The organism is Tautonia rosea (genome assembly GCF_012958305.1).
GTDB lineage: Bacteria > Planctomycetota > Planctomycetia > Isosphaerales > Isosphaeraceae > Tautonia > Tautonia rosea.
On sequence record NZ_JABBYO010000024.1, the window covers coordinates 1 to 54,395 of the forward strand.

Annotated in this window: 36 protein-coding genes and 1 tRNA gene; 24 read left to right on the plus strand and 13 right to left on the minus strand. The window is 59.6% G+C overall.

What is annotated here, in order from left to right:
• Positions 1-100: 100 nt before the first annotated feature.
• The 10 genes from HG800_RS25370 (at position 101) to HG800_RS25415 (ending at position 8,663) form a co-directional block, all read left to right on the plus strand.
• A complete protein-coding gene (locus HG800_RS25370) occupies positions 101-268 on the plus strand; it encodes a hypothetical protein (protein ID WP_169980897.1) in 168 nt (55 codons plus the stop codon).
• A 12-nt stretch (positions 269-280) separates the two neighbouring features.
• Complete coding sequence (locus tag HG800_RS25375) at positions 281-1,069, plus strand: hypothetical protein (RefSeq protein ID WP_169980899.1); 789 nt, start codon at positions 281-283, stop codon at positions 1,067-1,069.
• Between the two features lie 866 nt (positions 1,070-1,935).
• Positions 1,936-2,241: an HNH endonuclease gene (locus tag HG800_RS28340; protein ID WP_169980902.1), complete on the plus strand. Its 306-nt coding sequence runs from the start codon at positions 1,936-1,938 to the stop codon at positions 2,239-2,241.
• Positions 2,242-3,195: 954 nt separating this feature from the next.
• Positions 3,196-3,429: a helix-turn-helix transcriptional regulator gene (locus HG800_RS25385; RefSeq protein ID WP_169980904.1), complete on the plus strand. Its 234-nt coding sequence runs from the start codon at positions 3,196-3,198 to the stop codon at positions 3,427-3,429.
• Positions 3,422-3,847, plus strand: a complete 426-nt coding sequence (locus HG800_RS25390; RefSeq protein WP_169980906.1) for a hypothetical protein — start codon at positions 3,422-3,424, stop codon at positions 3,845-3,847. Before HG800_RS25385 ends, HG800_RS25390 begins: the two co-directional genes overlap by 8 nt.
• Before the next feature lie 78 nt (positions 3,848-3,925).
• Entirely contained in the window at positions 3,926-4,624 is a 699-nt protein-coding gene (locus tag HG800_RS25395; protein ID WP_169980908.1) for a DUF669 domain-containing protein, read from the plus strand.
• Positions 4,621-5,607 (plus strand): hypothetical protein, encoded by a 987-nt coding sequence (locus HG800_RS25400; RefSeq protein WP_169980910.1) that lies wholly within the window; start codon positions 4,621-4,623, stop codon positions 5,605-5,607. The genes HG800_RS25395 and HG800_RS25400 overlap by 4 nt, the downstream gene beginning before the upstream one ends.
• Positions 5,604-6,500 carry a DnaB-like helicase C-terminal domain-containing protein gene (locus HG800_RS25405; protein ID WP_169980912.1) on the plus strand — a complete coding sequence of 299 codons (897 nt, stop codon included), beginning with the start codon at positions 5,604-5,606 and terminating at the stop codon, positions 6,498-6,500. The genes HG800_RS25400 and HG800_RS25405 overlap by 4 nt, the downstream gene beginning before the upstream one ends.
• Positions 6,497-6,868, plus strand: coding sequence for a helix-turn-helix domain-containing protein (locus HG800_RS25410; protein WP_169980914.1), 372 nt, complete (start codon positions 6,497-6,499; stop codon positions 6,866-6,868). The genes HG800_RS25405 and HG800_RS25410 overlap by 4 nt, the downstream gene beginning before the upstream one ends.
• A gap of 253 nt (positions 6,869-7,121) precedes the next feature.
• The gene (locus tag HG800_RS25415) at positions 7,122-8,663 is read left to right on the plus strand and encodes a tyrosine-type recombinase/integrase (RefSeq protein WP_169980916.1); all 1,542 of its coding nucleotides are present in this window, start codon (positions 7,122-7,124) and stop codon (positions 8,661-8,663) included.
• A gap of 50 nt (positions 8,664-8,713) precedes the next feature.
• On the opposite strand, the gene HG800_RS25420 is transcribed toward HG800_RS25415, so the two are convergent.
• The 3 genes from HG800_RS25420 to HG800_RS25430 form a co-directional block, all read right to left on the minus strand.
• Positions 8,714-8,784: transfer RNA gene (locus tag HG800_RS25420), tRNA-Gln, on the minus strand.
• Between the two features lie 212 nt (positions 8,785-8,996).
• Entirely contained in the window at positions 8,997-10,712 is a 1,716-nt protein-coding gene (locus HG800_RS25425) for a dihydroxyacetone kinase family protein (protein ID WP_169980918.1), read from the minus strand.
• A gap of 61 nt (positions 10,713-10,773) precedes the next feature.
• Positions 10,774-11,643 (minus strand): amidohydrolase family protein, encoded by an 870-nt coding sequence (locus HG800_RS25430; RefSeq protein WP_315852108.1) that lies wholly within the window; start codon positions 11,641-11,643, stop codon positions 10,774-10,776.
• A gap of 460 nt (positions 11,644-12,103) precedes the next feature.
• Between HG800_RS25430 and HG800_RS25435 the strand changes: the two genes are divergently transcribed.
• Positions 12,104-13,891 (plus strand): metal-sulfur cluster assembly factor, encoded by a 1,788-nt coding sequence (locus tag HG800_RS25435; RefSeq protein WP_169980920.1) that lies wholly within the window; start codon positions 12,104-12,106, stop codon positions 13,889-13,891.
• A gap of 97 nt (positions 13,892-13,988) precedes the next feature.
• On the opposite strand, the gene HG800_RS25440 is transcribed toward HG800_RS25435, so the two are convergent.
• Positions 13,989-15,566 carry an AbgT family transporter gene (locus HG800_RS25440; RefSeq protein ID WP_390622666.1) on the minus strand — a complete coding sequence of 526 codons (1,578 nt, stop codon included), beginning with the start codon at positions 15,564-15,566 and terminating at the stop codon, positions 13,989-13,991.
• Positions 15,567-15,781: 215 nt separating this feature from the next.
• A complete protein-coding gene (gene trhA / locus HG800_RS25445) occupies positions 15,782-16,501 on the minus strand; it encodes a PAQR family membrane homeostasis protein TrhA (protein WP_206352459.1) in 720 nt (239 codons plus the stop codon).
• 204 nt (positions 16,502-16,705) lie between these two features.
• On the opposite strand from trhA, the gene HG800_RS25450 reads away from it, so the two are divergent.
• The 3 genes from HG800_RS25450 (at position 16,706) to HG800_RS25460 (ending at position 22,361) form a co-directional block, all read left to right on the plus strand.
• Positions 16,706-19,822 (plus strand): VPS10 domain-containing protein, encoded by a 3,117-nt coding sequence (locus tag HG800_RS25450; RefSeq protein ID WP_169980924.1) that lies wholly within the window; start codon positions 16,706-16,708, stop codon positions 19,820-19,822.
• Positions 19,823-20,017: 195 nt separating this feature from the next.
• A complete protein-coding gene (locus HG800_RS25455; RefSeq protein WP_169980926.1) occupies positions 20,018-21,121 on the plus strand; it encodes a hypothetical protein in 1,104 nt (367 codons plus the stop codon).
• Positions 21,122-21,245: 124 nt separating this feature from the next.
• The gene (locus HG800_RS25460) at positions 21,246-22,361 is read left to right on the plus strand and encodes a hypothetical protein (protein ID WP_169980928.1); all 1,116 of its coding nucleotides are present in this window, start codon (positions 21,246-21,248) and stop codon (positions 22,359-22,361) included.
• Between the two features lie 1,542 nt (positions 22,362-23,903).
• Here HG800_RS25460 and hflX read toward each other — a convergent pair.
• The 4 genes from hflX to HG800_RS25480 all read right to left on the minus strand — a co-directional run bounded on the left by hflX (position 23,904) and on the right by HG800_RS25480 (position 31,771).
• Positions 23,904-25,208: a GTPase HflX gene (gene hflX, locus HG800_RS25465; protein WP_169980929.1), complete on the minus strand. Its 1,305-nt coding sequence runs from the start codon at positions 25,206-25,208 to the stop codon at positions 23,904-23,906.
• Between the two features lie 274 nt (positions 25,209-25,482).
• Complete coding sequence (gene truB / locus HG800_RS25470) at positions 25,483-26,436, minus strand: tRNA pseudouridine(55) synthase TruB (protein ID WP_169980931.1); 954 nt, start codon at positions 26,434-26,436, stop codon at positions 25,483-25,485.
• 110 nt (positions 26,437-26,546) lie between these two features.
• The gene (locus HG800_RS25475) at positions 26,547-29,027 is read right to left on the minus strand and encodes a thioredoxin domain-containing protein (protein ID WP_169980933.1); all 2,481 of its coding nucleotides are present in this window, start codon (positions 29,025-29,027) and stop codon (positions 26,547-26,549) included.
• Positions 29,028-29,203: 176 nt separating this feature from the next.
• On the minus strand, positions 29,204-31,771 hold the full coding sequence (locus tag HG800_RS25480; RefSeq protein WP_169980935.1) for a COG1361 S-layer family protein: 2,568 nt from the start codon (positions 31,769-31,771) through the stop codon (positions 29,204-29,206).
• A 722-nt stretch (positions 31,772-32,493) separates the two neighbouring features.
• Between HG800_RS25480 and HG800_RS25485 the strand changes: the two genes are divergently transcribed.
• Positions 32,494-32,937, plus strand: coding sequence for a hypothetical protein (locus HG800_RS25485; protein ID WP_169980937.1), 444 nt, complete (start codon positions 32,494-32,496; stop codon positions 32,935-32,937).
• Positions 32,938-33,143: 206 nt separating this feature from the next.
• On the opposite strand, the gene HG800_RS25490 is transcribed toward HG800_RS25485, so the two are convergent.
• From HG800_RS25490 to HG800_RS25500, 3 genes are all read right to left on the minus strand, one after another.
• Positions 33,144-34,085 (minus strand): glycosylase, encoded by a 942-nt coding sequence (locus tag HG800_RS25490; RefSeq protein WP_169980939.1) that lies wholly within the window; start codon positions 34,083-34,085, stop codon positions 33,144-33,146.
• Positions 34,086-34,374: 289 nt separating this feature from the next.
• Positions 34,375-35,871 (minus strand): DUF1501 domain-containing protein, encoded by a 1,497-nt coding sequence (locus HG800_RS25495; protein ID WP_169980941.1) that lies wholly within the window; start codon positions 35,869-35,871, stop codon positions 34,375-34,377.
• Positions 35,872-35,929: 58 nt separating this feature from the next.
• Positions 35,930-38,245 (minus strand): PSD1 and planctomycete cytochrome C domain-containing protein, encoded by a 2,316-nt coding sequence (locus HG800_RS25500; protein WP_206352460.1) that lies wholly within the window; start codon positions 38,243-38,245, stop codon positions 35,930-35,932.
• Between the two features lie 425 nt (positions 38,246-38,670).
• Here HG800_RS25500 and HG800_RS25505 point away from each other — a divergent pair, with 425 nt between their 5' ends.
• From HG800_RS25505 to HG800_RS25515, 3 genes are all read left to right on the plus strand, one after another.
• Positions 38,671-41,037 carry a DUF3656 domain-containing U32 family peptidase gene (locus HG800_RS25505; RefSeq protein ID WP_235963962.1) on the plus strand — a complete coding sequence of 789 codons (2,367 nt, stop codon included), beginning with the start codon at positions 38,671-38,673 and terminating at the stop codon, positions 41,035-41,037.
• Positions 41,038-42,124: 1,087 nt separating this feature from the next.
• The gene (locus HG800_RS25510) at positions 42,125-42,472 is read left to right on the plus strand and encodes a P-II family nitrogen regulator (RefSeq protein ID WP_169980981.1); all 348 of its coding nucleotides are present in this window, start codon (positions 42,125-42,127) and stop codon (positions 42,470-42,472) included.
• A 60-nt stretch (positions 42,473-42,532) separates the two neighbouring features.
• Positions 42,533-42,937 carry a response regulator gene (locus tag HG800_RS25515; protein WP_169980952.1) on the plus strand — a complete coding sequence of 135 codons (405 nt, stop codon included), beginning with the start codon at positions 42,533-42,535 and terminating at the stop codon, positions 42,935-42,937.
• On the opposite strand, the gene HG800_RS25520 is transcribed toward HG800_RS25515, so the two are convergent.
• Positions 42,907-43,920, minus strand: a complete 1,014-nt coding sequence (locus HG800_RS25520; protein WP_169980954.1) for an alpha/beta fold hydrolase — start codon at positions 43,918-43,920, stop codon at positions 42,907-42,909. The genes HG800_RS25515 and HG800_RS25520 overlap by 31 nt on opposite strands.
• Before the next feature lie 245 nt (positions 43,921-44,165).
• Between HG800_RS25520 and HG800_RS25525 the strand changes: the two genes are divergently transcribed.
• The 6 genes from HG800_RS25525 (at position 44,166) to HG800_RS25550 (ending at position 54,123) form a co-directional block, all read left to right on the plus strand.
• Positions 44,166-45,536, plus strand: a complete 1,371-nt coding sequence (locus tag HG800_RS25525; protein ID WP_169980956.1) for a hypothetical protein — start codon at positions 44,166-44,168, stop codon at positions 45,534-45,536.
• A gap of 754 nt (positions 45,537-46,290) precedes the next feature.
• Positions 46,291-47,277, plus strand: coding sequence for a hypothetical protein (locus HG800_RS25530; RefSeq protein ID WP_169980958.1), 987 nt, complete (start codon positions 46,291-46,293; stop codon positions 47,275-47,277).
• Positions 47,278-47,706: 429 nt separating this feature from the next.
• Positions 47,707-49,692, plus strand: coding sequence for an alpha-1,4-glucan--maltose-1-phosphate maltosyltransferase (locus HG800_RS25535; RefSeq protein ID WP_169980960.1), 1,986 nt, complete (start codon positions 47,707-47,709; stop codon positions 49,690-49,692).
• Between the two features lie 49 nt (positions 49,693-49,741).
• Positions 49,742-53,104 carry a maltose alpha-D-glucosyltransferase gene (gene treS, locus HG800_RS25540; protein WP_169980969.1) on the plus strand — a complete coding sequence of 1,121 codons (3,363 nt, stop codon included), beginning with the start codon at positions 49,742-49,744 and terminating at the stop codon, positions 53,102-53,104.
• A 155-nt stretch (positions 53,105-53,259) separates the two neighbouring features.
• Positions 53,260-53,544 (plus strand): transposase, encoded by a 285-nt coding sequence (locus tag HG800_RS25545; RefSeq protein ID WP_169980971.1) that lies wholly within the window; start codon positions 53,260-53,262, stop codon positions 53,542-53,544.
• A gap of 132 nt (positions 53,545-53,676) precedes the next feature.
• Positions 53,677-54,123, plus strand: a complete 447-nt coding sequence (locus HG800_RS25550; protein WP_169980973.1) for a DDE-type integrase/transposase/recombinase — start codon at positions 53,677-53,679, stop codon at positions 54,121-54,123.
• The last annotated feature ends 272 nt before the right edge of the window (positions 54,124-54,395 follow it).

Genomic DNA, 54,395 nt, shown 5'->3' on the forward strand with positions numbered 1-54,395 from the left:
ACAGAATCACACAGGGCGAGTCCATACCGGCACGCTATGGAGAGGACGGGGCAATGGTTTGGGCCCTACTAAGTGGGTCGCCAGAGGTTCCTGGACGACCGTGAGGACGCGACCTACGGTTGCGATGCTCTCCCTCGGAGTCGCGACCATGGCCATCGTCACGCTCACCGACGCCGAGCGCGACCACCTTCGCGGCCTGGCGAAGCGGTCCGATGACCGCCGCGTCATCCACCGGGCGTTGGCCCTGCTGGACCTCGGCGCCGGCTAGGCCCCCGAGGAGGTGGCCGCCCGCCTCGGCGTCGGCCGCTCCTCCGTCTACGGCTGGGCCGCGCGCTACCGGTCCGATCGCCGGACGGCCCCGTCGCTGGCCGACCGGCCGCGTGCCGGGCGCCAGCCCAAGGCCAGGCGGGCCGCCGCCGAGCTGGCCGAGGCGGCATTGGCCTCCGACCCCCGCGCCGCCGGCTATCGCCAGAGCATCTCGACCGTTCCCCTGCTGGTCGCCCACCCCGAGCGCTCGGTCGGCCGCGACGCCAGCGGCACGACCATGCGCCGCGCCCGCACGGCCTGGGCTATCGCTGGAAGCAGCCCCGTTTCGTCCTCTCCCGCCGCTCACCCACCTGGCGGCAGGCAAAGGGGGGCTGAGGCGCGGGCTGGCCGGGCGCACGCGCACCGTCGTCCTGTTCTCCGACGCCACAATCCTCGCCGAGTCGCCGCCGCTGCGCGACGGCTGGGCGAAGGCCGGCGAGCAGGCCAAGGTGCCGATCACCGGCAACCGCGATCGCCGCGTCCTGTTCGGGGCGATGGCGATCGGCACCGGCACGCTCTGCCTGGACCGGGCGGCTCAGTTGAACCAGGACGGCTTCCAGTCGCACCTGCGGCATCTCCGCTCGACGTGGCGCGGCTGAAGGATCGTCCTGTTCGTGGACCGCGGCTCGCCACACACGGCGAGGCGGTCGCTAGCCCTGGCGGGCGAGTTGGGGGTGGAGCTGCGGTTCCAGCCGACGGCGTGCCCGGAGCTGAACCCGCTCGAAGGGCTGTGATGGGAGATCAAGGGGCACGTCCTGGCTAACGAGCCGACGCCGCAGTTCGGCGAGTCACTGGAGCGGGCCATCGACCACCTGACGTTAATGAGCGGCCGGCAGCGGCGGAAGACCGCAGGCGTCCTGTCCAAGAATTTCTGGCTAACTTAGATCAAACAGGCAATGGAATAGGCCCTCGGCACTGAGGTTCCTCTCCCGACGTGACGAGACCTCAGGACGCAGAAAAGGTCTTCTGCACTCTTTGAAAAACCTTCGAGGAGAACGTGTCCGTAGAACGATCTCCATGACGCGTCTGGGTGGTTCGCAAGACGGACATGATCGTTCTGTACCCATTCTCAAACCGACAACCACACCTCAGACGCTCTGTTGGGCTAGGTCAGCCCGAGAAGGATTATCTCTCACCTCGCCAGGACCCCATTCCCTAGGAGAGCACCGCAGGAAATCGACGATATATTTCTACTGTGCCTCGGCTTCATCCCTGAGATGATCAGTCCTCAGCTCTTCAAGCCGCTTCACTGGGAGTTAAGCGGGATTGTCCACAATGCCATTCAAAGCAAATCATTTTCTGGTAGTGAGTTAAATCAACAGGCTCTAGGTGAAGTGGAGCTGGGGAACTAGGATTCGAACCTAGACTACTTGATCCAGAGTCAAGCGGACACCGCTCCGAAAGCGTTCTAGGAATTGGCTTTGCGTCTCGCCTCGAATCCGGTTCCCCCGTCGGTTCCCCTCGTTTGACAGAAGCCGATCGGATCGCGTCGCGATGAGGTCGAGTGACCAGAGGGGAGGGTGTGCCCGAATCTGTAGACTCCCGGACCCTGCACACGTCCCCCAAACATCGCGACCGCGCAACTAAGAAAAGCTTTGCGTTGAAACCCGCCGACCAGGAGACAGCCGAGTGACCCGCCGTATCAGAACCTACCAACCTGCCGAGAAGATCAAGAGCTACCGACCCAGACCATCGGTCACCCGCAGTGAGTCGAACACTTTCACCAGTTCGCCCCGTTGGCGACGACTCCGCGCCGCGATCTTGCTCGACAAGCCGCTCTGTGAGGACTGCGAGGCGAAGGGGACCACCACACCCGCCACTGAAGTTCACCACATCCAGAGCCGAGCCAGGCGCCCCGACCTGGCGCTCGACCCGGACAACCTGAAACCGCTTTGCCGGTCTTGCCACTCAAAGAGGACGGCGAGGGGAGAGTGATAGAAGGGGGAGGGGTGTCCTTCGAATTCCCAGACGCCAAACCCTGCACACGTCACCACCGAACCCTGCGTTTATTCATCACTTTTTTGGGCAACAAGGTGATGGATGCGTTTCAGGACTGTCCTCGACCTGGTCGCCCGTTCTGTGGTATCTTTCCGAACAGCGGGTTGTTCTGGTTGAGTCGCGATCGACCAGAGCCGAAGTGAGTCGGACGGCAAGGCGGACACCCTACCTCTGCCGCGCCGTCCGGCTCAACCCGTTCACCTGGTAGGGAACAACATGATGCCGCCATCAGCCCCCTGCGTAGCGTGCGGACAGCCCGTCTATGCACTCGCGAGCGTGTGCCCACATTGCGGAAGTGTCCCCTTTTCCAGCGCTCCGGCGATCGAAATGGGAAGCCTGGAAGCGTACCGGCTCATGCTCTGGCACCGGCGGCCAGACCTTCGACCGAACGCGACGACGCAGCCATCGAGCGGGGGGAGCGAAGGGGATGCCGCGAAGGGTCGAGGGTCGCGAAAGCGCGGACGACCGAAAGGGTCGAGGTCGAAACCGCCGGGACCGGACGGCAAGAAAGAAGCGGAAGTCTGGGCTCTGTACGAAAAACGCCGCGACCGGGACGACGACGGCGAATCGAAGCTCTATCACGGCATCGCCGCCGACCTGAAACCCACATTCCCAACGATAACGGCGAAACAGGCAGAGGACATCGTCCGCCGAATTAAAAGGCGACAGAAAACTTCGACCGCGTGACAGAAAATGCCTGTCAAGTGATCCCGTTTTCTGTCACGCGACTTTTGACCCGCTGGCACCTTCGGCGGTTTACTGGCGACCCCAGACATTGACGCTTCAACCCGCGTGACAAAAAATCCTCGCGAGGTCGAGGCGTCACGATCGGCCTGATGATTCTCTCGGAAGCGGCAGTCATTGTGACCTGCCGTTCCGGGAGATTCGATTATGACTGCAATTGAAGCGGCATCCCCTTCGTCGCTTTCGACTCGTCGCCTCATCGACGCCGACCAGGTCGCCGCGAAGCTGGGAATGAGCAAGCGGCAGGTTTTCCGCGCCGCTGATGCCGGGACGATTCCCACCGGCGTCAAGCTCGGACGCCTTCGACGCTGGGATGAGGTCGACCTCGACCGGTTCATCCTCGACGGTTGCCGACCGGCAGGGAGGCGCCGCTATGGCTAACCTGCCGCCTTCAAACCCCTCGCCGACCGACCCCTCGCCGGGTCGGTCCAAAGACGGCGCCGTCGAACGCGAGAAGGGACACCGGAAGCACCGGCGCCCGAAGTGTGCGGCTCACCTCGCGACCGCCAAGCATGCCGTTCTCGACCGGTTGCTCGCCGTCGGGACCGTGTCGGCGCCGGACCTCGACGATGCTTTGCCGCCGGGTCCAAGTGGCAACAAAACGTATGTCGGAACGGCGATCCTCGACCTTCGCCGCGCCGGGATGATCGTTCCGACCGGTCCGCCGATCGCGACGACGCGAGGCGGACGACATACCAATTATCTGTTTTGCTGGCGTTTATGCGTCGACGCCGACACTGTCCGACGCTATCTCGCCGCTCATCCGATTCCAGATCCCGACCCCGAAGACGAATCCTGAAACCGGCGACGCCTTCCGGGTCGTGACCCCCGGAAGGCGCCTTGATTCATTCCGGCTCGACGATTGTGAGACACGAACATGGCCAATCAACGTCCGCGCCTCGACGACATTCTATCCGGCGGCAGCGGGTTTGACGACCTCTGGAACACGACGGACGCCGCTGGCGAATTCCAGCCGATCCCGTCCGGCGTCTATCGGTGTCTCGTCGCCGATGGAAAGCTCAGCGAGGCGAAGACCGGGACGCCGTCATTCAAGGTCACCTTCGAAGTCCTCGACGGCGACCATGCCGGACGGAAGGTCTTCCATGACCTCTGGTTGACCCCGAAGGCGTTGCCGACCTCGAAGCGCGACCTCGCGAAGCTGGGGATTCGCAACCCTGCCGACATGAGGCGTCCCTTGCCTTCGGGCCTGGTCGCCGAAGTGAAGGTCGCGCTCCGAAGCGAGGACGACGGGTCGACCTTCAATCGCGTCGTGGCGTTCAAGGTTCTCGACGAGGCGCCGACCGTCGACCCGTTGGCACCGGATGAGGACGACCTCGACCCCGACGAGGACGACGAGGACTTCGGTTCTCATGAGGATGTCCGACGCTTCGCCGAACGGGTCGCGACGGCGAGGGGGGAACTGTTCAACCCCGATGCCGTCAAGGTCCGCGCCGTCGAGGCGGACGCCGTCGACGACGACGGTTTCGACTGGCAAGCAGGGGAACAACGCGGGGCGAAGGGGATGCCGCGCGACGCCGTTGACCCTGATGATGACCGGAGGTCGCGATACCGATGACCGACGCGCCGCTCGCCTTCCGCATGGTGGGCGGCGCGGACAACCCTCGACGCCTTGTCGACGCTCGCAAGGCATGGTCCCTGTATGCTGCCGCCGATTCGAGGGTTCAACCGTCGCTGCCTGCCTTCCTGAGTGCCTTCACCTTCCCGAAGGCGTTCAAGCAACATCTCGACGCCACCGGCTCGACGGCAGGCTATGCCGGGTCGGTCGGCGCCCCCTTCGTTCACTTCGACCTCGACCGGGATGACCTCGACGACGCCGTCCGGGACGCTCGGAAGCTCGCCGCCTTCCTGGTCGATCGGCTCGACCTCGACGCCGATGACCTGGTCATCAGCTATTCCGGGTCGAAAGGGTTCCATGTCTCAATCCCGATGCCGCCGATGGAAGCGGCAGAGGACAATCACACCGTCGCGAAGGCGTTCGCCTGCCGCCTCGCCGACGAGGTCGGAATCGACATCGACCAGGGAGTCTACGACCGGGTCCGACCCTTCCGCGCCCCGAATTCGAGGCACCGGAAGACGGGATTGTTCAAGGTCCGCCTCGACCTCGACGACCTGCTCTATCTCGACGCCGACAAGGTCCGACGCCGCGCCGTCGAGCCGATTCCCTTCGACCTGCCGTCATCCCCTTCGCCGCTCTCGCGATTGGCGGACGACTGGCGAACGGTCGCCGGTGAGGTCCGGCGGCAGAGTCGGCAGCGGGTCGAGGTCCGGCGGCAGGTCGGCAGCAACACCGGCGGCAGGATCACGCCGTCAACCCGCGACCTCATGCTCGACCCGGTCGCCGTCGAGGTCGGTTCAAGGCATGCTCGCCTTTTCAGCGCTGCCGCAAACCTCGCCGAATTCGGCACCGTCGAAGACCTCATCGTCGCCTTGCTCACCGGTCCGGGACTCGATACGGGCCTGCCGCCTCGCGAGGTCATCCGGCAGATTCAATGCGGCATCGAACACGCTCGACGGCAGAGCGAAGGGGACGCCGCATGAGAACCTTCGTCACTGCCGAAGGGTTGTTCGGCGATTGGCTCGACGACCTGCACAGCACCGAACCGCCGCTCACCTGGTCGTCCGGCGACGAATGCTTCGACCATGTCGAACTCGCGCCGGGTCGGATTGTCCTCGTCGGCGGGGGACCGGGCGCCGGGAAGACTGCCGCGATCCTGCAATGGGTCTTCGGCATGCTCGAAACCAATCCCGACCTTCGCGTCCTCGTCGCCAACGTCGAGATGTCGCCGATGACCCTGATGACCCGGCAGCTATCCCGATTGTCCGGGATCCCGCTCACCGCGATTCGGAAACGGCAGGTTGACCCTGCCGACCGCCGCAAGCTCGACGAGGCGGCAAGCCGGATTGGCGCCGCTGGGGACCGCCTCGCCTTCGGGTCCGACCCTCACCGGCTCGACGCCATCGCGACCGCCGCAAGCGACCATGGCGCCGACCTGGTCGTCCTCGATTATCTTCAACGGATCGCGCCGGCGAGCAAGGCGGACGGCATGCGGGACCGAATCAACGCCCTGATGTCCGAGATGAGGCGCCTTGCCAATGTCGGCGGAATCGCGATCCTCGCCGCTGCCGCGCTGGCGAGAGGCGGACAGGCGAAATATGAGGGGAAAGGCATGGGTTTAGGATCGTTCCGCGAATCGTCTGAACTCGAATACGGTGCCGATGACGCCTTGCTGCTCTATCCCAGCGAGGACGACGACCCGTCGAGCCTTGTCCGGTCGATGACCTTGCACCATGCCAAGTGTCGGGACGGCGAGCAACGCGACGTTTCCCTCGAATTCCATCGGCGGACCCAACGGTTCAAGCTCAATCCCTGGTCACCTTCGACCGATTGGACGATGACCGTAGCGTCGAACGGCAAGGGGAAGAAACGATGAGCCGTCCGAACCGATCCGACGCCAACAAACGCCGCTGGTTCTGGCGCCAATGGATGAGCCTGTTGCATGGCCTCGCCGATGTCGACATGAGGGACTTGAACCGCTCCGAAATGGTCGTCTACCTCGCCTTGCTGCGCGATACCAAGCCGGACGGGACGGCGCGGGCCGGATTGTCCGACCTCGCGACGCGAGGGGGGATGAGCCGATCCTCGACGATTCGAGCCGTTCAATCCCTCGTCGACCAGGGGAAAATCACGATCGTTAAACCCGGCGTCCCTGGCAAGGCGACCCTGTATACCTTGCTGCCGCTCGACGCCTTCCGTAAGCTCAATCCGGTCGCCGCCCGATGGATTGACGGCGAGGAATGAGGGAGAGAAAAGGGTGTCACTGGTGAAACCTTTTGGGTATCACTGGTGACAAAAAGTGTGGTCGCTGGTGCCACCTATCCTATATTCGGACTTCGTCCGTAATATGATGCGGACGCCGTACCACCGTACGACGCCGCATTTTATTGGGTTTTACTCGGCAGCGGGGCAGCGACACGAGTGTAGGACAACCCGGCATCCCCTTCGCCTCGCGACGCAAGGGGACGACCGGCGGCAAGGGTAGGGAGATGAGCCGATGGGAAGGGTCTTCCGCAAGGTCGTCAATCGACCGGTTCCGACGAACGCCGTAATCGTCGAGGACAGCAAGGGACAACGGCAGGCGAAGTGGACGCCTCGCGGCGCACGGCGACCGATGACGGCAGAGGTCGTGACCCTCGACGACGGACGCGAGGTCGTCCGGCAGGAAACCGGCGTCTACCTCTGCCGCTATCGCGACGCCGACGGACGGGTCCGAGAGGAATCGACCGGATGCCGGGACAAGGCGGCAGCGGAGCAACGCCTCGCCGACCTGGAACGGCAAGTCGACCGGGTCCGCGCCGGTGTCATCTCCCCTGCCGAAGCTGCCGCCGTCGAGCGGTCCGCCGGTGCCATCGGCGACCAGATCGACGCCTACCTCGCGACCCTCACCGGCTCGAAATCGCACCGGGACAACACCGGGCGCTACCTTCGACGCCTCGCCGCCGATCTACGATGGTTCCGCCTCGCCGACATGAGGCGCGATGACCTTGAACGCTGGCTTGCCGACCAGAGCCGACCCGGCGAGGACGGACGACCGACGAGGTCCGCCCGATCCCGCGACGCCTTCCGGGTCGCCGCTGCCGCCTTCGCCTCATGGTGTGTCCGGGTCGGTCGCCTGCCGTCGAACCCTTTCGCCGCCTTGCCGAAGGCGAATCTCGACGCCGACCGACGCCGTCCTCGACGGGCCTTGACTCCGGACGAATTGCGACGCCTCGTCGATGCCGCTCAGAACGCGCCAGAACGCCCTGAGACAACGCGAGGCGAAGGGGATGACAAATCCACCCGCCGACCGGCGCAACGCCTCACAGGGAGCGACAGAGCCGGCCTGTATGCCTTACTCGCCGGGACCGGACTCCGAATCAACGAGGTCCGTCTTCTGACGGTCGCCGACTGCCGCCTCGACGCCTCGACGCCTCACCTTCGGTTGTCGGCGGCAATCACGAAGAACGGCAAGTCGGACACCCTGCCGTTGCGTGCCGACCTGGTCCCCTTGCTTCGACCTCGCGTCGAGGGACGCCGACCGACCGACCCGGTCTTCGATGTCCCTGCCGACCTCATCAAACGCTTCCATGCCGACTGCCGCCGCGCCAAGATCGACCGATACAACGGCGACGGCGACCAGGTCGACCTGCATAGCCTTCGCCTCACCTTCGGGTCTTACCTCGCTGCCGCCGGTGTCCCTCTGACGACCGCTCAGAAGCTCATGCGGCATTCCGACCCGAAGCTCACCGCCAACGTCTACACCGATCCGCGATTGCTCGACCTCGCCGGTGCCGTCGAGGCGATTCCGTCCGTCGCGCCTTCGGTTCCCCCCGTCGACCGGTCCGGTTCCCCTTCGGTTCCCCCTGCCGACGATTCCGGTCTTATCACTGGCGCAGTGATAAGGGCAGTGAAAACGTCGCCTGCTGCGCCTTCGGTTCCCCCTGCCGCCGGTTCTGGTTCCCCTTCGGTTCCCCTCTCGGTTCCCCTCACTGACGACATCTCAGGTCATTCCGTGGCACCTTCCGACACGAAGCGCCGCAAGCCGAAGGCGTCGTAAGTCCTTTGTGCGCATGAAAAAACCCGCCATTTCAGCGGGTTTCTTGGAAGCTGGGGAACTAGGATTCGAACCTAGACTACTTGATCCAGAGTCAAGCGTGCTACCGTTACACCATTCCCCAATAGAGAAATCTGGAAATGCGAAAAAAGTGAAGAAAAAAGAACGAAAATGATTGGGTCGTGGGTTGCGCAGGGTGTGAGAGATATTAAATCAGCAAGATGCCGATGTTTCAAGTCCGATTGATGAGGCGAGTGTTCAAATCGTGCGAAACCAGAGTGACAGGAGGAACAAGTGAATCGAATCGACGAGGGTTGGGATCGCGTTGAGTAAGGTTTATTGAGTGTTTGACAACGCGTGAAGCCAGATTGAGACGGCCTGTGCTCCGGGGTCAGGATGACCGAGGACACGGGAGCCGAGGTAGCTCGATCGGCCTTGGCGAGGCATCATCTGGGTCGTGGATTGCACACCGAGATCGGCGGAGGATACGGCGGCACGAAGGGCCTGGATTGGGGTGGCTCCTGCGTTTAGTGTCTGATCGAGGCTCTTTGACGCGGGAATCAGCGCATCGAGCATCGTCCGATCTCCAGCTTGGGCACCCCCGATCTCGGCAATCGCGTCGATCGCGGAACGAAGGGCGAACGCCCAGGTTTGGGCGTCGGTTCCGGTCGTAGAACGAAAGCAGGTTGAGGCTCGGTAAAGCCCCGCGGCATAAAGAGGACCAGTTGTTCCACCGACGGATTTCTGAATCGTCGCGGCCAAGGCTCGAAGTGTCGCGGCTGGGTCGTCAGTGGGGAGCGAAGGAAGGAGTTCCCGAATGGCCCGGGCACCCCGAGCCAGACTGATTCCCAGGTCACCATCGCCTGACACCCGATCCGAATCAGTTAGCAAAGGTTCCGCGTCAAGCAAGGCATCGACGATCCGATGAAGAGCATGACCCAATCCGCGCTCTTGTTTCGTGAGTGAAGACGCTTCGGAAGGTAGGATTTCAGCCAGCCTGCCTGATGATTCAGCAATCGAACTTGGAGCCGAACGGGATCGATCAGAAGCATTGGGCCAGGCATGCGCTCGGGTCGGAGCATCAAGCCGTTTTTGTCGAAGCCGATCAAGACGCATCACCGAGAGTGAGACACCGACCATTTCAAGGGAAGTTAGAAACGTTCCCACGTAAACACGCTCAACTATGAATTCTTTTGCCTTGAGTTCCGACAGTGCTCGGCGGGCAACGAGGATCAATTCCATCGGAGGGGTCGCTCCGAGGTTGTTGACAAGCAAGGCAACCGACGCGCCAGTGGGGAGTTTCAAATCGCCGAGAATCTGGTCGAGCAAGCAATCAACAAGTTCATCGACGGGTTTGAGGGATTCACGACGAATCCCGGGTTCGCCGTGGATCCCGAGACCGATCTCGATCTCCTGTGGTCCGAGATCGAAGCCAGGTTTGCCTGAAACGGGAATAATCCCCGGAGAAAGGGCGACTCCCATGGTTCGAACCGATTCGGCAGCGTTTCGGGCTTCGGCTGCGACCTCGGCCAAGGACGCTCCTGCCTCGCTGGCGGCTCCGGCAACCTTGTGAACCAAAACCGTCCCGGCAAGTCCCCGTCGTCCTGCATGGTTCGTCGAAGACGACAAGGCGACGTCATCAGCCACAATCACCATCTCAACCGGAATCCCTTCGGACCTGGCCAGCTCAGCGGCGAATCCGAAATTTAGACGATCGCCGGTGTAATTCTTGACAATTAAGAGAACGCCGGCTGGACCGGCGACCGCCCGGATCGCTGCGATCACTTCATCCGTAGACGGTGACGTGAACACATCTCCCAGAACCGCTGCCGACAGCATTCCCCGTCCCACATAGCCCGCATGGGCAGGTTCATGACCGCTGCCTCCTCCAGAAATCAATGCAACCGTGTGTCGGGGCTGGTTTGCGTCGGCAAGGTCCGCGGTGAGGAGCACATTGTGTCCCTCCAGTCGGGTCAGCTCCGGATCAAGAAGCACCAGGCCTTCGAGCATCTCTGACACCACATTGTGCGGATTGTTTATCAATTTTTTCATGAGAGTCTTCAAAAGAAAATCCAGTTCATCGCCTTTACTACTGAGCCCACATCGAAAGGGATCAGGCTGACTCGGCGAAGAGAAGCGACTCGGCAGTTCCAGTTAACAGCCATCGTCGATCGTCGTCGTCGAGGAAGTCGAGCTGAGTTTGGATGAGATCAATGCTCGCTTGATACGAATGATCAACCACTTGGAATGGGCAATCACTCTCCCACATGCAGCGATGCGACCCATACGCATCAACAACACGGCGAATCATGGGTGCAAGGTCAGTATATGGCGGACCCATTGGGCTCAGCGCGTAAAAGGCTCCAATCTTGACGTAGGCATTCGGATTTCTGGCAAGATCGCACAGTGCTCGAAGATCGGGCTCTCGGAACTGACCATCGACTCCGATCCGAGCAAGATGATCGACGATGAACGGAGTCTCCGGGTACGTTCGGCATACCCGATCGACTTCCGGCAACGCATTGGGATCGATCAGAAAGCTAATTGCCTGTTTGCTCTTAGACGCATGGGAAAACATCGCATCATATCCGGGGTGATCGAGCCAGCGATCCATCGGAAGCTTGAGGAACTGCGGTTGAACACGAAACGCTCGAACCCCCTTTGTCGCCAGGTCAGCCATTTCAGCACCAGGATCACGCCCTTCAGGATCGATGATCGCTGTCCCGATAAAGCGATCAGGATAGGCCGCGATCATGTCAACCATGTACGAATTATCGAATCCGTAATAACTCATCTGGATCAGATTCACCCGTCCCACACCTGACGGTCGACAGGTTGAAAGCAGTTCCTCAGCCGTGAACGACGGGGGCAGCATCTCGCTTTGAGTGAATCCGGGAGCAAGGGGATATCGAACAAGATCAGGAGTCCAAATGTGAGAATGAGCATCGATGTAGGGTTCGGTCTCAAGTGATAGCGGACCCACCTGGCCTCGTGGTTTTCGTTGAGCATCCGATCGGGCGTTGGCCTGCTTCTGGAAAGCACTCTCTGCGCGATCTGATGCACCAGAAATCGCCAGGCCCGTAAGTCCCATCATCGCCCCTCTGAGTAGGAAACGTCGTGAGATTGAGGAGTCAGGGTGCGTTTCGGGGTTGCTCGATGTGTGCTGAAGCAGGTCGTCAGATTGGCGTCTCATCGCGTTTTCACCTCAGGTATCGGGTCGTCGAACGCAACTCGCTTGGTCGGATCGGAGGGCTATCGCAGCACCCCGACTCCCCGATGTCAAGGAGCAGCGACCATTTCCATCGAGCGATCAACCGCTTCATGACGTATCATCGGTCGAACGTGTCGAGTTGTTCGTCAATCCGAAAGGGTGGTCTTCTCCCTTTTCAATCACAAGACGGTCACTGTCCCATCCGAACACTCTCCAAGAATTGAGAAGCGACATGCGTCGAAGTCTTTCGATCGAACGAACAGATTCCGTCGAGGCGAAGGTCCGACTGCTTCACGAGGCCTATCAGAAGGGGCGGCTCGATTTGGTCTTGTCCCTGGCTGATTCCATTCGGGAAGGCATTCGATTTGATCGTCAGATCACGCTCGATCCATTCGAGCCTCATCTCGAGGCTGAAAACTTTGTGCCGGTTGCCGATCTCCCGAAACCCTGGGCCATTTGGGCAAGAGGATGGAGGTTGGTCCAGGCGCTCTCGATCTTCGAGACCATCGGACAGGCTCGCTCCGGTGAACCGGTTGAAATTCGCCTCCGGCTCCGAATCGATCAGGTGACCGATCCAAACCGAGAACTTCGTATTGCCCGAGTTGACCTCGAGCAGGGCACCCTCCATGAGCTCCCCTCGCAGGTGTCCAGCGTGACTCGCTCGGATCAAGAGTGGCGCTGCCGTCTAACATTTCTTGCGAAGGTTCCCCAGCACGACCAGGCGACATACCTCGTCTTTACAGACAATCCCAACGCCGAACGCCCCGAGTACATCACCGACCTAAACGTTGTAGGTGAAGGCTACGACCTGGAAATCAGCAACCACTTTTATGTTGCTCGACTGTCCGGACAGGTCGGGCAGCTGGAACGCCTCACCTCACGTCGAGAACACGGGCTAGAGCTCTATGCCGGCGGAAAAGGGCATGGTGAACCTCCAGGAATCGATTGGGCCCACGATTATGTTGATCATGAGTCCTTCCAGAAGCTCCGAGTGCGAAACTGGGCGGAATGTCCCGATTTCGAGGTTGAACGGGGTCCAATATTCGTTCGGCTTCGTCGGTGGGGATTTCCTCACAGTCCCGTGCATCCGCTGTTCACCCCAAGCCGGATACACATCGATCAGACCTACACATTCCATGCAGGATTACCCTATTTCTTCAAAGAAGGAACCATGGAGGCGATCAAGGATGTGCGGATCGAAGCCATGCGGGATGATGAGTGGGTTTTCTCCGGCTATTCATACACGAACCTGATCTGGTTCGATGGCTCGGGAAAGCTTCACGACGGCCCAGTCCCCCCCGAGGCCGCCAACAACCTCTGGGGGGTCGGGTTCTATCACAATCAAAGCCAGGATGCCTTTCTTGCCTTCTGGCTGGACCATCGGGTTGACGGGCACGATCGGATCGACCATTCCGGCTCACCCACCCTCTCCTATCCCGGGCACGGACAACTCTGGAGCCGATATCCGGCACAGCAGACCGTCCTGAACGCCGGAACGGTCTTCCACCAACGAAATGCCTATCACCTCTTCCCCTTCTCCGGAGAGGGCGACGCCGAAGCTCTGGAAGCGATGCGGCACCGGCTTCTGAATCCGATCGAGCCGATCGCCGATGAACTTCCCCGGTGTGCTCACCCCCTTGCAAGCGGTTCCCTCGCTCGCCAGGGAGAAACCGAGGAATACGGACTTCAGAAACAGAACATCTGGCACGCGCTCCACCAGGTCAAGGACGAGCAACTCTATACCGCCGAGGCTAGTATCGTCGACCTTGGTTACATTTACGATGTCCGGGTGCGGGCCGGAGTCGCTCTCGTGACCGTGACCATGCCCCATCGAGGGCGACCGGTCCACGACTTCCTTGTCTCACAAGGAGGTGGCCGTGTGAGTGAAGGAATTCGTGAACACGTCCTCAGAGTTGAGGGGATTGAGAATGTGGTCGTTGACCTGACCTGGAACCCTCCCTGGACCGTCGCTCGATTGTCCAACCAGGGACGAGCGGTCATGGGCCTGGACCCATCGTGATCAGCCACTGATGCCTGGGGTCCTGGGGAGGAGGGATGTTCTCCCTCCCCAGGACCTCTGTCTTTCCTGAGTATCGTCGCGGTTCCTGTCCCCCCCATCACGGATAGCTGTACGGCGCATCGAGCCCCATCGGGATCCCAATCATCCAGTACAACACCAGGAAGACAGTCCAAACCACGAGAAAAACCACCGAATACGGAAGCATCAACGACACCAAGGTGCCAATCCCCGTCCCTCTCACGTAGCGCTGGCAGTACACCACCACGAGAGGGAAATACGGCATTAACGGGGTAATGATGTTCGTGGTCGAATCCCCCACTCGGTAGGCGGCCTGGGTCAGTTCGGGAGAAATTCCCAGTTGCATCAGCATTGGGACGAAAATGGGCGAAAGTAATGCCCACTTCGCCGAGGCCGAACCGACCAGCAAGTTTACCGCTCCGGTCAACAGAATAATTCCGACAATTGTGACCTGTGGCGGCAGTCGCAAGGCCCGAAGTCCATCGGCCCCCTTCAATGCCATCAGGGCACCAATATTCGAATCATTGAATGCCTTGATAAACAAAGACGCAAAAAAGGCGAGGACAATGTAATATCCCATTGCCGACATCGACTTGCTCATTCCCTTGATGATGTCTCGGTGGTCCTTGACTGTTCCGGCAACGTAACCGTAGACAACGCCGGGAATCAAGAACAGCAGGAAGATCAATGGGACAATGGATTGCATCAAGCGCGCCTTCGCGTCGGTCAACCCGCCCTCGGGAGATCGCAAGGGTGAGTCGGCCGGAGCACTCAACACGCCGAGCACGATCAGACTGCCCACCATCGCCAACAGCGCGGCGACCAGGCCTCGCCATTCCCGAGTGCCGAGAGACGCCATCGGTTGAAGGTCTGACAGGTCACCATCGACCTTGGTCATTGCTAGTCGAGGTTCGATAATCCGATCCGTCAGATACCAGCCAAGCAGAATGATCAAGGCCGAAGACGCTGCCGTGAAATACCAGTTACAGAGTGGATTCACCAGGCGATCTGCGTCGATGACCTGCGCACCGGCCTGAGTCAATCCTTGCAGCAACGGATCGATCCCCGAGGGGATAAAGTTCGCGCTGAACCCACCCGAAACCCCCGCGAACGCCGCTGCGATTCCGGCCAACGGATGCCGTCCGGCGGCGTGAAAGATGACCCCACCAAGCGGGATCACCAGCACATATCCCGCGTCGGCCGCCGTGTGACTGACTATCGCCACCAGGATCAGCATGGGTGTGAGGAGAGATCGAGACGTGATCCCCAACAGGGCCTTCAAACCGGCGTTGATAAATCCGGTATGCTCAGCCACTCCCACTCCAAGCAAGGCCACCAGCACTACCCCCAGCGGGTGGAAGCCGACGAACGTGGCGACCATGTTCGCCAGAAAATTCGCCAGGCTCTCGCCGGTCAACTGGTTCTGGATTCGGATCGGCTCTTGTGTGACCGGATGGATCTCAGTGAACTCGATCGGAGAAAGCGCCGCCGACGCTCCCCAGACAATCACCATGAGGATGAGGAATAGAACCGCCGGATCGGGCAGCATGTTGCCCAGCCGTTCGATCAGATTCAGGGCGCGGTCGATCGCAGACTGTTTGCTCTCGGGATCGATCCCCGTGACTTGCGGGGGCGGGTCGGTCGCCTCGGGGGGCATCTGCGGCTGGTCGGAATCGTCGTTCATCAGTTGCGTTACTCACCGATCAGGCCAGATCGGATCGAGTCGGGCACACCGCCGAGCCTCCTTCGCCTCGACCCGAAACGATTCTGACATGGACGGCCCGCCACGCAAGGGGGAGCCTACCTGGATCTGGGCAGTTCGACGGACGTTGGCGGTCGTCTCTGAGAGTTCCGCAGCCGGCCGAACCCAACTCAGGCCACTGCATACCAAAGCGTTGCAAGCACGTGACAGGCCGAGCCTGCCATCACACACACATGCCATACCAGATGATGAAACTTCATCTTCTGAGCGGCATAAAATCCCACTCCGATCGTGTACGCCATCCCCCCCGCCACTAGCAATGCCAGACCTCGGGGATCCATTCGTTCGGTCACCGGTCCAACCACAAGTAAGATCAACCAGCCCATCACGAGGTAAAGTTTCGTTCCTTGGTAGGGGCGGATGGTGCCCGCCGCGATCGTTCGAAAGATGCCATAAATCGCCAGAGCCCAGACCGACACAAGCAGCAACCAGCCCCAGGTCCCTCTCAGAACGCCCAGTGCGAATGGAGTGTAAGTTCCTGCAATCAAAAGAAAAATCGCTGCTCGGTCGATCACCTCGATCAGCCGCTTTGTCTGACCTTCGGGTAAGGCATGATGGAGTGCCGACGAGAGATAAACGACGACCATCGTTGTCCCAAAGATCGCTGCCGCCAGAGCCGCGGTCCTTCCTCCGACCTCCAGGGCACCATCGACCAGCAAGGGAAACACCATGAGAGCCGCCACGAACCCGAGGCCGTGACTTACCGCATTGGCAAGTTCCTCGGCCTTTGTCCAGGGTCTCCACTCCTGATCGTTCTGATCAGTCATCCAGTTGACCCCAAGCATTCTCGGACGATCGGCTTCGGGGATTCTCGAGTGTTCCAGCTTCATCGGCTCGTTCCCCTTGATCGTTCAAAAATGATAGGACCCGATGCCGGCTCTCAATCGCTCATGTAAAATAGAAAAGCCTGAGCGATTACGCAGATCAGTTCGCCCCTCCGCCCTGTTCGCTCACACTACTGAGATCGGCTTCTGAGGATTTCTTCGATGAATCGGAATGGTGTTGTTCCCAAAGTCTCCTGCTGGAGGAGGCACTTGGCGGTCGGATTGGGCATTGTCGCCCTCGCCGTCTCTCCGGTCTGGGCCCAGGAAGTAAACCTCGACACTCAAGATCGAATCTCCGAGATTCAGGAACGAATCGAGGAACTCACCCGGCAACTCGAAGCGTTGAAGCAAGCGGAAGCCGAGCGGGCATTAGCCGAAGGAGAGGGACCTCGCGTCGATCCAGCCTGGATCGACAGTCTTCAATGGCGGGAGCTTGGTCCGGCGAACATGGGAGGGCGGATCGTCTCCCTCGCGGTGGTCGAAGACGATCCCAGCACGTTTTACGTTGCCACGGCCTCGGGAGGATTGCTCAAAACGACGAATAACGGCATTTCCTTCACTCACCTGTTCGAACGCGAGACCACCGTTTCGATCGGAGATGTGGCTGTCGCTCCGTCTGATCCGAACATCGTCTGGGTTGGAACAGGAGAGCAGAATCCGAGAAACTCCGTCTCCTACGGTGATGGCGTTTACAAGTCTACCGATGGTGGCAAAACCTGGACCAATATGGGGTTGAAGGAGTCGTTTCAGATTGGTCGAATCTTGATCCATCCTCACGATTCGAACGTTGTCTACGTTGGTGCACTTGGGCGTCTCTACGGACCGAACGAGGAACGTGGCCTCTATAAAACCACCGATGGGGGTGATACCTGGGAAAAGGTTCTACACCTGGACGAATCGACCGGCATCATTGACGCCGTCATGCATCCGACCAATCCTGACACGCTCCTTGTCGCGGCCTATGAGCGTCGTCGAGACGAATTCGATGTGGGCGACCCGGCCGTCAAATTCGGCGAGAAGGCCGGGATCTATAAAACGACTGATGGTGGTCGATCCTTCGCTCGAATCACCCAGGGACTGCCAACCTGCAAGCTCGGGCGGATTGGTCTGAACTACTTCCGCTCCAATCCGGACGTCGTGTTTGCGATCGTGGAATCCGAGCGCATTGGAGAAGGCCCCAAACTTCCAGAAGGCAAACAACCCGCGCTCATGGGGATTCAGGGTGAGGATTCCGAGATCGGTGCCGGTCTGACGGCGATCACTCCGGATGGTCCTGCTGCCAAGGCGGGCCTCGAATCTGGAGACGTCGTCACCGAGATCGACGGCACCAAAGTCGAGAAATACCAGGATCTGATTGACGTTCTCCGAACCAAGTTCGCGGGCGACACCGTCTCGGTCAAGGCCCGTCGGGGAGACGAAGAAAAGACCTTCGAACTGACCTTCGCGGCACGTCCCACTCAGGGCGATACAAGACGCCCCTTCGCCGCATCGCTGGGTGGTCAGCAGGAGAACAAGCAGGACGAGCAGGGCGATGAGGGCTTCGAGACTGGCGGCGTCTACAAATCGACCGACGGTGGTGAAACATGGACTCGGATTAACAGCCTGAATCCTCGCCCGATGTACTTCAGCAAGATCCGTGTCGATCCCACTGATGAGCAACGACTCTACGTCCTCGGCATCGCCTTGTACCGTTCCCAGGACGGCGGAAAAACCTTCACGGCCGATGGAGCCAGAGAAGCGCACGCCGACAACCACGCGTTGTGGATCGATCCCCGAGATGGTCGCCACATCATCCTTGGTACTGACGGTGGAACCTATGTCTCCTACGATCGCTGCGAGCAATGGGACCACCTGAACCATCTTGCCCTCGGGCAGTTCTACCACGTCGCAATCGACACCAGGCGGCTTTATTCCGCCTACGGCGGCCTTCAGGACAACGGCACCTGGGGAGGCCCCGTCGCGACTCGTAATGGTCAGGGGCCGACCAACGAAGATTGGATTCGCGTGGGTGGCGGAGACGGCTTTCAGTGTCGCGTGGATCCGGACGACCCTGACCTGATCTACTACACGAGCCAGTATGGCGCCCTTCAACGCGTGAATCTCCGCACTGGAGAGCGCGGGAGCATTCGCCCCCCTCGGCCCGAAGGGACACGATATCGATGGAACTGGAACACCCCATTCATCCTTTCGAGCCACAACCCCAAGGTTTACTACGCAGCAGGGAATTACGTGTTCAGATCGCTGGATCGCGGGAATGATCTTCGGATCATCTCTCCCGAAATCACCAGGACTGACCGCGGCAGCGCAACAGCTCTGGCCGAGTCTCCCGTCGATCGCGACGTCCTTTACGTTGGCACCGATGACGGGAAGCTGTGGGTCTCCCGTGATGGCGGGGTGGTGTGGACTGATGTAACCGAGGCGCTTGGCCTGCCCGGTCCAAGAGGGATGAGCACAGTCGAGCCCTCTCGATTCGAGGCCGGACGATGTTACGTCGCCATCGACGCCCACCGCAACGACGACGACAATCCCTATCTGTTCGTCACCGAGGACTACGGCGAGACCTGGGAATCGATCACCAGCAACCTCCCTCGCGGTTCGACGCGATGCCTCCGTGAGGACGTGAAAAACCCCGAATTACTCTACTGTGGAACTGAGTTTGCCCTCTGGTTCTCGATCAATCGCGGCCAGTCGTGGCAGCGGCTCAACAGTAACCTGCCCACCGTGGCGATCCACGAGATCGCCATTCATCCCACCGCCGGAGAGATTGTGGCAGCCACTCACGGAAGGAGTCTCTGGGTTCTTGACGTGACCCCAATCCGAGAGCTGACCGAAGAGGTTCGGGAGGCAAAGGCCCATCTCTATCGCCCGTTGCCTGCAGTCCGATGGAAGCGAGAGCCGATTCGGGGTGGGACCAATCGGAAGTTCTATGGTGAGAACCCTACGAACGGAGGGGTACTCTATTACTCCTTGACCAGGGAGGCCGAGCAGGTCTCCTTGAACGTGGTGGATGCTGCCGGTCAGACCCTTCAAACCCTGCGAACATCCCGCCAACCTGGCCTGCACCGGGTTGTCTGGGATCTGACTCGAAGGCCGGAAGGCCGGAGGGGACTCCCAGGCGGCCGAAGAATGCAAGGCATTCCCGTTCCTCCGGGCACTTATGGGATCATCCTGGAGGTGGATGGCGAGAGCTTCCGGCAGACGATTCGGGTCGAGCAAGACCCGGCCTTGCCGGTTTCGGAATCCATCGTGGCCGATGCCGACTGGCAACCCATCAATGAGGAGGAAGAACCGAAGGGAGCCCGCAAGGCTCCGGTTGACTTTGATTGATCCCCTGTTCGATCGGCCGATCCTCCCCAGGCAGTTCCGACCCCGGGCGCCTCGGGAATCGGCCGACTGGCGGGTAGCCGGTTGATTTCTCGGGACATTGGGGACCAAGATGGCGCTCGACTTCCCCCAGGGGGAGTCTGCACTCCACCCGCGTCGATCGCCACCCGAGACGTCGAACCAGAGAGGGGTCTTCACATGACGCAGACGATGCGCATCGCGTTGGCGGCCGTGGCCGCCGTGGCTTTCGTGGCCACTTCCGCAGACGCTCAGACGCTAACCGCCGGGATGGACCGCGGCACGCCCGACTTGAAGTCAGCTGGCGCCTTGACCTTCGGGCCTGAAGGGGTCTTGTTCGTTGGCGATTCGGCCGGTGCAGCCGTCTTTGCCATCGCTACCGGAGACACCGAATGTGCCTGCGAGGGATCGATCGAGGCGGCCAAGATCAACGAGCGAATCGCTGCCGAGCTCGGCACCGAGAGCCGAGAGATTCTCATCAACGACCTTGCCGTAAACCCTGCTTCTGGGAATGCGTTTCTGTCGGTTTCGCGAGGACGAGGACCAGAGGCCGAACCGGTGATTGTCCGTGTCGAGCCCTCGGGAGTGGTTGAAGTCCTCGACCTCTCGGACGTCCTCTTTGCCAAGACCACGCTGCCGAACCCTCCCGATCCGAACGCCGAGGAGCGCGGCCGAAGCCTCCGCAGCCAGTCGATCACTGACCTGGTTTTCGCCGACGGGCGATTGTTTGTCGCCGGTCTGTCAAACGAGGAGTTCTCCTCGCGGCTGATGGCCATTCCTGTCCCGTTCCAGGCCGATGCCGAGTCGGCGAGCCTGGAAATCTATCACGGTGCCCACGGCCGGTTCGAGACACGATCGCCGATCCGAACCTTCATCGCCACGCAACTTCAGGGTGAGCCGTACCTGATGGCCGCCTACACCTGCACCCCCCTGGTGAAGATTCCCATGGCCGAACTTCAGGCCGGTGCCCATGTAAAGGGGATCACCATCGCCGAGCTCGGCAACCGCAACACCCCACTCGACATGGTTGCCTACCAGAAGGATGGACGTGATTTGCTCCTGATCGCCAACTCAGCCCGAGGCGTCATGAAGCTCGATGCTGGGCCGGCCCTGTCGATCGAGGGAATCACCACCCGGATCGAGGACACTGCTGGACTCGACTACGAGACGCTCGGCCACCTCAATGGCGTCGTCCAACTCGATCGGCTTAACGATACCCACGCCCTGATTCTCGTCCAGGACGACAGCGGCGCCCAGGATCTTCAATCGATCGAGCTGCCCTGATTCCCCTTCGAATCGTGAGGTTTCGAGACCGAGGCTCGGGAGCAATCCCGAGCCTCGGCTGGTTGCGCGGAACTCGCTCGGCAACACTTCCTCTACCCTTGGCGCTTCATCGGTGAGGATCATCATGACCTGCTGGCTCTCCTTACTCGTCGCTGTGGTCAGACTCTCCGGGCCGATCGGAAGCGAAGGGCCGGCGATTCGCCTGGCTGAGGATGGGGCTTTCGAGGTGGTCGGGATCAGCCTCCCCTCAATGGAGCATCGTGAGGGGGTCCGTGTCGTGAGCCGCGTCTTCACCGTTGCTGTTCGTGGGGCTGAGGTTTCGATGCTCGGCCAGGTCCAGATCGATCCGGATCGGATCCGCTTCGTGCCTCGGTTCCCCATCCGACCAGGGACGACCTACCGGGCGACCTTTCGACCGGCCTTGCTCCCTGGTGGAGATCCCGATGCCAAGCCAATTCAGGCCGACATCACCCTGCCCGATCCGGACGCAGAGAACGAGCCGACCCGCATCGTCGCCGTGTATCCCTCCAGCGATCAACTGCCGGAGAACCTACTGCGCTTCTACGTCCAGTTCTCGGCTCCCATGAGTCGGGGAGACGCCTACCGTCACCTCCGGTTGACGGGGACTAACGGCGAGCCGGTCCCATCGCCCTTCCTGGAGCTGGATGAGGAACTCTGGGATCCGTCAGGCACTCGCCTGACCTTGCTGATTGATCCGGGTCGGATCAAGCAGGGGCTTGTTCCTCGGGAGGAGCTTGGGCCGGTCCTGGAAGCGGGGCGATGCTACACGCTCACGATTGCTTCGGAATGGCCGGATGCCACCGGTCGTTCCCTCGCCGAGCCGTTCCGAAAGACCTTCGATACCACGCCAGCCGATGAAGTCCCGCCCGATCCCTCAGACTGGCAAATCGATACACCGAAGGCAGGAACTAGGTCACCCCTGGTTGTGCGATTGCCCGAGCCGCTCGATCGTGCCCTGCTCGGTCGCTTGCTCTTTCTGACCGATCTGGAAGGGCGTCTAGTCCCAGGGCGGGTCGAGGCGGCCGATGCTGAAACCTGCTGGCGCTTCTCCCCTGAATCGTCCTGGCAATCCGGCCGCTACCTCTTGGTGGCGGACACCGACCTGGAAGACCTCGCCGGGAATGGCATCGGTCGCCCGTTCGAAGTCGATGTGTTTGATCGGATTGAGCCCCGAGTGGACGTTCGGACGGTGTCGGTTCCCTTCGAGGTCGCCCCTTGATCGGTCACGATCCGAGATCGAATTGCCCAGTGCTTGCCTCCAGATTGTCAAAGAGCTGTGGTCGATCAGAACGGTTGAGAACTTGATTCGCCAGAGGCTCGGATCAGGGCGTTCGTTTTGTGTTGGAGCGGTTCGCCACGATGGCAGACGACATCCGGTGCGCTCCCGAGATCATCAATGAGGTGGTCGAGAGAGTTGTTATAACCTTAATATTGAAAAGGGATTGTGGTCCGTGGTTCTGACTTTCTCTGGACCAGAAATGGGTTCGTCCCGTCACAAGTGCGTCGCCGAATCCCTCACCGTGAGGTCGGAGATTCGGAAGGAGGGATGAGCACGATGACGCGGAAGGATTGCGTCGGGTTGATCGGAGAGGGACGCCGTCCGGTGCGCCGGGCTCGGTGTGGCACCCGAATGTGGGCGAAACAGCACAACGTCTTGCTGGAAAACGGGTTGAAACGTCATCGTTCGGCCTGATGGGGCGTGTCCTGGGTTCGTTTCGTCAGTCGGTTCGAACGGATTGGCGCGAGACAAGAGCAATGGACACGTGGTTGGGCCGAGCGAGGAGTCGGAAGAGGCGAGGATCGGGGCTTACGAGTCGCCCAGGCGATGAATGTGCGCCTGAGTGCGCCATGCGGTGCGCTGTCGGAAGACGGTGAAGATGCCGGGGTTATTGTTGCGTAACTGCTTGGCGGAATGTCGGTTGAGGAGCGGAGGAACAGGAGCGTTGTGACGGTCAACGGGTTCGTTTTGTCGCAGACGTCGTAGGTGACTTGGTATTCGGGCAAGGGTCGGTAGGCCCATGAGGGGCCGCCCGAGGTCCGCCTGCTCAGATTCCAGGGCATTTGGAGTCCACTGGTTGGGACAGGAAGTCGTCCTTGTATGGGTTCGTTTTGTCGGGGCAGTTGTTCTTGAGCCTGCTCGATGAAAGGGTGAGAGATCAGGGAGGGGCTCTGATCCTGGTCAGCAACGGTGAAATTGGGTTTGTTTCGTCGCAGAGCGTTGTCGTGAGCTGAGCGGGGGATCGACGCACGTTGATCAAGGTTCGTCTGTGGAGGTGTCGGGAAGATCAGCAGTGGAATAGATCGTGGTCCGATCATCACGAAGGTCCCGTCAGGACGCGGAGGAATCATGAACGCTGGGCCATCGTGGCGGAGGGATGACGATGAGGAGCGAGATCAAGGCGTCATCAACATCATCATGCAAGGGACGTTCGAAATTCAGGTTTTCCTGGAAAAGGTCCGATATTCTTGCCTTCAACGATTCGATCCGGCGACGGACCTCAGTCACGCTCTGCAGGGTCGTGAAATCGAAATACCGGTGAAGACGGGCTCGTCAGTAAAGAACCCGTTGGCATCGCATCGGTTCCTTGGTTCGGCAGCACCGGGGCGAAGCGAAGGTCGAGGTGATTGGGATCGCGTGCGCGCAATCCTTGACCGGAGCCCCTCTGGGAGAGGCCCCGACGACGCTCCGATCGGTCAGATCGGAGCGCGGTCGGGGCCTGTGCGGATAGTTCCGGATGGGGAAAAGGGCGTGAGAGAGCGATCAGACGTAGATGCCCTGACCGTTGGTGCTAACCTCGACGCCGTGCTCGGCAAGGTAGCCAAGGCATCGGCGAGGGATCCGGCAATCCAAGGTAACGCGGTCACCATCGGAGTAAGAGCGATTGCGGATCAAGGCGTGCTGCGCGAGATAGGCGAGCACACGTCCGTCGCCGACAGTGGTTTCGATCCGGGCGTCGAGGGCGTTTTCATTGAGGGCTTCGCGGACGGCCTGTTCCAGGCGGTCGAGTCCGTCGCCCGAGGCGGCGCTGACGATGATCGATTCATCGTGATGGGCACGAAGCACATCGAGGAAGGAGCGATCGGGAACGCGATCGGCCTTGTTCAGCACGAGGATCGTGGGATGGTCAAGCAGGCCGATTTCCTCAAGCACGGCGTTGACCGCGGCGATCTGGGCCTCGGCCTCGGGGCTGGAGGCATCGACGACGTGCAGCAGGAGATCCGCCTGGCGGGCTTCTTCGAGCGTGGCCTTGAAGGAGGCGACAAGGGAGTGAGGCAGGTCTCGGATGAATCCGACGGTGTCGGAGAGCAAGACCTGACCGCCGCCGGAGAAGTTCCAACGACGGGTCCGGGTGTCGAGGGTCGCAAAGAGCTTGTCCTCGACCAGCACCCCCGCGCCGGTTAGGGCGTTCATCAGCGTGCTCTTGCCGGCGTTGGTGTAGCCGACAAGTGAGACCGTGGGCACTGCGTCTCGGGCGGCAACCTCTCGCTCTTTGCGAGCCTGGATCTTCGAAAGCTTGGCTTTGAGATCCTGGATGCGGCCTTCGACGAGCCGGCGGTCGGTTTCGAGCTGCTTTTCACCGGGACCACGGACACCGATCCCCCCCTTGTAGCGGGAGAGGTGAGTCCACATCCGCTTGAGGCGAGGCAGGGAATATTCGAGCTGAGCCAGCTCGACCTGCAAGCGCGACTCGTTGGTCCGGGCGTGGGTGGCGAAGATGTCGAGAATGACCTCGGTGCGGTCGATGACCTTCACCCCGAGGACTTTCTCCAAGTTGCGTCCCTGGGCGGGTCCGATGTCGTGGTCGATGACCACAAGATCGGCCTCCTGGGCCTCGCAAAGCTCTTTGAGTTCATCGACCTTGCCCGAACCGATGACGGTGGCAAGATCGACCTGCTGCCGCTTCTGGAGGAGGGAACCGACGACGACCAGGCCCGCCGTCTGAGCCAGACCTCGAATCTCGTCGAGCGGGTCCTCAGGGTTATACTGCCCGTCGGGCAGCAAGACGCCCACAAGGATGGCACGTTCGCGGAGATCCTTTCGATCGGTGCTCTTCAGTTCAGTCAAGGCGGCTTCAACCCTCGATGGGGAGTGGTGAGGAAAACGTGAGTCGGAACTGCCGATCTCACCGCGAGTGGAGGCAATACGCCTGCCTGTGAGGTGCAACCTCGCGCTGATTCTAGGTCGACGCGAGTCACGCCGTCAACGAGCCTGAGAGGCTCTGAAACAGATTGACACTGATCTCCTTCTCCAAGTTCGTCCGCAGAGGGAAGAATGTTCAGGAAAAACCCAACCTAGGGCGATGTGAGCAACGGCGGGAGATCTGGTCACGACAGGGCGATCACGTCGATTCTGGCGATCGTGATGCATGGGTTGAACAAACTCCGAAGACCCGGCGGGGTTGGACGATCCTGGCTGACCGATTGAACTCGCCAAGGGCCAGCAAGGAGCCATCGGGGGAGCAAATCGCGACCTCTCCCGCATCGATTTCTGAAGCAAGGTCGGTTGAGGATACCTCGATCGCCTGTCCACGCTCGATGGCGGCGGCCTGACCGGCATTCACGTAGATGTGCGGACGATCGGAGACGGCATCGAGGGGGGAACGCAGGCGACCGATAATCGAATCGAAGGAGAGAAACGCGGGGTCGGGGGGAGTCGCGTCGTCCACTCGGAACGGGCCGATCCGGGTTCGTCGGAGGGTGGTGATCAGGCCGCCGCAGCCGAGATCGTCGCCGACATCCCGGGCAATCGAGCGAATGTACGTTCCTGATCCACACTCGACCGCAATTTCGAGGAAGGGCCATTCGAAACGGATCAGGTTAAGCTGATCGATCCGCACAGGTCGGGGAACGAGTTCAACCGACTTGCCCTCCCGAGCGAGGTCGTATGCTCGCTTCCCCTTCACACGAAGGGCCGAGTAGACGGGAGGGAGCTGGTCAATGATGCCGACCTGCGCAGCGAGCGCATCCCGGATCTGGGACTCGGTCGGGACGGGGGGATTGGGAACGGGGGTGATGGTGCCGTCGGCGTCGAGGGTATCACTTGTGGCACCGAGACGAATGGTGGCGAGATAGGACTTGGGCTGGCGTTGCACCTGTTCGATCAACCGGGTTGCAGAACCGATCGCAACGACAAGTACCCCCGAGGCCAACGGGTCGAGCGTCCCAGCATGACCGACCTTTGGCCTGGGCTTGCGGAAGGCCCGAACGACCCGATTGACCACATCGCGCGAGGTCAGGCCAATCGGTTTGTCGAGGTTCAGAAAGCCAGAGAGTGGAGCAGCGGGGGGGGACACGGAGAACTCCAGGGCGGGGGATCAAGAAGGCGTCGAAGCCCCTCGGACAGGTCAGACCCTGCCCAGGAGAATCGAGTTTTGAACAGATATTTTCGTTTGTAAACTGTGATTTAGGGTTGAGTGACCTTGAGCGAGACAGGAAGGGTGATCGACGCGGGAGCGAGGCAAGAGCGATCGTCGCAGGCCTGATATCGGATCGAAAGGGTGAGGCCGAGCGGATCAGCCTTCTGAGATTCGGGAATCGAGAGACGAACGACAGAAGTCACGGTACCGGAGTAGACGGAGATGGGGGCATCCTGACCCGCAAGAGTGAGCGGTGCTCCGGGGGGGTAGGAGACGTCGAGCAACTCGGCCGGGGAGTCGTCCGGAAGCGTGATGAGGGTCGGGACGAGGTTGGGAGCACCGGCAGGATTGGCGTTGAGGTGATACTTCGTGTCGATGGAGAGGGTGACTCGAATTTCGAACGGCGTACCGGGACGGATCGGCTCCTGAGGGAGCGAGGCGCTGGCGGAGACCACCGCAGGGCGATTGGCTGCCGGGTTGGCGGGACCGTCGGGCAAGCGGAGGCGACCGGGGGTGAATGGGGCGTTGGCGGGTGGGGCGGGCGTCGCGTTTTCCAGGTCAAGCAACTGGTCGACAGCCAGAAGGAGCAGCGGAGCCGACGCGGGGGAGCGTCCCATCGACGGGGCGAAGGCGTCCAGGGCATCTCGGGCGGTGTCGCGGTAGAGCGGGTCGCCTGAGAGGCGATGAAGGGCGAGGAGGTCGAGAATCGCGACGGCGTTCGGGCCGGGGAGGGCGCCGTCGTACGGGTCCTTGACGCGAGCAACGAGGCTTTCGTGATCGTCAGCCGTGAAGTAGAACCCGCCGCGACGAGTATCGGCGAAGGCGGCGATCATTCGGTCGGCCAGGTCGCGGGCCTGGTCGAGCCGCTCGGGGGCATCGGTCGCGGCATGCAGGCGCAGGAGGCCGTGGATCAGAAAGGCGTAGTCTTCGAGATAGGCCGGTACGCGGCTGGAGCCGCCCCGGAAGGAGCGGAGGAGGTTACCGTCGGCGTCTCGGAGCGATTCGAGGAGGAAGTCGGCGGCGCGGTTGGCGATGGCGAGGTAACACGGTTCGTCAAGCACGCGGGCACCGTCAGCGAAGGCGGCGAGCATCAAGGCGTTCCAGGCGGTCAGGGCGGTGTCGTCGAGGAAGGGAGCCTCGCGCTGGTTGCGGGCGTCGAGCATCTTGGCTCGGAGCGGCGCGAGGGAATCCTCCACATGCTCGGGAGCGAGACCGAGGGCGACGGCGAGATCGCCGGGGGTATCGGGACGAAGGAGAACGAAGCGATCGTCCTCGAAGTTCGGGGCGAGGTTGAGGCCGTATGCGCGGGCAAACAGGTTATATGCAGAATCATCGTTGCCAAGAGCAGTTTTCACCTCTTCAGTTGTCCAGACATAGAAGGCACCTTCTTCTCCTTCGGTTTCCGCATCGAGGGACGAGGCGAAGCCACCTTGCGGAAGGGTCATGGCTTTGGCGACGAAGTCGAGGGTGGCACGGGCCTCGTCTGCCCAACGGGGATCGTCGGTCAGCTCGAAGGTATCGAGCAAGACGGAGGCGAGCTGAGCGTTGTCATAGAGCATTTTTTCGAAGTGGGGGACGGTCCAGGAGCGATCGGTGCTGTAGCGGTGGTAGCCTCCGGCGAGGTGGTCGCGGATGCCCCCTCGGCTGATCTGGTCGAGGGTTTTGAGGACCATCTCCTTCGGCTCGGGGAGGGAACCGGCGGGGGCTCGGCCGCGGCGGGCCTGGTCGAGGAGGAAGACGAGGTTCGTCGGCTCGGGGAACTTCGGGCGCTTCGGCTGCTGGGGATCGAAGCCGAAGCCGCCGTACTCGGGGTCGAAGCGTCGGGAAAGGGCATCGAGCCCCTGTTCGGGGAGTTCCCGGGAGAGGGGGACGTCCTCGATGGCCGGGCCGACGTCGGAGAGGCGTCGGACGTAGGCGGTGAGCTGGGTCGCGTCCTGCTCGACCTCGTCGCGGCGGTTTGTCCAGGCGTCGTGGATGGCGTCGAGGACCTGGGGAAAGCTAGGCAGGCCGTCGCGCGGTTGGGGGGGGAAATAGGTGCCGCCATAGAATGGGCGGCCGTCGGGTGTGAGGAACATGGAGAGGGGCCAGCCGCCGCTCCCCCTGGTGATGCCGAGCAAAGCAGTCATATAGATCTGATCGACGTCGGGGCGTTCCTCACGGTCGACCTTGATGCAGATGAAGTGCTCATTCATGAGCGCAGCGATGGCATCGTCCTCGAAGCATTCGCGTTCCATGACGTGGCACCAGTAGCAGGATCGGTAGCCGATGGAGAGGAAGATGGGTTTGTTCTGGGCTTTCGCGGCCTCGAACGCTTCAGGGGCCCACGGGAACCAGTGCACCGGGTTTTCGGCGTGCTGGAGGAGGTACGGGCTCGACTCGCCGGCAAGGCGGTTGGGGCCATCATTCGCCAGGAGGTGGGGGCCGGTTGCCGTCAGCAGCATGACAAAGGCTGGTAGGAGCATGAGGGGGTGGGCGGTACGACGTTGAATCGCAAGAGGGGTCGGCACGGAGAGGATGGACGGTCGCATGGTGGCCTCGCACGGTGAGATCGCATGGCGATGGCCCGGCCGTTGTCCGGGCGTCATCGAGAAAGGCCATTGTAATGGGATCGGCATGCGGATTGAGAGGGGAGATGCCGCTTCGCGCACGAAACGACGCGACGGTCAAGAAGACGGTCGCGTCGTTCAGAGAGATCCAGTCTGAATTACTGAGAGGCATTTGAGCCGGATCGGGCGATCTGTCCCTCGGCGATCCGGACGTGATTGTTGCTGCGGACGGCAGCGGTGTCTGGGATTCCTTCCCAGTAGACATGGACATCGAAGTTTGCGATGGCGGGTCCGGCTTTCTGAGCCTTCACGGTGACGATGAAGGTTCGATCGGCTCCGGGAGCGAGGCGGTCGATGGGGTCAAAGCCGTGGTGGTAGGGGTTTTCGTCGCTGGTCTTGGCGTTCGAGGGATCGGTCCGTTCGACGGTGATCCATTCGTTGGTGTAGAAGTCGACGAAAACGTTGGTGGCTTCCTTCGAGCCGATGTTTTTGATCCGAATTTCGAATTCGGTGGTATCGCCCGCGTCGATTACGGTGTCGCGACGGGTCACATCAACGATCTTGACATCGGGGATGCCCATGACCTCGGTGGTTTTCTGGGAGCGTTGGGTGTCTCGGGGATCGCGGAATCCTTCGCAATGGGCGGCGGCCTCGACGGTGTACAGGGCGATGCGGTCGAGCCGGATGGGGACGCGGAACTGGCGGGATTCTCCCTTGTCGAGCCGAGGAATGCGCCAGTAGATGCTGTGCAAGCGTTTGTCCGGGTCCTGGCGGTACTTGGCGTCTTTCGGGACGTCGGGGACACCGCTTTCCGGAGCGAAGAGGGCGACGGCCACATCGGAGGCAAAGCGGGTTCCCTGGTTGGTGATGGTCACAGTGTACTCGGCGACGGAGCCGACGGGACGACTTTCGGGACCGACGACATCGAGGACAAGCTCGGGGACCACGATGTTGACCGGCTTGGCACTGACAGGAGTGGCGGGGACGACGTCGGGGCTCAGGGCCTCGATCGTACAGTTCTGCATTCCTTTGCTGTCGGCGAGTACTGTGAGGACCACCGGGCCGAAGACCTCGCCGGGGGCGAGGTCGCCGATCATCTGTTCAAAGCGAGGGGCATCGGAAAGCTGACCGTTGTGGTCATAGCCTTTCAGGCCGCCTGTGAGGGTGGCGATCAGGTTGACCTGGCGAGCGGGCCCTGTTCCGTTGTTTCGTACCGTGATGCTGAAGTCGATTTCCGACCCCTTGACCTGATCGTCGTTCGGGCCGACCAGATCGATTTTTAGCCGAGGTTCCTGAACGGTGGTACGCGACTTGGCAGCCATGACCGACGTTACCCGGGGGACGAGGTCCATTGGGACCGCTTTCAAGGGCTTAACGGTGAGGTCGATGGAGCGCGTGTCGCTGGGGCCGAGGGATGACCACTTCCAGACGAGGATCCGGCCGTCGTCGACCTGCTCGTCGGGTTGAGGGGAGGATTCGAGGAATTCGAGCCCGTCGGGGAGCGGAAGGCGTACTTCGACATCAAAGGCGTCGTCTCGGCCATCATTCCGAAGGGTCATGACGGCCTTCATGGGCAGGTTGATGTTCGACGTTTGCGGCATGGCCACGTCGAGGTTCAGACCGATTTCGCGAGGGCCGATCGAAAGACGGTCGCCCAGACTTTGGGCCATCGCGCCGATGCCGTCTCGCGGGGCGGCGGACGTCTGGATCGAGGGGTCGGCCGGGGGTTCGGCTGAGGAAAACGCCGGAGGATTCACGGAGGCGCGACCGGGCAGGGACCCACTGGAGCGAGGGGTCGGATCGGGTTGAACCTCGATAGGCGATGGATTTTCGAAGATTGGTGTTTCGGCCGGAGCTGTCGACGGTTCCTGGCCCATCGGTGCGGACCCGACACGAAACGGGTCCTCGACCGGAGCTGCGGGATCGACTTTAGGATCGCCGGGCGTCTCGAAGATCGGAGAGCTGGAGAGGTCGGCAGGCTCAACGGGTTCCGGAGCGGGCATTGGCGAATCGAGGCCCGTGAGATCGGATTCCTGAGCCGAAGGTTCAGAAGCGGCGGACAACTGGCTGAATTCGATCCCCGAATCGGGCAACGGGTCCTCGGAAGCGAACACATCCCCACCCTCGGTCGAGTCGGGCACTGCGGAGCCCGACCCGGATTCGAATGCAGGGAGATTCTCGAATTGAGCCGTGGCGGGGACGAGGGGAGCAGCGAGACCCGGATCGTGCTCGACCTGCGGGATGTCTGAGGTGACTTCCGGGAACTCGTCAAGGCCGAAGGTCATCGCATCGGCCACCTCGGGAGGATTCGGCGGGCTGTCTGAGAGAGGGGCGCTGGGGGGATATTCGGCGACGGAGGGGGGAATCAGCTCGTCGGAACCGTCGCCCGGAGGGAGGTCGAGCGATCGGGGAGAGGCGACGTCGGGAGGCACGATGTCGGCGGATCCGGGGAGTTGCGGGAGGTTCGCTCTGGTGGTGTGGGAACCGGATTCGGCCACTCGGGGTGGAGTAACCTGTTCGGGAGTGGACGGGGCGTTTCGGGACATTGCGGCAGGACTCGCCACCCGAGGCGGTTCAAGCTGCGCATCGTCTCCCGTCGACGACGCTATTGGGGCCGTCGGCTGAGCGACCTGAGGCGGTTGCTGGGCGGCCTGTCCGGTGACGAAATGGACGCCAACGGTCAGCCCCAGCGAGATTACCGCGGCGATTGACATCCGCAGGGGCATGCCTACGCTCCCCATCCTTGGGAACCGTGCTCGAACGGCGGAATCACCGTTCTGTGAGCGGGTCGGCCACCACCGGGTCATGGTTTCGCCTCCCACTCCTTGGGAGTCGTCCCGATCCGAGGGCTCCGTCGATCGACGGACGGGCCGGGACCGATCGGTCCGTGAGGGTCCCGACGTCGGCTCGGTGGACCCGTCCGATCGGGTCCCACCCGTCACGGCGCGTGTTGCTCCGCGGGTCGGTTGATACCAGAAGCCTTTCGGTCGGGGAAGCCCAGTTTGGACGGAATGCCCCGTGGGTCTAATCGTCGCCGATCAACGGGGTACGAACGCCTCGATCGCTCTCGTGTTGACCCAACAGATTTCCCACTCGTTGCCAGGATCTTGGTGGGGACTCCCGGCTGATTGACGGTCATCGCGACACGAATCGTCGCTTCAAGTTGTTTTCAAAGCGAAAGTTATGTGAAGGCGGGTTGGCAAATTCCGGGTTGTGGCACGGGCGATGCGATAAGCCCGACGCTGTCGATCGGGCCACGATCGAGTTGCGATGGGAACGGGTCCACGCTGTCTCAAACGCGACTCGAACACCCCGGTCGGCAGGTGTTGGATTGATTCAAAACGAGGAGCCACGGAGCCCCGGACATCACCGATTCGGAACGGTTTGAGGCGAAGGGGCATCCCGTAAGGATCAACTCGCAGTTCACCCCGTGATTGAGGAATCTCCGATGCGTTTCAATCTGAATACCTTGAGTCTTTTCGGTGCTCTGGTGGCGGGTGGTATTGTCATGCTCGGCGCACCGAGTCCGGCCGCGGCTCAGTTCGGCCCGGGATTCGGCCACCGTCCGGGGTTCGGGATTGGCCCTGGCGGAAGCTTCGGTGGGATCAGCGTGAACGTGGGGGTCGGCCGAACCTCCCGAGTGGCATCGGGATGCCACTTCGGGTGCAAGTCGGCCTGCAGGCATGTGCCGGTGCCTCCCATCTGCCCGCCGCCCCTGCCGCCGGTTTGCGGTGTTCCCGGATATGGCCCGGGCTACGGGTACGGCGGTTCGTTTTACCGGGAGTTCCGTTCCGGTTACGGTCTGCCTGGCCAGGTTGGATTCCCGGGTCGGGGCGGGCCGGGGTACGGACGGTTCCCCGGCTTTGGGGGGTATCCCGGATTCGGTTGGTAAGCGACGGCCACCACCACGCACCGATAGTATCGAGTCATGAAGGTTCGAGTCATGTCTTGAGGCCGTGGTGATGACAGGAAATCGGTCTGGGGCAAGGAGGCCTCAGACCGACGAGAGGTGAGGTCGGTGATCCCGATAGTTGAACTGTCGTCAAATCAGAGGGGAACACGGTGGCGAGCTTCCGCGTTCAACATCGTTCGGTCTGTTCAAGGACGATCCGCTTTGTTGCTCGATCCGTGGGACTCGAAGCGGCGGATATCGGGGTGCATGGTGTAAAGAACCCAGCCGTCCGGTTCTTCAACGAAGACTCCACTGGAGCGATTGTTTGCGATGATTGGGTTGCCGGAGAACTTTTCCCAGTGAATCAGATCGGTCGATCGTGCCAGACAGGTTGTCCAGTCACGCCAGGGACGATGGGCGTTGGCGTGGTAGATGCCGTAATAGACGCCGTCGTGCTCGATGATCTGGTTCAAGGCCACGGCGGTTTGATCGTAGGGCTCTGGCCCGAGGGCGATGACCGGTTCGTCTTGCACGTTCGTCCAGACGCGGAGGTCGGTTGAGGTGGCAAGCCAGACCCCTCGATCTCCTCGTTCGTAAAACAAGTGCCAGACCCCATCCTTGACCAGGACCGTGGGTGTGCCGTAAGGGCCCGGTGGAATGGGTTGGCCATTGGTCAGGTGAACGTCGAGAGGCCCCTGACGTTCCCAAACGATCCCGTCGGAGGAGGTCAGGAGGTGGGCGACGTCGTCTTTTCCCTCGGCAAACATGTAGTAGAGATCGCCCTGCCGAAGCACACACATGTCCTCGACCCAGTGATCGGTGTAGAGCGGGTTCCTTGGGTCTCGGGTCCAAACGATGCCATCGGGCGAGGTGGCGTGACCGAGGTACCGCGTGGGGGATTGATCTTCGTTGTATCCGGTGTACCAGAGCCGATACGATCCGTCCGGCTCACGGCAGATCCAACCCCGTTCCCGGATCTTGGAGTCCCAGGCGGTTCCTCCCGTGCCTTCGAACAGTGGATTCTGCTCGACTGGCTCCCAATGAACGAGCCATTCCGGAAATGGTTGTCGACTCTGCGTCTCCTGAGCGGAGGTGCTGCCAAGGCTCAGCAAGAGGACCAGTATTCCCCATCGAATCACGCGACTCATTCGTCTTCGCTCCCGATGACTCGTGCAACCGGCCATCGTGGCCATCCCGTGGCGATGGACCGTTTCCATCTCCACTGATCAATCGAATGATCGCCACCCTACTCCCCCTGCCCTCCTGGTGGCAACCACGACTTGCGACTCGGGATAAGTGCTTCCGGGGAGGCTCGTTTTCGATGCTCTCTTCAATCGCACATCGGAAAGTGTGGCAAGACGCGTTCCGTTGGAGAGCCGATTGCCGAGGCGCGTCTGGAGTGGCATCGAGGAGCGCTTGAGTGGCCAGCTTCGAGGCTTAGGCAATGAGGCGATCGATGACGTTCCCGGCGACATCGGTGAGGCGGAAGTCTCGGCCCTGATAGCGGTAGGTCAGTTGGGTGTGATCGAAACCGAAGAGCTTCAGAATTGTAGCGTGGTAGTCGTGAACATGGATTGGATCTTCCACGACGTTCCAGCCGATCGGGTCGGTCTTGCCAATGACCTGACCGCTCTTGATCCCGCCACCGGCAAGGAACTGGGAGAAGGCGAAAGGATGATGATCTCTGCCGGTCACCTTTGCAAATCCGGGGCGATTTTCCCCGAGCGGAGTGCGGCCGAACTCGGAGCACCAGAGGATCAGCGTCGAGTCGAGCAAACCTCGGCGTTTCAGGTCGGTAATCAAGGCCGCAACCGGCTGATCGGCCATTCCGCAGTTGAAGGCGAGCTCGGCGTCGAGGTTGCTATGATGGTCCCACGAGGCATGGTAGATGTTCACGAAGCGAACGCCACGTTCGACCAAACGACGCGCGAGTAGGCAGTTGGTGGCGAACTGGTTGTAGACACCGGACCCACTGCCCCGGCCGCCACCCTCAGGGTCTTCGCGACCGACGCCGTAGAGTTCGAGTGTTTCGTCCGACTCTCCAGAGAGATCGATCAATTCCGGCGCGGAGGCCTGCATCCGAAAGGCCAGCTCGTAGGAGGCGATCCGGCTATTGATCTCCGGGTCCCGGACCGCGTCGAATCGTCGGGCATTCAAGGCAGAAATGGCGTTGATCGAATCACGTTGGAGCGATTGGGAAAGACCGGGGGGATTGCTCAGGTGGAGGACCGGGTCACCTTGACCTCGGAAAAGCACCCCGGAATAGGTTGAAGGAAGGAAACCGCTCGACCAATTCGAGGTTCCCCCGCTGGTTCCCCGACCGGTGGTCAGCACGACGTATCCCGGCAGATCCTGGGACTCGCTCCCGAGACCATAGGTGAGCCAAGATCCGACACTCGGACGGCCGAACATCGCCGATCCGGTGTTCATCATCAACTGCCCAGGATGATGATTAAACTGATCGGTATGCATGGAACGGATCAGGGCCAGGTCATCGGCACACTGCCCCAGGTGGGGCAGTAAGTCCGAGAGTTCCATGCCGCATTCTCCCCTCGGGCGGAAGGTTCGAGGGGATCCCATGACCGTTGCCGACTCTTTTTGTATGAACGCGAAGCGCACATTCTCGGTAAATGACTCGGGCAGCGGCTGGCCGTTGAGTCTGTTCAACTCGGGCTTCGGGTCAAACAGATCCATCTGGCTTGGTCCGCCCTCCAGATAAATACAGATGCACGCCTTTGCGCGGGGCTCGAAGTGAGGGGGGCGAGGAGCAAGTGGATCATCCCGGCGATCGGACGTTTCTCGATCCGCCGGAGGAGCGGCGAGCAATCCCTGTTCGCCGAGGATCGATGCCAGTGCGGCCAGGCCGATTCCACTCGCCGAGCCGGTGAGGAAGTCGCGTCGGGATCGATGGATGGCGTCGAGGATCGGATGCATCGCTGGCTCCGGGTTTGATCGAATCGGCGAATCGAAGGGGCTGCCGAACCCGATTCGATCACTCCCTGGTCATGAATTCGTCAAGATTCAAGAGCACCCGAGCGGTGGCAGTCAAGGCGGCGACCTGTTCACGATCCAGGTCGTCGGGAACCGAAGTGGTGCCGAGCAGCATCGAGACGGCCTCCGAATCGTGATGAAAGGTCGAGAGAAACTCCTGATGAAGTGTTTCGAGAATCGCTCGTTCGTCTGGGAACGGTGACCGGCCGAGCACCAGGCGGAAGGCCGAGGTGACCAGGTCGCCGTCGGACTCCCGCGCAACCCTGATTGCCAATGCCCGGGCACACTCGACGAAGACGGCGTCATTGAGCAATGTCAGGGCCTGAAGCGGTGTGTTCGACGTTTCGCGACCCACGGCGCAGACGTTGGCATCGGGAGCATCGAAGGTGGTGAGCATCGGATACGGGCTGGTCCGTCGGAAAAAGGTGTAAAGCCCTCTCCGGTAGCGATCTTCTCCGGTGCTCTCTTGCCATCGGGCGCTCCGGGCGTAGGTTAGGTCTGAGATTCCAGAGGGTTGAGGTGGGAAGACACTTGGCCCGCCGACCTTTGTGCTCAGGAGTCCCGCAGCGGCGAGCGAGGCATCGCGGATGATCTCGGCTTCCAGACGGACCCGGTTCTGGCGGGCGAGCCAGACGTTCTGAGGGTCACGATCGTCGAGCTCGGGTCGAGCGGAGGATGCCTGTCGATAGGTTGAGGAAAGGACGATGGTCCGGATCAGGGCCTTCTGACTCCAGCCGAGGCGCTGAAACTCAGAGGCAAGCCAGTCGAGCAACTCCGGGTGGCTTGGCGGTTCGCCTTGCGTGCCGAAGTCGTCCATCGTCGGCACGAGGGCCCGACCAAAGAGGTGAAACCAGATTCGGTTGACCGTGACCCGGGCGGTCAAGGGGTTCTCAGGATCGACGAGCCAGCGAGCGAGATCACGCCGATCGGGAACCGCTCCTTCGGGAGCCAATGGCGGCAGGACCTCGAAGGTGTTGGGATCGACGGTTTCACCGGGTCTGAGGAAATCGCCTCGAATGAGGATATGCGTCGGGCGACGGGACTCGGGAGGCTGTTCGCGGAAGGTTCGGACGTGGGGGTCGGGGGCATTGGGCGTGGCGTTGGGCTTTTCCGCCGTCGATTCGTCGGGGGACGGGTCCGAAGGCGTTTCGAGCGGTAGATTGTCCTCGTCGCTCGCATTGAAAAAGGCAAAAAGCTGATAATATTCGCGCTGAGTGATCGGATCGTACTTGTGGGTATGGCACTGGGCACAGCCGACCGTCAAGCCGAGCCAGACGGTGCCGGTTGTATTGACGCGATCGACCACGGCGGCGACCCGGAATTCCTCCTTGTCAACACCCCCTTCGGTATTGGTCAAGGTGTTCCGATGGAATCCCGCGGCCGTGCGTTGCTCCAAAGAGGCGTCCGGAATGAGGTCGCCAGCCAATTGCTCCATCGTGAACTGGTCGAAGGGGAGATCGGAGTTGACGGAGTTGATGACCCAATCGCGGAATCGGTAGGCCTCGGGTCGAGGGTTATCCTTTTCGTAACCGTCGCTGTCGGCATAACGTGCGAGATCGAGCCAGTGGCGTCCCCAGCGCTCACCGTAGTGGGGACTTCCAAGGAGGCGATCGACCAAGGCTTCTACGGCATTCGGTGCCGGATCCTCGACGAATGCGGCGACCTCGTCGGGAGTCGGAGGAATCCCTGTCAAATCGAGTGAAAGGCGTCGAATCAAGGTCACACGATCCGCCTCGGGCGAGGGAGTCACACCTTCGCGATCCAGGCGATCGAGGATGAACGCATCGATTGGAGTACGGACCCAGGACTCGCCCGACACCGAGGGAGGCTCGGCGTCTTGGATTGTTTGGAATGCCCAGTGGTTGCTGGTGCGACGGAGCGTTGGAGTCGTCGAATCGGTTGGCTTTCCCTGGGTACCCTGGTCGATCCAGGCTCGGAGCAAACCGATCTCGAGGTCCGAGAGCGGATCGCCGCTCGGGGGCATCAAGGATTCGTTGTCGAAGCCTGTGACCTTATGAATCACCAGGCTTTCGGCACTGTTTCCCGGCTCGATGGACGAACCGAGGTCGCCACCCTGCAATACCGCGTCTCGTGAGTCGAGCCGAAGGCCGGACTTCTGGGCCTCGGGACCGTGACAGGAAACGCAACGTGCATCGAGAATGGGTTGAATGTCGGTCTGGAAGTCGATCGGGCGGTCGGCAGGAGGAGGAAGGACCTCCTGGGTAATTGGTTCGTCCGCCATCGAGCGAAGCGGGACGATCCCAAGGAGGATGACACCCAGCGTTGCCAATGGAGATCGGGTAAAGTCCCCGTTCATGCATGGCCTCCGACACGGTCTCTTTGCGTTCAAGCCGATCATCGGTCGCGACAAAAGTCAAATGTGACCGTTTGCTGAGCGAATGTCAAACACTCCTGAACCGTCGAGGGCTGGGCGGTTTCGACTTGCCGAATCCCCAGTCGATGACGAATGATAGTGCTTTGCGGTCGAATTCCAGACGGAATCGACGACGGATTCTCCTTCCTATAGCCCGCTGCCATCCTGCTGTGTCCACCATCGAATCTGCGCCTGAGACTCATGTCACTTTCGTCCGGCTTCGTCCCGAGTTGCTTGCTCCGGCCGGGGATCGCTCCTGCCTGATCTCGGCGGTCGAGAATGGTGCGGATGCGGTCTATTTTGGGTTGCGTGGGCATAATGCCCGGGCAAGAGCAACGAATTTCGAGCTCGATGAGCTGCCTGAGATCATGGCCTTGGTGCATCGTCGGGGGGTCCGGGGGTATGTCACGCTCAATACCCTGGTCTTCCCGGCGGAGTTGGAGCGAGTTGAGGAGATCGTTCGACGAGTTGCCGCCGCCGGAGTGGACGCGGTCATTGTGCAGGACCTCGGACTCGCCCGATTGATTCGAAGTCTCACGCCGGATCTGGAGATTCACGCCTCGACTCAGATGTCGATCACGAGCGCCGCCGGGGTTCGGATGGCGGAGGAGCTAGGTTGCTCGCGCGTCATCCTGGCTCGCGAGCTGTCCCTCCGTGAGATCGCAAATGTCACGAAGCAGACCCGGCTTCCGGTCGAGGTGTTCGTTCACGGTGCGCTCTGTGTTGCCTATTCCGGACAGTGCCTAACGAGCGAGGCCTTGGGTGGGCGGTCGGCGAATCGAGGGGAGTGTGCCCAGGCTTGCCGGATGGAATATGAGGTGATCCGAGACGGAGAACGGGTCGATCTGGGAGACATCTCCTACTTGCTCAGCCCTCAGGATCTTGCGGCGTTTGATCTGATCCCGGAGCTGGTTGCGCTTGGTGTCTCAAGTGTGAAGATCGAGGGCCGGCTCAAGGGGCCCGAGTACGTTGCCAATATCACGAGGAACTACCGGAAGGCCATTGACGCCGCCATCAGTGGTCAGCCCGACCCGATCAGCGATCGCGACATCTACGAGATGGAGATGTCGTTCTCCCGAGGGTTCAGCCACGGCTTTTTCAATGGGAATAATCACAAACGCCTGGTACGAGGCGATTACGCCAAGAAGCGAGGCGTGTTCCTGGGACGGGTGGTCGAGGTCGTTGGCGATCGGGTTCGGGTGGATCTCGCCTCTCCGATCAAGCCCGGGGATGGGGTGGTCCTTGACGCCGATTCCAAGAGAGGGGCTCCGGAGCAAGGTGGGCGGGTTTATGAGGTCGATCGACCCGGGAAGGGTCGTCGATCGGTGACGACCGCCGTAGGTGCGGAAGGGCTCACCGCTGGACCGGCGTTGCTTGGGTTCGGTCGTCGCGACTTCGATTTGAGTCGGGTTGTTCCCGGCCAGCGGCTCTGGAAAACGGATGATCCGGAGCTGAGCAAGCGCCTGAAAAAAACCTTTGATGGCTCGTCGAAACGGCGAGTGGATCTTGACCTTCGTGTGCGGGCCATTTCGGGCGAAACGCTGGTGATGGAGGGGACGACGATCACGGGCTATCATGCCCGAGTGGAGTCTGCCGCTCCGCTCAATCCCGCAATCAATCGGGCTGCTGACACCGACACGATTCGAAGCCAGCTTGATCGGCTCGGAGGCTCAGTGTATCAGCTTCGATCGCTGGACGTGACGATTGAAGGGGCTCCCATGGTTCCACTCAGCCTCTTGAACGAGCTGAGGCGGATGCTTGTCGATCGACTCGATGACGCTGCCGCGAGGGCTCCCCAACGAACCCTCGCCGAACCCCTGGTCTTGCCGAAGCTCAGGGAATCGCTCCGATTGCGCGCGGACCTGATGGGGGATACGGCCGGTGCACCTGAGCCCCAGTTGCTCGCCCTCTGCCGAACCGTTGAGCAGGTCGAAGCCGCACGCATGTCTGGAGTTTCGACGCTTTATCTCGACTTTCACGATATCAAGCGCTACAAGGAGGCCGTGGCGATTGCTCGGCAAGGAGAAGGAACTCCGGAAGTCTGGATCGCCACCACTCGGATCGAGAAGCCCGGAGAGGCAAACCTGTTCCGCTTTCTGGCCAGGCAGGGGGCGGATGGTCTTCTGGTGCGTAATGCCGGCGGAATTGCGTTTTGTACGCATCAAGGGATTCCGTTCGTCGCGGATTTTTCTTTGAACGCCGCGAACGATCTGACGGTTGAATGGTTGAAGGCACGGGGAGCGTCTCGGGTTACGGCATCGTACGACCTGAGTGCGGACCAGTTGTTTGACTTGATCAGGGTCACTCCTCCGGCGTGGCTGGAGGTTGTCGTTCATCAGCAGATTCCGATGTTCCATATGGAGCATTGTGTCTTTTGCGCGGTGCTGTCGCCCGGAACGAACAAGACCAATTGCGGCCGACCCTGTGACCGTCATGAGGTGTCGCTCCGAGATCGTGTCGGAAAGGAACACCCCTTGACGGCCGACATTGGTTGCCGGAATACGCTCTACAATGCCGTTCCGCAAACTGCGGCCGAATTTTTGCCAGGCTTGATCCGCAAAGGACTTCGGTCGTTGAGGGTCGAGTTCCTGAATGACAGCCCGGAGGCAGTCGAGCGGATCCTGGGGCTTTATCAGGATGCCATCGCGGGCCGTTGTGATGCCCGGTTACTCTGGAAAGCTCTGAAGGCGACGAATCACTACGGAGTCACCCGAGGTCAACTCGCGGTGCTCTGATGAGAGGATCGACGTTCCAATCGGACGTCTCGGACTTTTTGATCCTTCCAGAATGACTGCACGGCCGAATTGGAGTCGCACTCCGATCTGGTTCGCACCGCTTGAGTTGGGTTGCCGATTGGGATCAGGTCATGTGTTGGACCTTTCCTGTTCCATCGGATCGGAGGAGAGGATTCCTCGTCGAGGGGGTGTTGGGGCATTTCCGTTCATCCTCGGTTGCGGCTTCTGCCGATCTGACGAACTAATGGGAGAGTCGCCGGACCGAAAGGACCTGCGCGGCGGCCCCTCGTAGAGCGACTCCGAACCTCGGAACGCGGTCGAGACGGTCGCGTGAGGATTCTTTAGGGGATCTTCAGCAGATCGGGCCTGTCATGGCAAGATCGACGGTCCGAGGGTCTTCACGGATGGCCATCATCTGGCCGATCGAGGAAAGGAAACCCAATGATGCCGCGGCCCCGCCAGCTCGTCCTGGCCGCCTCGCTGGCGGCTTTCGCAGTCGGATGCGCCCACTGCGATACCTGCGACGACTTCCCGGCCCCCTGCACCGGACCGAATTGTGGCTATCCCTATCAATCGGCCTATCCCTTCGAGGGTGGGACGCACATTGAACCGATCATCACTGGGCCGACGACCATGATGACGCCGGGCCAGATGGCCCCCGGTACGGTGATGAGCGCACCTTCGAATGCGGGGCCGAGCATCGTGCCGCCCTCGCCGTCTCAAACGCCCTCGCCGTCGAACGGGTCGTCATCGTCGACCGATTCGACGAGCCCTCCGGATAGCCCCCCTGCCCGTCCGAGCGGAACCGATCCGTTCGACATCCCGTTACCGCCGGCCAATTCACCGTTCAGCGCTCCTCCCTCGAGTTGAGCTGTTCGAGTGAGGAAGAACTGAAGCACGATTCGGGTTCAAGGGGTCGAGATCCACGTGATCTCGGCCCTTCTTCTACGTTGATTGTCCTGATTTCGGTACAGTATCGATTTACGACTCCGTCACGGCAAGCCGACCCATTTCAGAGCGCTTGCGACGAGAACCCACCGCCCGGCTTGACCGGCACTGGTTCGATTCTTCGAGAATGAGGGCGGCCATGAAACTGATTATCGCGATTATTCAGCCAACAAAGCTGGAGGCTGTCAAACTTGCGCTCTCGAAAGTCGAAGTCCATCGATTGACCGTCATGGATGTTCAGGGGTTTGGACGACAGCGCGGCTTTACCGAGGTTTACCGGGGACATGAATTTACGGTGAATCTGTTGCGGAAAATTGAACTTCAAATCGCCGTCAATGAAGACTTCGTCGAGCCGACCATCAATGCCATCATCTCGGCGGCCCGCACGGGCAAGGATGGTGCGATCGGCGATGGCAAGATCTTCATCCTGCCGCTTGACGATTGCATCCGGATTCGCACGGGAGAGTGTGGACCCGAGGCGATCTGACCCGACCGGCTGAGGGCTCGACGTTCGACGTTTGTACCAGCACCCGATGAGATTCACATCATGAGTGATCGTGAGACACATGCCCCCAAAGGACCGGATGGCATCTTGCTCTGTCAGGATCTGATCTTCACGAGCAAGATCACCGGAACGGCCCGAGAGTTGGGTTATCGAGTCCTCGTCGCGGGGACGGACCCACTTGCTCAATCGATGCTCGAGCAGTGGCGCCCCAAAGTGGTTCTTGTCGACCTGTCCCATCCCCACTTTGCGAAACCAGACGTCCTGCTGGCTTATCGGAAAATCGTCCCGACGGCTCGTTTTCTCGCGTTCGGATCGCACGTGGATGTGAAATCCCTGTCGGCGGCGCGAGACGTTGGTTGCGATCCGGTCCTTCCTCGGAGTAAATTCACAGCTGAATTGCCGGAACTCATCCAGACTTATCTTGGCGAGGCGTCCTGCGAGACTTGATCGACCGAGGAACGATCTGCCTCATCGAGACGAGCAACGGCGACGACAATCGCCTGGACGAGTGCTCCTCGGAGCCGACGCTGAGGTCGGCCGGCGGGGAACCGATGGGTCAGATCCATGTGACTGACCTCCAGAATTCCGAGCCGAGTGCCCAGTTCGGGCAAGTACTGGTCTCCCGCAGCGACCAACCCGTCATTTGGCCCATAGTAGGCTTCGAGATAGCGAGCGACGGGGCGTCGGAAGGGAGGCTGTCGAGAGGGAGGGACGGTAGCCTCAATGTAAAACGTCCTAGGACTGACGATGGGAATCGCGGACCTTCGAGATGCAAGAAGCCGTTTCCAGAAGTGATCCGATGCATCGCTGGTCAGATCGACGATGCCTGAATGCTTCCCTCGTTCCAACTTTCGTGCTGCTGCATTGCGAAAGAGGTTTGCGAGGGCCCGCGCGGGAGGGGAGATTTTCCGATCCATCGGGACTCCACTTCCGAGCACGTAATCTGCCGCTCCGCTTCCACCGAAGGGACCTTGAACCAGGAACAATGCAATCACGCGTTCGCTGACGAACTCGGCTTCGTGCAGGGCAAATGCAAGGGCGTCGCATGCCCCTCGACTGTGTCCGATCACCACGAGCGGTTCCGGACCTTGATCTGCAACCTTCTTGAAAGCGGCCCGGATCTCGTCCAGATTCTCTCGAAAGCTCGCATTTGAGCTGGGAGCAATGCGGTGAATTCGGTTCGAAGGGACTCCCATTGCTTCCAATTCCCGAACATTCTGATCGAGATAGCCAGGGGATCGCTCATTCATCAGGCCCAGCACGAAGATGTAACGAAAGCCCTGAATGCGTTTGGCAAGCGATTCATCCAGTTCGAGCGTGCCATCATACGAGGCTAAAAACAAATCTTGAAACTCGGATGGTTCAATTGTTGGAGCCGGGTGAACTCCTCCAAGCAGCAAGGCCGCTTTCAGCACGATGGATGGTGCCAACCCCATAATGATCCCCTCTTGAGAATTCGTTCAGACTGTTCGCCTTGGATCAGGCCGGCCAATTCGTCTAGTGTAACGAGTCTTCGGAGATCGTTGGAAACCTTCTCACAAAATCACGGAGGTAGAAGAACTTCGCAAAATCGAGGCCGTACCGTTCAGTTCCATTCGTTGAAGGAACGATTGCAAAACACGAAAGAGCGATAAGCCGGTCACCAAACGTTCGCTTCACTCAGGGAGAATTGAGGATGAGTCTTAGGGATCGTATGGTTCGGAGTCTGTTCGTTGCCCTCGCCGTGGGGCTGGGATGGGGGATTCGAGGAGATTTTGGCCACTCGATCGGAGCCATGTATCCGGGGGCAGCACTTGGGCTAGCCGTGGCTTTTGTCAGTGGGCAGCGAGCGCTCTACCGGTGGATGCCGATCCTTGCAGCACTCTCAGCCATGGGAATCGGCTCGGGTGGTACCATGAGTTACGGCCTGCTTCATGGATACGCCCAGTCTGATACGTTTCTCAACTATGCCTACGGATTCTTGACCCTGTTCCTTCAAGGCTCTGCCTGGGGGACCTTTGGTGGGGCCTTGATCGGGTTGATGCTCGAACGGAAACCATTGCGAACCAGTGAGTGGCTTGGTCTCCTTGGTAGTGTATTTGTCGGGGGATGGGTTGTTTCTCTGGTCGTGGTCAATTTTCTGGGATTTCAGATCAATCCCCCTCGGAACAACATCTCCATCGTCTTCATGGGAGCGGCGATTGGTCAGTTGATCTGGCTTGCGCTCAACAAGAAATCCGATGGTTTACGTGGGGCCGTTCTCGGTTATCTGGGATTTGGCCTGGGCATGGCCGGAGGAAGACTGATCGGAAATCTCTCCAATGCGCTTCAAGGAGTCTATGGGTATCAGATTAATCACTGGAATGTGATGGAAGTCAGTTGCGGCATGATTGGGGGGTTCATGTTCTGCTTCGGCATGGTCAACCGATCGTATCCGGAGCCTTCCGAAGATTCTAACATTCGTCTCGCTTCGTTTTACGGCATTTTGACAGTCCTGGGATTCCTTCCACTCTGGCATCGATTGGCTCGGATTCAACCTGAGGAAAAACTCGCAAGCTGGTCGGAGACATTGGCGACGGAAGGTTGGGATGGTCCCGATCAACTCGCACAGCTTGTGCTCATGATGATCAACGGAGTTTGCATTCTTGGATTTGTTGGAGTTGCCGTCTGGTCGTTCCTTCACTTTCGACGCAATCAACGGTGGCCTGCATTTCCGGTTCTTTGGCTATCGTTCACCATGTTACTTTTTCAGAATCTTAATGCCCTCTACTTTTTCAAAGCTCCAAGAACGAACGAGATCAATATGCACACGGTCTTCTGGGTCATGCTGGCCCTGATGATCGGTTATGTGGGCTTCGCTAGACCCAATTCCGTCATGAACCATCGGCATGACACGGAAGGTGATCGTGAACGATTCCCCTGGTTTGGGTGGATCGCGACAGGGATTCTCGGAATGGCACTGATCGTCTTTCTTGCGGGATTCATTAATGGGGAAACGACCATGGGGTCGGCCAACACGCGATGGCCGGACTGGTCCTGGCGTGATGGACCGTTCCCCGGACGATAAGCGCAGAGGTTGATTGGTTGCTGGTTGCTCGAAGAGATGTGTAAACACGCAAAAACATGACGTGATTGCGTCACAATTTTCGTCTCTTTTTTTAATCGTTGAGCCATTCTTTCGACCTCTTGGGGGAGACGATCTACCACTCCCCCTTTTCCCGTCGGTACCTCCCAGAAAGAGCCGACCTTGGTCGGAAGTCTTTCGATTGCACAATGGAGAGGGATGGAGCCACCGTTTCGCCTTCATCGTTGTGATGCGAGCAAGGACAATCGATTTCGCGATCGACCTGAGGTGATTGGTCGAACCATTTCAGGTCGCTCAGGTTCAACGCCCTCTCGGGGTCGAACTGGATCGAGTTATCGGTTGCAGATCGAGGGTCTGATCAATTGCCCACTTGAATCTCGGAGCGTCCATAGGGGTCGACGCGAATGGATGCGTTCCGACCCGGAGACGGAAGGGTCAGCAACTGAGGAGGACCGTTGCGTGCTCTACCCTCTTCAGAGACCTCGAGAACCTGTACGATTCTCCTGGAGAAAGGTGGCAATCCTCTGGAGACCCAGGACGCGATTTGATTCTGTTTGGGTGCATCAAGTAAGTTCGGGCCGGAGATCGAGTTTTCGAGCATTCGTGAATTTGCTCGGTTTCATCAAACACTTGATCGCGAGGCCGAGGAACAGTTCGTTGACGTCCCAGTCGATTCCGCCGATCCTTGAGACAGCAATTGTGAGCCTGATTCAGCGTCTTCGACAAGGAAACCAACATGCTTCATCTCATGCTCGCTGCATGCGCATTGGCCGTTGCTCAACAGGGTCCTGGATCTGTTCGAGGTGTTTGTCTCGAACCTGGTCAGTGTGAGTTTGACGATGCATTGAAGCAAAAACTTCAGAATATGATCGTTTATCACAGTTTTTCTCTCTCTGAAATGGCGTTGGCGACAGGACGACCCATTGACGTGATTCAGCGTGCAATCGATCATTTCAGGCTATCGTCAGAGACACAACCTGAGCTGCCAGAGGACGGCACAATTCTCGTGCTTCCATATCCCGGAGGAAGACATCCGCGGATTGGATTTCTCGATGGGGCACGAGATCCCCGGAGCGATACCAAGGTCTCCCTCGTTTCCCCCTGGGCAGAGCGGGAGTATGTCGTCGTCGATCTTCCCGAAGCGATTTGGTGGGAGGACGAGCTTCTCTTTTTGGCCCATACCCACATCCCTACCTTGTGGACCAAGGCCGGAATTGAGTTGCCGGACGAACCCTGGGTCGTCCAACCGGATCGATCGCTCTCGAATCAACGAACCCTGCCCAATGGCGTCACGATTTCCGCGACGATACGTCCCATCCACCAGGGGGCGATGATAGAGCTAGGTCTCACCAATCACGGCGAGGAGCCTCTACGAAATCTTCGTGCTCAAGTGTGTGTGTTGCTTCGAGGACTCTCGGAATTTCGTCAACAATCCACCGAGTTCACCACGTTGCAGTCTCCTTACGCCGTGCGTCGGTCCAGGCAAACCCCGAATCATTGGCTCGTTACTGCATGGAACGATTGTCATCGCGCATGGACGAACCCGGACTGTCCGTGCCTGCATTCTGATCCGGCCTTCCCCGATTGTCTCCCGGGCGAAACCGTCCGAGCGCGAGGCGTGATCGCGTTTGTGGAAGCAGATGACGTTCAGACTGCCATCCAGTCCGTCGAGCAACTCGATTGGGCCGATCCCTCAGCCGGCTCTACCACCAAGGCACCATGATGGCGTGTCGGATGAGCGTCTTCGTTGTGGTACGTTTCTTGCACGAGTCGTGCAATTCAGCTTCTGCACGAGTCAATGACTGGAGCAGGCCGGATGGACAGTGTGCCGCGTCGATGGACCGCTTCGCGAAAGAGCCGTCCTGCAATCGAACAGGAGAGACATTGACCACGTCCGTTTCGGAACTCAACATAGTGCCCGGACCTGCCTGGTTTGCGGAAGTCCAATGAAGTGAACGTGACCTGAACGTTGGGTCGCTTTCGCAGTTTTCCTCGGAATCGTTGATGGGTGACCGTTGATTTGATGACGAGTGCGAGGTTTAGAACCTATTGTGCTCAACTTCATCGTTTCTTCCCACCGGGCTCGGCTTCAATGAATTGAAGACCGACCAGGCGATTCACATCATCCCACCACCTTCGAGCCACGAGACAGATGACAGCGACCCTTCGGAGTTCCCCAATCGACTCCTCTCGGACACGAGCCCCTTCGAGGATCATCATCGAGGGCGTGACCCCGCAGATCGATGCCGGACGGTTCCCAATCAAGCGGACCGTAGGGGAATCGGTGGTTGTGGGAGCCGATATTTTCGCTGAAGGGCATGACATCCTTCGTGTCATACTTCGGTTCCGATTCGAAGGGGAGAATTGGACCGAGCGTTCCATGACCCCGCTTGGCAACGACCGATGGGAAGCGCAGTTTCTTGTGGATCGCCTGGGTCTGTACGAATATACGATCGAAGCATGGGTTGATCGGTTTTCGACCTGGCGTGACGAAATCTCGAAGAAGAGTGCGGCGGGACAGGATATTGGAAGTGAATTGTTGGAAGGTGCGGAGTTGGTTCGACTCGCTTCCGAGCGAGCCGAGGGACATGCCATTCAGTGGCTTTCGGAGCGAGCTGATGCCATTCGATTGCCAGGCGATCAGGTTCCTCGAACAGCCCTCGCGCTCGATCCCCAGCTTGCCGAGTTGATGGAACGATACACCGATCGAAGTGGGGGAGCGAGCTTCGAGAAAGCGCTGGGAGTTGTTGTGGATCCCGTCATCGCCCGGTTCGGCGCCTGGTATGAAATGTTCCCTCGGTCGGCCTCGCAGGAGCCGGGGCGGCATGGCACATTCCGCGATGTCGAGGCCAGGTTGCCTTATGTGGCGTCGATGGGATTTGACGTGCTGTATCTTCCTCCCATTCACCCCATCGGCCACAGCTTTCGCAAAGGTCCGAATAATACCCTCTCCGCTGGTCCTGAAGATCCTGGGAGCCCCTGGGCGATCGGTTCGCCGGAGGGTGGGCACACGGCGATCCATCCTGAACTGGGAACCATCGCCGACTTCGATCGCCTGGTCGAAGCCGCCGCAGCGCGAGGGATCAAGATCGCGCTCGATATCGCATTCCAGTGCTCGCCGGATCATCCGTATGTTCGGGACCATCCCGAGTGGTTCCGTCATCGCCCCGATGGAACGATCAAGTACGCGGAGAATCCCCCCAAAAAATACCAGGACATTTATCCCCTGGAATTCGATGGTCCTGACTGGCAACGGCTCTGGGAAGAACTTAGAAACGTTTTTCTCTACTGGATAAATCATGGTGTGACGATCTTTCGCGTCGACAATCCTCACACGAAACCATTTCGCTTTTGGGACTGGTGCATTGCGGAGGTGAAGCAACGGTGCCCTGAGGCCGTCTTTCTCTCCGAAGCATTCACCCGGCCAAAGATGATGAAGCGGTTGGCCAAAGGAGGATTTACACAGAGTTATACTTATTTTACTTGGCGAAACTCCAAGGAGGGTTTGACTGAATACCTGACCGAACTGACCACGACCGAATGTCGCGAATACATGCGGCCGAACTTCTTTGCCAACACCCCAGACATCCTTCATGAGTATTTGCAAACAGGGGGGCCGGCCGCATTCAAAGCTCGTCTGATTCTGGCCTCTACGTTGACCTCGACCTACGGGATTTATGGTCCGCCGTTCGAGCAATGTCTTGGCACTCCCTTGCGTCCAGGATCTGAAGAATATCTTGATACCGAGAAATTTCAGATTCGCCACTGGAATCTCAATGCGCCTGGGAACCTTAGCGAGCTCATTGGAACGATCAACCGCATTCGGAAGGAACACATTGCCTTCCAATCCGACTGGAACCTGAGATTTCACAAAATCGATAACGAAAAGATGTTGGTCTACAGTAAAGCAACGCACGATCGATCCGACGTGATGCTGGTTGTGGTGAACCTGGACCCGTACAACACCCAATCGGGCTGGGTCGATCTCTCGCTCGAAGAGCTCGGAGTCTTTGAGGGGGACACCTTCAGAGTTCATGATCTACTCGCGAGTGAACACTATTCATGGCGAGGGTCACACAATTTCGTTATGCTCGACCCGCACCGCATGCCGGCTCATCTCTTCCATTTGACCCGCTGATTCACACCCCAACAACCTGATCTCACGCCTCGGATTACCAGGTATCTCCATGTCTTCATCGATGATTTCCGACTCGCTCTGGTACAAAGATGCGATTATTTATGAACTTCATGTTCGTTCGTTTTTTGATAGTAACCATGATGGGATCGGTGATTTTCCAGGGCTGACGGAGAAACTCGATTATCTCCAGGATCTGGGTATCACCTCCATTTGGATCTTACCGTTTTATCCATCACCGTTGAAGGATGATGGATATGATATTGCGAACTATCGTAGTATCAATCCATCGTATGGGTCTCGCCGAGACTTCAAAGTATTCGTAAGAGAGGCCCATCGGCGCGGCCTTCGAGTCATCAATGAGCTTGTGATCAACCATACGTCTGACCAGCATTCCTGGTTTCAGGCGGCACGTCAGGCTCCCAAAGGATCAAAGAAAAGGGACTTCTACGTCTGGAGTGACACGGATGAGCGTTATCAGGATGCAAGGATTATCTTTACCGACACGGAGAAATCAAACTGGACCTGGGATCCAGTTGCTCAGCAATATTTCTGGCATCGATTCTTCAGTCATCAACCTGATTTAAACTTTGATAATCCTCATGTGCTCCAGGCCGTTATCCGGATCATGCGATTCTGGTTTGACATGGGAGTGGATGGCATGCGTCTTGACGCAATTCCTTATCTCATCGAACGGGACGGAACAAACTGCGAGAATTTGCCCGAAACGCATCAAATTTTAAAAAAACTCCGATCGGCGCTTGATGCAAACTATCGAGACAAGATGTTCCTGGCCGAGGCAAACCAGTGGCCCGACGATGTACGGCCCTACTTCGGTGATGGGGACGAATGCCACATGGCATTCCATTTTCCTGTGATGCCACGGATCTTCATGGCGGTCCGCCAGGAAGATCGCACACCGATTGTGGAAATCATGGAACGAACGCCCGATATTCCAGAAAATTGTCAATGGGCGATGTTTCTCCGTAATCACGATGAACTCACGCTTGAAATGGTCACTGATGAAGAACGGGACTACATGTACAATGAATATGCCGCTGACCCGCAAGCTCGAATCAATCTCGGAATTCGGCGTAGACTAGCTCCTCTTGTAAATTACAGTCGAAGACGTCTGGAATTGCTGAACAGCTTGCTCCTCTCATTCCCTGGAACCCCCGTCATCTATTATGGTGACGAGATCGGCATGGGAGATAATATTTATCTTGGTGATCGTAATGGTGTTCGGACTCCGATGCAATGGAGTGGTGACCGGAATGCCGGGTTCTCCCGGGCCGATTTTGCACGCCTCTTTGCTCCACCGATCATGGACCCGATTACGGGTTATCAAGCCATCAATGTCGAAGCACAACAACGTGATCCGTCCAGTTTGCTGAACTGGATGAAACGCATGATCGCTCTACGAAAACGGTATCGGGCGTTTGGACGGGGAACAATGGAATTCCTCAAACCCGCAAATCGTAAGGTACTTGCTTACGTTCGTCGTTACAAAGATGATATTATTCTTTGTATTGCAAACCTTTCACGTTTTGTTCAGCCATGTGAACTTGACCTCTCCCAGTTTCAAGGGATGCGTCCGGTTGAGATGCTCGGGAATACTGAGTTCCCCAGAATCGGCGAACTTCCGTACTTTCTCACACTGGGACCCCATGCCTTTTACTGGTTTACTCTTCACCGAACAGGTGAACCGACGGTTCTTGACCTGACCCCGACGGGCCCCGAAGAGACAACCGTCCCGACCATTGCACTTGAGGGAGGGTGGGACACCTTACTCCGAGGAAGCTCTCGAAGAAGACTACAATCGGAGGTTATTCCTGCGTTTCTCAGGCGTCAGCGATGGTTTGCTGGGAAGGCTCGGAAGTTTCGATCGGTGGAGATCCTCGACTCAACCCACGCGAAAAACCTTCCCGAACGAACGACCATCGTCACCATTGAAGTCCGGTATGATGACGGACATGTCGAAATGTATGCCCTGCCGCTAGGCATCGCGACTGGAGCAGGAGGATTTGATCTTGTCGCACAAGTTCCGAAGTTTGTCCTTGCAATCCTCGAGGGTTCTGAAGGCCAGGCTGTCCTCCACGATGCGATTGCAGATGATACGTTTTGCCTGACGTTGCTTGATGCGGTCCGACACCGAAAGGAATTCAGCTCCTCCGCTGGCCGGTTCCGAGCCGAGCCAACATCGGCCCTTGCCGAAACACTGGGAAGTCCGGAGGTCGACCTCAAGCCAAAGCGAACGACTGGAGAGCAGAGCAACACCAGTGTGATCTTTGGTCACCGACTGATCATGAAGCTTTTTCGACGGATTGAGTCAGGTACCAACCCTGAGCTTGAGATTGGTCGAGCATTAACGGAAAAAACCAGCTTCGAACACTTCCCGAGACTTGCCGGGTCGATTGAATATCGTCGCCCTGACACGGAACCCACAACCATCGCTGTCTTTCAAGAATTGGTTTCCTTTCAGTCAGTGGGTTGGGAACACGCTCTCGATGAGCTCTCGCGTTATTATGAACTGATCTTGAGTCGGCCCGAGCTAGAGCCTCCTGCGATTGAAGCGTTGGGTCCACTCGGTCTTGTGGGACTTGAATCACCTGAGGTCGTTCGAGAAACCGTTGGCGTTTACCAATCAGCCGCGGCAACCCTCGGTAAACGAACAGCAGAATTGCACCGAGCTCTTGCGAGTTTGAGCGGTGAACCTGAGTTTGCTCCCGAACCCACACGTGAAAATGACCGTCTTGAACTTGCTCAGGCCATCAGGGCTCAGGTTGAAAGCGCATTGACACTTCTCCGGAATCGAGTGTCAACGCTTCCGAATGGGATTGAGTCACTTGCTCGTCGTGTGCTCGAGGCAGAGAACGCAATTACTGCACCGCTTGAGTTCCTTCCACAAGCACCGATTGACGCTCCACGCATCCGGGTTCACGGTGATTATCACCTCGGTCAGGTCCTATGGTCTCTAAACGATTATGTTATTCTTGATTTCGAGGGTGAGCCCGCAAAATCGATTGAGCAACGTCGCGCCAAGCATTCACCGATAAAAGATGTGGTTGGAATGCTTCGTTCCTACAGTTATGCCGCATTTGCTGGACTATTCGAGGCAAGTCAAGACCGATCCTCCGACTTTGACCGGCTACTTCCCTGGGCGATTGCTTGGGAGCAATGGTCTTCTGCATCGTTCCTTGGGGCCTATCTGGAGGTCGCTGAACCAGCAAGACTGGTTCCAAGCGACCGCAAACAGCTATCGCTGCTTATCGATAGCTACATGCTTGATAAGTCTTTGTATGAACTCCAGTACGAACTAAACAATCGTCCTTCCTGGGTCCGTATTCCGCTTGCCTCAATCAGCCTTCTCGCTGATAGGATGCAGTCATCCGGTCATCACTCGGAGAGATCATAACCACTCATGAAGCCCTTTACTTGTCCCTCGATTCGAGAGCTATTGACTGTTCGTCCGAGTGTCGAGCAGTAATTCCCTCGGGAACAGTATAGTGGATCCCAGATTTCGGACCACTTGATCAGTTAACCTTGAGGGGAACTGATCGAGGACGAACCATGGGACGAATCCGCAAGCGGCACTCACCGGCCTTCAAGGCGAAGGTCGCCCTTCAGGCCACCAATCAGGAGGCCACGATCGCCGAACTGGCCCGGGAGCATCAGGCCCATCTGGTGCAGGTCAGCCAGTGGAAGAAACAACTGCTCGACGGCGTCGAGGACCTCTTCGCCGTCAGGTCGAGCCAACGACCCCCCGATCCCGAGGTGTTGCAGGGCGAACTCTACGATCAGATCGGCCGGCTCCAGATGGAGCTGGCCTGGGTGAACAAAAAAGCTGGCCCTTGACGTCGCCAGGCGGAGTTGGATCGAGCCGAATCATCCGGCCTTGAGCATCCGTGGCCAGTGGGAACTGCTGGGCCTGACCCGTCGAGCAATTACACCGAACCGGCCCGCAAGTCGCCCACGAACCTGCGGCTGATGCGGATGATCGACGACCAATACCTCAGGACACCGTTCTTCGGCAGCCGACGGATGACTGCCTGGCTGTTCCACTACGGGGAGCACGTCAATCGCAAGAGTGTCGCGCGGCTGATGGCCCGGATGGGCCCGGAAGCGATCCATGCGGGCCCACGCACGAGCACGCGAGACCCGGGCCACATGGTCTACCCGTATCTGCTTCGAGGGCTGACGATCGACTGTCGCGATCAGGTCTGGTCCACCGATATCACCTACATCCTGCTGGAGCGGGGCTTCACGTATCGGACGGCGGTGATCGACTGGTACAGCCGGTACGTGCTCTGCTGGCGGTTGTCGAACACGCTCGACGGCCGGTTCTGCCTGGAGGGCCTGGAAGAAGCCCTGAGCGGCGGTCGGCCCGCGATCTTCAACACCGATCAGGGGGTGCAGTTCAGGGCGAAGGCGTAAACCGGTCGTCTGGAGGAGCACGGGGTGTCGGTGAGCATGGAGGGCCGAGGTCGTACCCTGGACAACGTGTTCATCGAGCGGCTGTGGCGGTCGCTGAAGAAAGAGCCGACGACGACCTCCCATCGATGAAGGCGTTGTCGGATCGGATACAATCGAGGTGACCGTGTGCCCGTGGGCCTTGCTCGACCTGGCCCGTTTCTGTCAGGAGTTTCACGCCCGCGCCGGAGGAGCCGCACCATGTCCGACCGACTCGCCCTTGCCCCCCCCGCACC

Coding starts and splice junctions, on each gene's coding strand:
- HG800_RS25385 (WP_169980904.1), top strand. CDS start 3,196: ATGACTGCAATTGAAGCGGCATCCCCTTCGTCGCTTTCGACTCGTCGC.
- HG800_RS25390 (WP_169980906.1), top strand. CDS start 3,422: ATGGCTAACCTGCCGCCTTCAAACCCCTCGCCGACCGACCCCTCGCCG.
- HG800_RS25395 (WP_169980908.1), top strand. CDS start 3,926: ATGGCCAATCAACGTCCGCGCCTCGACGACATTCTATCCGGCGGCAGC.
- HG800_RS25400 (WP_169980910.1), top strand. CDS start 4,621: ATGACCGACGCGCCGCTCGCCTTCCGCATGGTGGGCGGCGCGGACAAC.
- HG800_RS25405 (WP_169980912.1), top strand. CDS start 5,604: ATGAGAACCTTCGTCACTGCCGAAGGGTTGTTCGGCGATTGGCTCGAC.
- HG800_RS25410 (WP_169980914.1), top strand. CDS start 6,497: ATGAGCCGTCCGAACCGATCCGACGCCAACAAACGCCGCTGGTTCTGG.
- HG800_RS25415 (WP_169980916.1), top strand. CDS start 7,122: ATGGGAAGGGTCTTCCGCAAGGTCGTCAATCGACCGGTTCCGACGAAC.
- HG800_RS25425 (WP_169980918.1), bottom strand. CDS start 10,712: ATGAAAAAATTGATAAACAATCCGCACAATGTGGTGTCAGAGATGCTC.
- HG800_RS25435 (WP_169980920.1), top strand. CDS start 12,104: ATGCGTCGAAGTCTTTCGATCGAACGAACAGATTCCGTCGAGGCGAAG.
- HG800_RS25440 (WP_390622666.1), bottom strand. CDS start 15,566: ATGCCCCCCGAGGCGACCGACCCGCCCCCGCAAGTCACGGGGATCGAT.
- trhA (WP_206352459.1), bottom strand. CDS start 16,501: ATGAAGCTGGAACACTCGAGAATCCCCGAAGCCGATCGTCCGAGAATG.
- HG800_RS25455 (WP_169980926.1), top strand. CDS start 20,018: ATGACGCAGACGATGCGCATCGCGTTGGCGGCCGTGGCCGCCGTGGCT.
- HG800_RS25460 (WP_169980928.1), top strand. CDS start 21,246: ATGACCTGCTGGCTCTCCTTACTCGTCGCTGTGGTCAGACTCTCCGGG.
- HG800_RS25475 (WP_169980933.1), bottom strand. CDS start 29,027: ATGCGACCGTCCATCCTCTCCGTGCCGACCCCTCTTGCGATTCAACGT.
- HG800_RS25480 (WP_169980935.1), bottom strand. CDS start 31,771: ATGCCCCTGCGGATGTCAATCGCCGCGGTAATCTCGCTGGGGCTGACC.
- HG800_RS25485 (WP_169980937.1), top strand. CDS start 32,494: ATGCGTTTCAATCTGAATACCTTGAGTCTTTTCGGTGCTCTGGTGGCG.
- HG800_RS25490 (WP_169980939.1), bottom strand. CDS start 34,085: ATGAGTCGCGTGATTCGATGGGGAATACTGGTCCTCTTGCTGAGCCTT.
- HG800_RS25495 (WP_169980941.1), bottom strand. CDS start 35,871: ATGCATCCGATCCTCGACGCCATCCATCGATCCCGACGCGACTTCCTC.
- HG800_RS25500 (WP_206352460.1), bottom strand. CDS start 38,245: ATGAACGGGGACTTTACCCGATCTCCATTGGCAACGCTGGGTGTCATC.
- HG800_RS25505 (WP_235963962.1), top strand. CDS start 38,671: ATGGCCTTGGTGCATCGTCGGGGGGTCCGGGGGTATGTCACGCTCAAT.
- HG800_RS25510 (WP_169980981.1), top strand. CDS start 42,125: ATGAAACTGATTATCGCGATTATTCAGCCAACAAAGCTGGAGGCTGTC.
- HG800_RS25515 (WP_169980952.1), top strand. CDS start 42,533: ATGAGTGATCGTGAGACACATGCCCCCAAAGGACCGGATGGCATCTTG.
- HG800_RS25525 (WP_169980956.1), top strand. CDS start 44,166: ATGAGTCTTAGGGATCGTATGGTTCGGAGTCTGTTCGTTGCCCTCGCC.
- HG800_RS25530 (WP_169980958.1), top strand. CDS start 46,291: ATGCTTCATCTCATGCTCGCTGCATGCGCATTGGCCGTTGCTCAACAG.
- HG800_RS25535 (WP_169980960.1), top strand. CDS start 47,707: ATGACAGCGACCCTTCGGAGTTCCCCAATCGACTCCTCTCGGACACGA.
- treS (WP_169980969.1), top strand. CDS start 49,742: ATGTCTTCATCGATGATTTCCGACTCGCTCTGGTACAAAGATGCGATT.
- HG800_RS25545 (WP_169980971.1), top strand. CDS start 53,260: ATGGGACGAATCCGCAAGCGGCACTCACCGGCCTTCAAGGCGAAGGTC.
- HG800_RS25550 (WP_169980973.1), top strand. CDS start 53,677: ATGCGGATGATCGACGACCAATACCTCAGGACACCGTTCTTCGGCAGC.